Origin of the sequence: Colwellia sp. 75C3, assembly GCF_002836255.1 — a bacterium.
Lineage (GTDB): Bacteria > Pseudomonadota > Gammaproteobacteria > Enterobacterales > Alteromonadaceae > Colwellia.
In genome coordinates this window covers 1-56,723 of the sequence record NZ_PJAU01000061.1, presented here as the reverse complement: position 1 = coordinate 56,723, position 56,723 = coordinate 1, and the positions used below count along the sequence as shown (strand labels likewise).

Annotated in this window: 76 protein-coding genes and 1 pseudogene; 5 read left to right on the top strand and 72 right to left on the bottom strand. The window is 36.3% G+C overall.

Going from position 1 to position 56,723, the window contains the following annotated elements; genetic code table 11:
- Positions 1-255: 255 nt before the first annotated feature.
- The 7 genes from CXF85_RS21425 to CXF85_RS21395 all read right to left on the bottom strand — a co-directional run bounded on the left by CXF85_RS21425 (position 256) and on the right by CXF85_RS21395 (position 9,901).
- On the bottom strand, positions 256-804 hold the full coding sequence (locus CXF85_RS21425; protein WP_101230687.1) for a pilus assembly FimT family protein: 549 nt from the start codon (positions 802-804) through the stop codon (positions 256-258).
- 263 nt (positions 805-1,067) lie between these two features.
- The gene (locus CXF85_RS21420) at positions 1,068-3,938 is read right to left on the bottom strand and encodes a DUF349 domain-containing protein (RefSeq protein WP_198555731.1); all 2,871 of its coding nucleotides are present in this window, start codon (positions 3,936-3,938) and stop codon (positions 1,068-1,070) included.
- 53 nt (positions 3,939-3,991) lie between these two features.
- A complete protein-coding gene (locus CXF85_RS21415; protein ID WP_101230686.1) occupies positions 3,992-4,315 on the bottom strand; it encodes a YeaC family protein in 324 nt (107 codons plus the stop codon).
- A 72-nt stretch (positions 4,316-4,387) separates the two neighbouring features.
- On the bottom strand, positions 4,388-4,717 hold the full coding sequence (locus tag CXF85_RS21410) for a hypothetical protein (RefSeq protein ID WP_101230685.1): 330 nt from the start codon (positions 4,715-4,717) through the stop codon (positions 4,388-4,390).
- A 150-nt stretch (positions 4,718-4,867) separates the two neighbouring features.
- Positions 4,868-7,945, bottom strand: coding sequence for an efflux RND transporter permease subunit (locus tag CXF85_RS21405; RefSeq protein WP_101230684.1), 3,078 nt, complete (start codon positions 7,943-7,945; stop codon positions 4,868-4,870).
- Positions 7,946-7,962: 17 nt separating this feature from the next.
- The gene (locus tag CXF85_RS21400; protein ID WP_101230683.1) at positions 7,963-9,078 is read right to left on the bottom strand and encodes an efflux RND transporter periplasmic adaptor subunit; all 1,116 of its coding nucleotides are present in this window, start codon (positions 9,076-9,078) and stop codon (positions 7,963-7,965) included.
- Positions 9,079-9,178: 100 nt separating this feature from the next.
- On the bottom strand, positions 9,179-9,901 hold the full coding sequence (locus CXF85_RS21395; RefSeq protein WP_101230682.1) for a DUF3313 domain-containing protein: 723 nt from the start codon (positions 9,899-9,901) through the stop codon (positions 9,179-9,181).
- Between the two features lie 349 nt (positions 9,902-10,250).
- Between CXF85_RS21395 and CXF85_RS21390 the strand changes: the two genes are divergently transcribed.
- On the top strand, positions 10,251-11,270 hold the full coding sequence (locus CXF85_RS21390) for an AraC family transcriptional regulator (RefSeq protein WP_101230681.1): 1,020 nt from the start codon (positions 10,251-10,253) through the stop codon (positions 11,268-11,270).
- Between the two features lie 117 nt (positions 11,271-11,387).
- Here CXF85_RS21390 and CXF85_RS21385 read toward each other — a convergent pair whose 3' ends face one another.
- From CXF85_RS21385 to CXF85_RS21235, 30 genes are all read right to left on the bottom strand, one after another.
- The gene (locus CXF85_RS21385; protein ID WP_101230680.1) at positions 11,388-12,926 is read right to left on the bottom strand and encodes an alanine/glycine:cation symporter family protein; all 1,539 of its coding nucleotides are present in this window, start codon (positions 12,924-12,926) and stop codon (positions 11,388-11,390) included.
- Positions 12,927-13,153: 227 nt separating this feature from the next.
- Positions 13,154-14,299 carry a M14 family metallopeptidase gene (locus CXF85_RS21380; protein ID WP_101230679.1) on the bottom strand — a complete coding sequence of 382 codons (1,146 nt, stop codon included), beginning with the start codon at positions 14,297-14,299 and terminating at the stop codon, positions 13,154-13,156.
- A 118-nt stretch (positions 14,300-14,417) separates the two neighbouring features.
- Positions 14,418-14,927 (bottom strand): TlpA family protein disulfide reductase, encoded by a 510-nt coding sequence (locus CXF85_RS21375; RefSeq protein ID WP_101230678.1) that lies wholly within the window; start codon positions 14,925-14,927, stop codon positions 14,418-14,420.
- A 197-nt stretch (positions 14,928-15,124) separates the two neighbouring features.
- Positions 15,125-15,724 carry a glutathione S-transferase N-terminal domain-containing protein gene (locus CXF85_RS21370; RefSeq protein WP_101230677.1) on the bottom strand — a complete coding sequence of 200 codons (600 nt, stop codon included), beginning with the start codon at positions 15,722-15,724 and terminating at the stop codon, positions 15,125-15,127.
- Positions 15,725-15,772: 48 nt separating this feature from the next.
- On the bottom strand, positions 15,773-16,177 hold the full coding sequence (locus tag CXF85_RS21365) for a DUF1801 domain-containing protein (protein WP_101230676.1): 405 nt from the start codon (positions 16,175-16,177) through the stop codon (positions 15,773-15,775).
- Between the two features lie 305 nt (positions 16,178-16,482).
- On the bottom strand, positions 16,483-16,749 hold the full coding sequence (locus tag CXF85_RS21360; protein WP_101230675.1) for a hypothetical protein: 267 nt from the start codon (positions 16,747-16,749) through the stop codon (positions 16,483-16,485).
- 110 nt (positions 16,750-16,859) lie between these two features.
- A complete protein-coding gene (locus CXF85_RS21355; protein ID WP_442871886.1) occupies positions 16,860-17,246 on the bottom strand; it encodes a GNAT family N-acetyltransferase in 387 nt (128 codons plus the stop codon).
- A gap of 112 nt (positions 17,247-17,358) precedes the next feature.
- Positions 17,359-17,583, bottom strand: coding sequence for a hypothetical protein (locus CXF85_RS21350; protein WP_101230673.1), 225 nt, complete (start codon positions 17,581-17,583; stop codon positions 17,359-17,361).
- A gap of 274 nt (positions 17,584-17,857) precedes the next feature.
- Entirely contained in the window at positions 17,858-18,172 is a 315-nt protein-coding gene (locus CXF85_RS21340) for a hypothetical protein (protein ID WP_101230672.1), read from the bottom strand.
- Positions 18,173-18,285: 113 nt separating this feature from the next.
- The gene (locus tag CXF85_RS21335; RefSeq protein ID WP_101230671.1) at positions 18,286-19,056 is read right to left on the bottom strand and encodes a GNAT family N-acetyltransferase; all 771 of its coding nucleotides are present in this window, start codon (positions 19,054-19,056) and stop codon (positions 18,286-18,288) included.
- A 140-nt stretch (positions 19,057-19,196) separates the two neighbouring features.
- Entirely contained in the window at positions 19,197-20,606 is a 1,410-nt protein-coding gene (locus tag CXF85_RS21330) for a M28 family peptidase (protein ID WP_101230927.1), read from the bottom strand.
- A 57-nt stretch (positions 20,607-20,663) separates the two neighbouring features.
- Entirely contained in the window at positions 20,664-20,978 is a 315-nt protein-coding gene (locus CXF85_RS21325) for a hypothetical protein (RefSeq protein ID WP_101230670.1), read from the bottom strand.
- 213 nt (positions 20,979-21,191) lie between these two features.
- Entirely contained in the window at positions 21,192-21,482 is a 291-nt protein-coding gene (locus tag CXF85_RS21320; protein WP_101230669.1) for a YkgJ family cysteine cluster protein, read from the bottom strand.
- Between the two features lie 97 nt (positions 21,483-21,579).
- Complete coding sequence (locus CXF85_RS21315) at positions 21,580-21,912, bottom strand: hypothetical protein (protein WP_101230668.1); 333 nt, start codon at positions 21,910-21,912, stop codon at positions 21,580-21,582.
- Positions 21,913-21,920: 8 nt separating this feature from the next.
- Positions 21,921-22,379, bottom strand: coding sequence for an SMI1/KNR4 family protein (locus CXF85_RS21310; protein WP_101230667.1), 459 nt, complete (start codon positions 22,377-22,379; stop codon positions 21,921-21,923).
- Positions 22,380-22,490: 111 nt separating this feature from the next.
- A complete protein-coding gene (locus CXF85_RS21305; RefSeq protein WP_101230666.1) occupies positions 22,491-22,862 on the bottom strand; it encodes a hypothetical protein in 372 nt (123 codons plus the stop codon).
- Positions 22,863-22,955: 93 nt separating this feature from the next.
- Entirely contained in the window at positions 22,956-23,375 is a 420-nt protein-coding gene (locus CXF85_RS21300; RefSeq protein WP_101230665.1) for a GNAT family N-acetyltransferase, read from the bottom strand.
- Between the two features lie 191 nt (positions 23,376-23,566).
- Positions 23,567-23,980, bottom strand: coding sequence for a GNAT family N-acetyltransferase (locus CXF85_RS21295; RefSeq protein ID WP_101230664.1), 414 nt, complete (start codon positions 23,978-23,980; stop codon positions 23,567-23,569).
- Positions 23,981-24,082: 102 nt separating this feature from the next.
- Positions 24,083-24,319: a CDGSH iron-sulfur domain-containing protein gene (locus tag CXF85_RS21290; RefSeq protein WP_101230663.1), complete on the bottom strand. Its 237-nt coding sequence runs from the start codon at positions 24,317-24,319 to the stop codon at positions 24,083-24,085.
- 179 nt (positions 24,320-24,498) lie between these two features.
- Complete coding sequence (locus tag CXF85_RS21285; protein ID WP_101230662.1) at positions 24,499-24,936, bottom strand: hypothetical protein; 438 nt, start codon at positions 24,934-24,936, stop codon at positions 24,499-24,501.
- A gap of 85 nt (positions 24,937-25,021) precedes the next feature.
- Positions 25,022-25,408, bottom strand: a complete 387-nt coding sequence (locus CXF85_RS21280; protein ID WP_101230661.1) for a hypothetical protein — start codon at positions 25,406-25,408, stop codon at positions 25,022-25,024.
- 33 nt (positions 25,409-25,441) lie between these two features.
- Positions 25,442-25,984, bottom strand: a complete 543-nt coding sequence (locus CXF85_RS21275) for a DinB family protein (RefSeq protein ID WP_101230660.1) — start codon at positions 25,982-25,984, stop codon at positions 25,442-25,444.
- A gap of 40 nt (positions 25,985-26,024) precedes the next feature.
- A complete protein-coding gene (locus CXF85_RS21270) occupies positions 26,025-26,249 on the bottom strand; it encodes a hypothetical protein (protein WP_157829160.1) in 225 nt (74 codons plus the stop codon).
- A 393-nt stretch (positions 26,250-26,642) separates the two neighbouring features.
- Positions 26,643-26,828, bottom strand: a complete 186-nt coding sequence (locus CXF85_RS21260) for an AAA family ATPase (RefSeq protein WP_101230657.1) — start codon at positions 26,826-26,828, stop codon at positions 26,643-26,645.
- Positions 26,829-27,016: 188 nt separating this feature from the next.
- Positions 27,017-27,163 carry a hypothetical protein gene (locus tag CXF85_RS23010; RefSeq protein ID WP_198555730.1) on the bottom strand — a complete coding sequence of 49 codons (147 nt, stop codon included), beginning with the start codon at positions 27,161-27,163 and terminating at the stop codon, positions 27,017-27,019.
- A 319-nt stretch (positions 27,164-27,482) separates the two neighbouring features.
- Positions 27,483-28,313 carry a hypothetical protein gene (locus CXF85_RS21255; RefSeq protein WP_157829159.1) on the bottom strand — a complete coding sequence of 277 codons (831 nt, stop codon included), beginning with the start codon at positions 28,311-28,313 and terminating at the stop codon, positions 27,483-27,485.
- Between the two features lie 89 nt (positions 28,314-28,402).
- Positions 28,403-28,843 carry a glutaredoxin family protein gene (locus CXF85_RS21250; RefSeq protein ID WP_101230655.1) on the bottom strand — a complete coding sequence of 147 codons (441 nt, stop codon included), beginning with the start codon at positions 28,841-28,843 and terminating at the stop codon, positions 28,403-28,405.
- 5 nt (positions 28,844-28,848) lie between these two features.
- Entirely contained in the window at positions 28,849-29,259 is a 411-nt protein-coding gene (locus tag CXF85_RS21245; protein ID WP_101230654.1) for a GFA family protein, read from the bottom strand.
- 126 nt (positions 29,260-29,385) lie between these two features.
- Complete coding sequence (locus tag CXF85_RS21240) at positions 29,386-29,934, bottom strand: hypothetical protein (protein WP_101230653.1); 549 nt, start codon at positions 29,932-29,934, stop codon at positions 29,386-29,388.
- A gap of 121 nt (positions 29,935-30,055) precedes the next feature.
- Positions 30,056-30,514, bottom strand: coding sequence for a nuclear transport factor 2 family protein (locus CXF85_RS21235; protein ID WP_101230652.1), 459 nt, complete (start codon positions 30,512-30,514; stop codon positions 30,056-30,058).
- 262 nt (positions 30,515-30,776) lie between these two features.
- Between CXF85_RS21235 and CXF85_RS21230 the strand changes: the two genes are divergently transcribed.
- Positions 30,777-31,448 carry a tRNA (adenine(22)-N(1))-methyltransferase gene (locus CXF85_RS21230; protein ID WP_232771298.1) on the top strand — a complete coding sequence of 224 codons (672 nt, stop codon included), beginning with the start codon at positions 30,777-30,779 and terminating at the stop codon, positions 31,446-31,448.
- A 216-nt stretch (positions 31,449-31,664) separates the two neighbouring features.
- On the opposite strand, the gene CXF85_RS21225 is transcribed toward CXF85_RS21230, so the two are convergent.
- The 10 genes from CXF85_RS21225 to CXF85_RS21180 form a co-directional block, all read right to left on the bottom strand.
- Positions 31,665-32,126: a hypothetical protein gene (locus tag CXF85_RS21225; RefSeq protein ID WP_101230651.1), complete on the bottom strand. Its 462-nt coding sequence runs from the start codon at positions 32,124-32,126 to the stop codon at positions 31,665-31,667.
- A 38-nt stretch (positions 32,127-32,164) separates the two neighbouring features.
- The gene (locus CXF85_RS21220; RefSeq protein WP_101230650.1) at positions 32,165-32,410 is read right to left on the bottom strand and encodes a hypothetical protein; all 246 of its coding nucleotides are present in this window, start codon (positions 32,408-32,410) and stop codon (positions 32,165-32,167) included.
- A 117-nt stretch (positions 32,411-32,527) separates the two neighbouring features.
- The gene (locus tag CXF85_RS21215; RefSeq protein ID WP_101230649.1) at positions 32,528-32,719 is read right to left on the bottom strand and encodes a hypothetical protein; all 192 of its coding nucleotides are present in this window, start codon (positions 32,717-32,719) and stop codon (positions 32,528-32,530) included.
- A gap of 106 nt (positions 32,720-32,825) precedes the next feature.
- Entirely contained in the window at positions 32,826-33,191 is a 366-nt protein-coding gene (locus CXF85_RS21210) for an MmcQ/YjbR family DNA-binding protein (RefSeq protein ID WP_101230925.1), read from the bottom strand.
- A 505-nt stretch (positions 33,192-33,696) separates the two neighbouring features.
- Entirely contained in the window at positions 33,697-34,230 is a 534-nt protein-coding gene (locus CXF85_RS21205) for a DUF1569 domain-containing protein (protein ID WP_101230648.1), read from the bottom strand.
- A gap of 129 nt (positions 34,231-34,359) precedes the next feature.
- Complete coding sequence (locus CXF85_RS21200) at positions 34,360-35,553, bottom strand: lanthionine synthetase C family protein (protein WP_157829158.1); 1,194 nt, start codon at positions 35,551-35,553, stop codon at positions 34,360-34,362.
- Positions 35,554-35,712: 159 nt separating this feature from the next.
- Entirely contained in the window at positions 35,713-36,033 is a 321-nt protein-coding gene (locus CXF85_RS21195; RefSeq protein WP_101230646.1) for a hypothetical protein, read from the bottom strand.
- Positions 36,034-36,153: 120 nt separating this feature from the next.
- Complete coding sequence (locus CXF85_RS21190) at positions 36,154-36,558, bottom strand: hypothetical protein (RefSeq protein WP_198555729.1); 405 nt, start codon at positions 36,556-36,558, stop codon at positions 36,154-36,156.
- A gap of 118 nt (positions 36,559-36,676) precedes the next feature.
- A complete protein-coding gene (locus tag CXF85_RS21185; protein WP_101230645.1) occupies positions 36,677-36,892 on the bottom strand; it encodes a hypothetical protein in 216 nt (71 codons plus the stop codon).
- Between the two features lie 353 nt (positions 36,893-37,245).
- Positions 37,246-37,533 (bottom strand): YciI family protein, encoded by a 288-nt coding sequence (locus CXF85_RS21180; RefSeq protein WP_101230644.1) that lies wholly within the window; start codon positions 37,531-37,533, stop codon positions 37,246-37,248.
- A gap of 89 nt (positions 37,534-37,622) precedes the next feature.
- Here CXF85_RS21180 and CXF85_RS21175 point away from each other — a divergent pair, with 89 nt between their 5' ends.
- The 3 genes from CXF85_RS21175 to CXF85_RS21165 all read left to right on the top strand — a co-directional run bounded on the left by CXF85_RS21175 (position 37,623) and on the right by CXF85_RS21165 (position 39,042).
- Positions 37,623-37,952 (top strand): winged helix-turn-helix transcriptional regulator, encoded by a 330-nt coding sequence (locus CXF85_RS21175; protein WP_101230643.1) that lies wholly within the window; start codon positions 37,623-37,625, stop codon positions 37,950-37,952.
- 699 nt (positions 37,953-38,651) lie between these two features.
- Positions 38,652-38,840 (top strand): helix-turn-helix transcriptional regulator, encoded by a 189-nt coding sequence (locus CXF85_RS23440; RefSeq protein WP_101230642.1) that lies wholly within the window; start codon positions 38,652-38,654, stop codon positions 38,838-38,840.
- Between the two features lies 1 nt (position 38,841).
- Positions 38,842-39,042 (top strand): hypothetical protein, encoded by a 201-nt coding sequence (locus tag CXF85_RS21165; RefSeq protein ID WP_101230641.1) that lies wholly within the window; start codon positions 38,842-38,844, stop codon positions 39,040-39,042.
- 86 nt (positions 39,043-39,128) lie between these two features.
- On the opposite strand, the gene CXF85_RS21160 is transcribed toward CXF85_RS21165, so the two are convergent.
- The 25 genes and pseudogenes from CXF85_RS21160 to CXF85_RS21035 form a co-directional block, all read right to left on the bottom strand.
- Positions 39,129-39,836, bottom strand: a complete 708-nt coding sequence (locus CXF85_RS21160) for an alpha/beta hydrolase (protein ID WP_198555728.1) — start codon at positions 39,834-39,836, stop codon at positions 39,129-39,131.
- A 101-nt stretch (positions 39,837-39,937) separates the two neighbouring features.
- Positions 39,938-40,189 carry a hypothetical protein gene (locus CXF85_RS21155; RefSeq protein ID WP_101230639.1) on the bottom strand — a complete coding sequence of 84 codons (252 nt, stop codon included), beginning with the start codon at positions 40,187-40,189 and terminating at the stop codon, positions 39,938-39,940.
- 92 nt (positions 40,190-40,281) lie between these two features.
- Complete coding sequence (locus CXF85_RS21150) at positions 40,282-40,653, bottom strand: VOC family protein (RefSeq protein WP_101230638.1); 372 nt, start codon at positions 40,651-40,653, stop codon at positions 40,282-40,284.
- 116 nt (positions 40,654-40,769) lie between these two features.
- Complete coding sequence (locus tag CXF85_RS21145; protein ID WP_101230637.1) at positions 40,770-41,303, bottom strand: hypothetical protein; 534 nt, start codon at positions 41,301-41,303, stop codon at positions 40,770-40,772.
- 145 nt (positions 41,304-41,448) lie between these two features.
- A complete protein-coding gene (locus tag CXF85_RS21140) occupies positions 41,449-41,892 on the bottom strand; it encodes a hypothetical protein (protein WP_101230636.1) in 444 nt (147 codons plus the stop codon).
- Positions 41,893-42,009: 117 nt separating this feature from the next.
- Positions 42,010-43,557: an immunoglobulin-like domain-containing protein gene (locus CXF85_RS21135; RefSeq protein ID WP_101230635.1), complete on the bottom strand. Its 1,548-nt coding sequence runs from the start codon at positions 43,555-43,557 to the stop codon at positions 42,010-42,012.
- A 139-nt stretch (positions 43,558-43,696) separates the two neighbouring features.
- On the bottom strand, positions 43,697-43,960 hold the full coding sequence (locus CXF85_RS23435) for a helix-turn-helix domain-containing protein (protein ID WP_442871887.1): 264 nt from the start codon (positions 43,958-43,960) through the stop codon (positions 43,697-43,699).
- A 205-nt stretch (positions 43,961-44,165) separates the two neighbouring features.
- On the bottom strand, positions 44,166-44,462 hold the full coding sequence (locus tag CXF85_RS21125; protein WP_101230634.1) for a hypothetical protein: 297 nt from the start codon (positions 44,460-44,462) through the stop codon (positions 44,166-44,168).
- A gap of 142 nt (positions 44,463-44,604) precedes the next feature.
- Positions 44,605-45,776, bottom strand: a pseudogene (locus CXF85_RS21120) (IS3 family transposase).
- A gap of 13 nt (positions 45,777-45,789) precedes the next feature.
- Positions 45,790-46,374 carry a hypothetical protein gene (locus CXF85_RS21115; RefSeq protein WP_157829156.1) on the bottom strand — a complete coding sequence of 195 codons (585 nt, stop codon included), beginning with the start codon at positions 46,372-46,374 and terminating at the stop codon, positions 45,790-45,792.
- Positions 46,375-46,517: 143 nt separating this feature from the next.
- Entirely contained in the window at positions 46,518-47,069 is a 552-nt protein-coding gene (locus CXF85_RS21110) for an outer membrane beta-barrel protein (protein WP_101230632.1), read from the bottom strand.
- A gap of 157 nt (positions 47,070-47,226) precedes the next feature.
- Complete coding sequence (locus CXF85_RS21105; RefSeq protein WP_101230631.1) at positions 47,227-47,592, bottom strand: hypothetical protein; 366 nt, start codon at positions 47,590-47,592, stop codon at positions 47,227-47,229.
- 121 nt (positions 47,593-47,713) lie between these two features.
- On the bottom strand, positions 47,714-48,220 hold the full coding sequence (locus tag CXF85_RS21100) for a GNAT family N-acetyltransferase (protein ID WP_232771297.1): 507 nt from the start codon (positions 48,218-48,220) through the stop codon (positions 47,714-47,716).
- A 127-nt stretch (positions 48,221-48,347) separates the two neighbouring features.
- Positions 48,348-48,695, bottom strand: coding sequence for a hypothetical protein (locus tag CXF85_RS21095; RefSeq protein ID WP_101230629.1), 348 nt, complete (start codon positions 48,693-48,695; stop codon positions 48,348-48,350).
- A 129-nt stretch (positions 48,696-48,824) separates the two neighbouring features.
- Positions 48,825-49,853, bottom strand: coding sequence for an acyltransferase family protein (locus tag CXF85_RS21090; protein WP_101230628.1), 1,029 nt, complete (start codon positions 49,851-49,853; stop codon positions 48,825-48,827).
- Positions 49,854-49,977: 124 nt separating this feature from the next.
- Positions 49,978-50,430 carry a DUF2306 domain-containing protein gene (locus CXF85_RS21085; RefSeq protein WP_101230627.1) on the bottom strand — a complete coding sequence of 151 codons (453 nt, stop codon included), beginning with the start codon at positions 50,428-50,430 and terminating at the stop codon, positions 49,978-49,980.
- 544 nt (positions 50,431-50,974) lie between these two features.
- Positions 50,975-51,223 carry a DUF4282 domain-containing protein gene (locus tag CXF85_RS21080; protein WP_101230923.1) on the bottom strand — a complete coding sequence of 83 codons (249 nt, stop codon included), beginning with the start codon at positions 51,221-51,223 and terminating at the stop codon, positions 50,975-50,977.
- Between the two features lie 553 nt (positions 51,224-51,776).
- Positions 51,777-52,127 carry a hypothetical protein gene (locus CXF85_RS21075; protein WP_101230626.1) on the bottom strand — a complete coding sequence of 117 codons (351 nt, stop codon included), beginning with the start codon at positions 52,125-52,127 and terminating at the stop codon, positions 51,777-51,779.
- 109 nt (positions 52,128-52,236) lie between these two features.
- The gene (locus tag CXF85_RS21070) at positions 52,237-52,635 is read right to left on the bottom strand and encodes a hypothetical protein (protein ID WP_101230625.1); all 399 of its coding nucleotides are present in this window, start codon (positions 52,633-52,635) and stop codon (positions 52,237-52,239) included.
- Positions 52,636-52,745: 110 nt separating this feature from the next.
- Positions 52,746-53,282 (bottom strand): hypothetical protein, encoded by a 537-nt coding sequence (locus CXF85_RS21065; protein ID WP_101230624.1) that lies wholly within the window; start codon positions 53,280-53,282, stop codon positions 52,746-52,748.
- Positions 53,283-53,390: 108 nt separating this feature from the next.
- Positions 53,391-53,849 (bottom strand): energy transducer TonB, encoded by a 459-nt coding sequence (locus CXF85_RS21060; protein WP_101230623.1) that lies wholly within the window; start codon positions 53,847-53,849, stop codon positions 53,391-53,393.
- A gap of 446 nt (positions 53,850-54,295) precedes the next feature.
- On the bottom strand, positions 54,296-54,679 hold the full coding sequence (locus CXF85_RS21050; protein WP_101230621.1) for a hypothetical protein: 384 nt from the start codon (positions 54,677-54,679) through the stop codon (positions 54,296-54,298).
- Positions 54,680-54,893: 214 nt separating this feature from the next.
- Positions 54,894-55,094, bottom strand: coding sequence for a hypothetical protein (locus tag CXF85_RS21045; RefSeq protein ID WP_198555726.1), 201 nt, complete (start codon positions 55,092-55,094; stop codon positions 54,894-54,896).
- 108 nt (positions 55,095-55,202) lie between these two features.
- Positions 55,203-55,703: a GNAT family N-acetyltransferase gene (locus tag CXF85_RS21040; protein WP_101230921.1), complete on the bottom strand. Its 501-nt coding sequence runs from the start codon at positions 55,701-55,703 to the stop codon at positions 55,203-55,205.
- Between the two features lie 111 nt (positions 55,704-55,814).
- Positions 55,815-56,333 carry a GrpB family protein gene (locus tag CXF85_RS21035; RefSeq protein WP_101230620.1) on the bottom strand — a complete coding sequence of 173 codons (519 nt, stop codon included), beginning with the start codon at positions 56,331-56,333 and terminating at the stop codon, positions 55,815-55,817.
- Between the last annotated feature and the right edge of the window lie 390 nt (positions 56,334-56,723).

Sequence of the window (56,723 nt, the reverse complement as noted above, 5' to 3'; positions counted from 1 at the left end):
CAAGGGAGCTAACTTTCCCGATTTATTACACTTTTATCACCTACATTAGCTTTAATGGGTAAGTTAGTCGAATAAGGTGTTTAGTAAGTTGATATACGGATACATAGTTTTTTTTATGACTATTATTGTTTAGAAAAAAGTAATAGTCAGAATACGTGTTAGCAGCATAGAAGGAAAGGAAATATACGTGTTTTAACTAGGGGGAACACACTATTAGCTAAAGAGTATGCGTAACAGGCCATCACTTATTAAGAGTTAACAATCATCTGTTTCTATTGTGATTACTGGATTTTTCGGAGCACTTTCAGGTTTAACTAGCGGGTTTTCGTAGCGAATATGGCATTTAATCTTAGATTTTTGATCATAATCAGTGATAAAGAAAATATAGATGTAGTTATTGAATGAGGATTTATCGGTGAAAAATGGCGCTGCATCACGATTACGGAAAGCCGTATTACGATCAACGGCATCTATGTCTAACCATGCTTTTACTTGTGCATTTTGAACAGGAAAACTATCTCTACCACGCACAGAGGGATAGCCGTTATATAAAGGTATATCTACTCCGGCAATTTGAATTAAACCTTTACCTGTTTGCTCGTTATCGATAATTGCGCGGGAATGAATGAGTTGCAAACCACTAGCCATTGCCCCACCAATAGATTCCAGTGTCGAGGCTCTTGAATCATGAGCCAAACTTATAAACTTTGGTGCAGCCGTAACAGCCAAGATGCCTAAAATTACCATAACAACCACTAACTCAATTAACGTGAAGCCATTGTCTCTATAACTTAATTGTGTCATTTATTTTGCTTACCCTATTAAAAATAATATTACTTAGCGTGATTTATTATAATGGTTATGGATAAAAACAATGTAACTGGTTGTTAATGTGGATTAAAAATTGTTACCAATGGTAATAAGTAGCCTGTTTTTGATACGGGTAATTACAAAAAAAATCAGTTTGCTTCATATTAAGAAACAAACTGATTTTTAGTTTTGTGCTGGGTGTGGTGTTCGTTACGTTTAACTAGATTTATCTAACGTCTGTAACGTCAACAATGAGTCTACAAACAATAAATGCCTTTTAAACGCTCAATTAATGGTAAATCACTTTCAGCAAGTTGACCTAACATCAACCAATCAACAAGTAATTTACTTAAATCAATTTCAGTACCTGAAAGCATTTGTTCCTGCATTAGCTGTACTTGTACTTTCATACGCTGAGCAGCTAGATCTGCTGGCGAATCACTTTTACCCAGTATTTCAATTTCTAGGGTTTTATCAAAGCGAGAACTCGCTTGAACTTGTTTCGTTAACTTAACATGTTCTTGGAAACGTTTTTGCCAAAAACTGGTCATATTATTGAAAACAGCTGATGTTTGTAATTCTGCCAACTCTTGCTTGTTTTGAGCGTGTAAGGACAATAACTCAAACAAGTTTGACCAACTCTGAGATTCCTTGACCTGGCTATTACTTTTTATCACTTGCTCAATATTTTTAATTATCCTTTCTAGACGATTTGCTACAGGCTTAATAACAGGTCTATGAGCAATAACGTCGTTAAGTAACGTTTGTGCTTGCTGCTCAATTGATTGCAAAACTTGCTTGTCATCTTTATTTGCTAAGCTATTAAGAGACTCTTCAATGATAACTACTTGATCAACAAAAACTTGTTGCTGAGTTGATAACGCCGCTTGTTGATCAGACTTAAACTGTTGTCTTTTAGAGAATAACGCATCATTAACTTCACGGAATTTTTGCCACAACTGATTTTCTTGATGGTTACCGGCAAAACCGATTTCACGCCATGTTTGTTGTAACTGTTTCGCCGATTCAATAGCAGCTAAAACATCTTCACTGGCAAGTAACGCTTCTGCTTTAGTGATCAACGCTTGTTTTTCTGTGCTGTTACTTAAATGGAAAACGCTAATGGCATTTTTAATCGGGGTAATAGCATTTTTAAATTTAAGCTGTAATTTTTTATATTGGTTACGATCTACTTCACCCGCGTTATTCCACTGCTGTTGTAAATTATTGAGTTGACCGTCCAGTTTTTTGAAATCTACCGTCTGTGCTTCTTGCGACTCATTAAGATTGACAACAAACTGTTCTGCTTTTTCTAATAATTTTTGACGTTGCTCTAGATGCTGTAAACGTATTTTATCTTGCTCAGCGTAGAATAAACGACACGGGGCAAACGCTTGTTCACAAAGTTGATTAAACTGCTCATTTAACTGCTTATCAACATCCTCATCTGCGTGACCTAAAGAATTCCAAGTATTACGGTATTCTTTAACTTTGGTCGCTTGCTCATTCGGGTTATCAAGTGGTGTTTCAACCAATGTTTGCATCGCTAACAGTAACTCTTGTTTACGTGGTGTGGCGATGTAGTGTTCCCAATCGCTTAGCTCGACCATTTTTTCGCTAACTTGGTCAAAGTCACGTTGTAATTGCTGTTGTTGCTGAGCAGACAACTGGTGAATGCTTTCTTTTACACCTTTAAACAAACCAAAACAAACTTTGAATTTACCGTTACTAAGTAAGCGTTTTATGTCTACTAGTCTTTTCTTATGTTGAAAAAACAGTTCTTTTTGCTGACTTTGTAGTGACTTTAATCCGCCCTGCCAGTTACTTACGATTTCTTTTTGAGCTTTAACAATGGATTCGGGTAAAATACCTGCTGTTTTCCGTTCAATGACGCGCCACGCTTTTAGCCAATCATTGTAGGTTTCTTGACGATCGTTCAATTCATCTAATGATTTTGGTAAGGTTAATTGTGAGATTTTCGAAATCAAATTGGTCGCTTCACTAACCGATTCAGCAATTTCTGGTATTTCACCTAAACGTGTAGTTAATTTCGTTACTTGGGTAATAAAGCCGTCTTGTTCAGCTTTATTAAGTACCGATGCTTTTATATCGGTGGTTAACTGACGTAACAACTCTTTAAATTGTTCTTCATCAACGTTATCACTTGAAAATACCGCCGTGGTAATACCTTGGCTGATCTGATTAAGCTGTTGAGTGAACTCTTTTTTGTCTTGCTGTTTATCATGAGCTAACTTATCGCTTATTATTTGCTGCTGATAGTTTTCTGCTTTGGCAATGAATAACTTTTCCAGTTGAGTCACTATGCTTTGATATTTATCATTAAACACCACTAGTTCTTCGGCAGTAAAAACATCAAATTCAGCTTCTAGGGCCTGCCAATCACTTATTAATAGTGTTTTACGTTTTTTGTAAACACCATAATCAGCAACATCTTTTAACGCTTGCAGTTTTGATAAGGTCAGTTGAATTTGCTTGGTTAATTTTTGTGGTTTTTCAATCGCGGCCTGTATTGCTGCGATTTTATCTTCAATTTGTTGCGTTAATAAGTCATTACATGCTTTTTTACTTAGCTTTTCTAATACTTTACTGTCATCAACTTGATTAAGTAAATACGTCTGAAAATCAGGGTTTTGTTTTTGGCTAAAGCTATGTGTTAATAAGTGCATTGTCGTTTTACGTGCACTTATTTGCTGGTAAAGCGCTATCATAATAGCGCTGTCTTGTTCATGAGCTAACCATGCTTCTAATAAAGCAGTAGACAACACAGGTGTTGTTGCTTGTTGGGCTAATAGCGTTTGCTTTTGTTCAGTACTGATCACTACATTGTGATCAGTTGCTAAAATATCATGCACTTGTTTGGCCGCAAATTGTTTTACTTTTACTTGGTTATTATCTTTACTTGCTTCAAGGTAACAATCAAAAGTGCCTACTTTGATAAGTGCAGCACGGCGCACTAAATCACTAATATCATGTTTGATAAGATCATTTAATATGGCGAATTGCTCACTGTTATCAGCAGATAATTCATCATTAATCGCGGTAATACGTACAGTCGCGTCTTTATGTTGCCAGTTAACTTTTGTTTTAAAAAATTTGGAGAAGATCATAGTTAATTTAATTCTTTCAGTTAGAGAATAACGAGAGGGATTTAAGTACAGACTTAAAGCTCATTGTTGCTGAAATAAGCGATGTCCGCTTGTGTTGGTTTAGTACAGCTTTTAAGTGGCTCTTCCGGCTTGTTACCAGAAAACTCGGCTTTTAACTGTCGTTTATTCTTTTCAACCACGCGACCGTCTGGGCCTATGGTAAGCATCTCATCATTGTCTAAGTGCCTAGCTTGATATGCCATACTTAATTGTAACGCTGTAGCGCGTTGAGGTTTATCAACAACAGTACCTTCAGGCCATTTTCCTGTTTCTGCAGCACACTTTAAGCGTAAGTACATGTCTTTTGACATGGCGTCTATGGTTTTAATTACATCCATTAGAATTCCGAGGTATAAGTAGTATTAAGTGTTAGTTGCTTTTTTCGAGTGTAAATATTGTACCAGAAAAAGCTAACTCGCTTTACGCTTGGTCAAGAGCAGCATGGCACGGATGATTATATACATGAAAAAACCGATAAAGGTACTGGCCATGGCTAGGTTATGTTGCCATGTACCCGGTGCGATATTATCTCTAAACATAAATAAAAACCCACCACAGAAGAACAACATGGCGATAAAAGAGAAATTCATTAGACGTTGGGTTTTATTAATAACACTAACACGGTTAAGGTTGGCAAGTTGATCGGAGTCGAGCTCTGATAAATCAAGGTTACAGTGATTACAGCTTTTTGCTTTATCAGAAATCTTTTTCTTACAACCCGGACAATTAATAACGGCCATTTAGTTACTCATCTAGTGATATATAAACGTTGAGACAAGTCCCCTACCTTATCTTTAATAGATAAAAGTAAGAGTACTTGCTTTAATTGCGCTTAGTATACCTGACCTATTTTGCTATTTCACTAGTGATAGTCTGTGAAAATAGCTAACTTATACAGTCGTTTGTTTTGTTGGCGTTTTAACAGAAAACAATACCGCATAAACAACAGGGATAACACCTAAGGTAAATACGGTAGAAAATAATAACCCACCTATAATTGCAATAGCCATTGGCTCCCAAAATGCACCACCACCTAGGTATAACGGAATTAAGCCAAAAATGGTTGTTGCTGTCGTTAATACAATCGGTCTAAGACGTTGCTGAGCAGCATTAATAATCGCTTGGCAAGGATCATTGTGCAGTGCTTGTTCTTCAATTTTAATTCGCTCTAACAAGACAATCGCATTATTAATAACAATACCAGCCAAAGAAATTATGCCTAACATGGTCATAAAGCCGATAAAAGATTGCCCTACTAATAAGCCTACTGTTACGCCAATAATACCTAATGGAATAGTGAGTAATATAATGAATGCTTTTCTCACCGAATTAAACTGCGCAATAAGTAATAACAGTATTATAAAACCAGCAATAGGTAATTTATCTCCTATTGATTTATTTGCCTTACCTGATGTTTCATACTCGCCACCCAACTCATAGGTGTAGGTAATTGGCCATACTTTTTGTTGTTCTTCAAGCCAAGGTATTAACTGCTTAAACGCTTCATTAGCCGTGATGGTATTGTCAATTTGACCACCAATAGTAATCGTTTTTAAGCGATCTCGTCGCAGGATTTTAGCTGATTCCCAAACAACTTTAATATCAGCAACTTGTGTTAGTGGTACTGAACTACCGCTGGACTGAGAATATACTGCCAGTGCTTGTAATTTCCCAATGTCTTGGCGATCGCCCGCTTGAGTACGCATAGTTATTGGAATAACAATATCCCCTTCCCTATACTGACTTAATTCGACCCCAGAAAGACCTGTTTGCAATGACATGGCAATATCTTTACTCGATACACCAGCGCGACGGGCGCGGCTTTGGTTTATATTGACCTGTAGTTTTTTAATTGGCATTCCCCAATTATCACTTATAGCTTTTACACCCTGTATTTCGCTCATACGCTTTTTAACTTGATCAACAATATTGAATAATTGCTCTGCGTCAGTGCCGTTTATACGTACTTCTATTGGGTTTTCAATCGGTGCACCATTTTCAATTTTACGTAGTTTAACTAATAAGTCAGGAAAATTAGCCAAGCTATAGCGTTCAAGTTTATCCATAGTTTGATCAACCAGTGTTTGATCGGTCACATTGATAATCATTAATGCATAGTTGCTACTGGTTGGTTTAGGATTGTGAGTAAGCAAGAACCGTGGACCACCGTTACCTAGGTAAGTAACCCAGTTAGTTACACCGGTTTCGTTTTCTGATGTTGTTTTTAGCTCATCACTAATATATTTTTCAATATCCTGGGTAATACGCTCTGTTGCGGCTAACGTGGTACCAATAGGCATTTCTAATTCCATTTTGAAAAATGCACGATCTGAAGGTGGGAAAAATAATTTAGGAATAAATGACAGTCCCCAAACCGCGGTAATAAATAATACCAAGGTTATTGCTAATGTTAGCCAGCGAAAATGCAGTAAGTTAATAAGTAATGCGCGGTAGCCAACAAACAATGGACTATCAAATAACGCCGTTGTCTTTTTCACTTTCATAAAATTTACACAAAGCATAGGAATAACCGTCATAGACAGTACCCAAGAGCATAATAAAGTGATGGTAACCACTTTAAAAAGTGATGCCGTGTATTCACCCGTGGCTGATTCAGCTAAAAATATAGGGAGGAATGCCGCAGCGGTAGTAAGTGATGACGTTAATAGTGGTATTTTTAATTCATTTGCTGAGTCGACAGCAGCATCAATCGCCTTTTTACCTTTCTCCATCGACACCATGATGCTTTCAGACATGACAATGCCGTTATCAACTAACATGCCTAAGGCAATAATCAGTGCTGCTAAAGATATTTGGTCAATACCTATATTAAACAGCGACATGACAAGTATCGCAAAAATCATACTGGCAGGAATTAAAACAGCAACAATAAGTCCTGTTCTAAAACCTAAACTAAGTAACATCACTAAAGTAACAATAATAACGGCTTGAATTAAGTTACTTGAGAAATCATTTACTTTTTTCTCCACATCAAAGGGAAGAAAAGACACTGCTTCAAACTCAACTCCAATAGGATAACTTTGATTTAACGTCGCAATAAGGTCATTGACTTGTTGGCCAAGTAAAATATTGTTGCCGCCTTGTCGCATTGCAACCGCGATTGATAACCCCTGCTCACCTGATAGGCTTACTTTGCTTTGCACTGGATCTAGATAACTACGTTTAATGGTAACCAAGTCACTTAAATAAAGTAGACGTTCACTCCCGGGAATTTGAATAATCGTTCTTTTAATTTCCTCAATACTTTCAAAATTACCACTTGGCTCAAGGGTAATTTCTTCATCGGCTAAAATGATACTGCCACCAGAAATAACAATATTCTGATTGGATAACTGCTCACTTAATTGACTTGGTGAAATACCCAAGTTGGCTAAATGTGCATTGTCATATTCAAGAAAAATATGCTCTTGTTGCTCGCCGAAAACCTGTACTTTTGCTGCTTCAGTCAATCTCAGCATGGCATCTTTTGCCTGATCAGCGATTTCTTTCATTTCACGGTAATCATAACCTTCCGCAGTTAAACCAATGACAATACCAAAAACATCACCGAATTCATCATTAACCACTGAAGTATAACTTTCTGCGGGTAACTGCACTTGAGCAGCTTCAATCTTACGGCGTAAGTTATCCCAAATAGGACGTAAATTACGGTAACTCTCTTTAACATTGACACTAATAATTGAAATACCCGTTCGTGACTCACTTTTAACAAAGTCTAGTTCTGGCAACTCTTGTATAACGCGCTCTAATTTATCAGTAATAAGCATTTCTACACGCTCAGGGCTAGCGCCTGGGAACTGGGTAATAACTTGTGCAGTACGAATGATAAAGCCAGGATCATAATCCTTGGGCATATTTTTATAAGCATTAAGACCAAAGAAGATAATCACTACCAACAACATAATCGTTGTACGATTGTTGTTAATTGCCATACGGGTAATATTCATAGAGTGTGCCTTTCTTTTTATTGTTGACTGAGGTCGGCGACTGAATTACTCGCTTTGATAAATTTTACTAAGGTACCTGAATAAATTTTACTCATGCCCGCAGTTACCACATGGTCACCTGAGTTTAATCCAGTAAAGACTTCAATACCTTGTGCAGTTATATTGCCAATAACGATTGGTTTTCTTGAGATTTTACCAACATCGGCTTTATGTTTGTTAACAACAAAAACATAGTTCCCCTGACCATCTTTTAATACTGTATGACTGGGTAGATAAAAGCTTGGATGTACTTGGTTTTCATTATAAGGAAGTGCAACTTGCGCACTCACTGACGCAGTCATTCCGGGTAAAATCACATAACCTTTTAATGCTTCCATGGTAAAAATGACTTCGTAGGTTTTACTGTGCTCATCAGCAAGGGTACTAACCTCACTAAATTGTAGCGGGAAACTTTGATTCTTAATTGAACTAAACGTAGCGCTGACAACGCCAGGGGTAGCGTTCTTTTTCAGATGTATCATGATGCTTTCAGGAATATTAACACTAAGCTGGATTTGACTTAAATCGTGTAATCTAACGATAGGCTCTTTAGCATTGATTTCTTGATGATTTTTACTATAGACTTTAGCAATAATGCCATCAAAAGAAGCCCTTAACGTACTATAACTTAGGTTATTATTCGCACTTGCTAGTTGAGCTTTAGCGGATTGGGCACTTGTTCTTATTTGGTCAAATTCAGAAGCTGAAATATAATTTGTTTTCACTAAATTATTAGCACGTGATAAGTCAGCCATCGCTTTGTCAAAGTGAGCCTGTGCTTCTGCTACGTATATTTGTAAGTCTGTATCATCAAGTTTAGTGATGACATCACCTTTGTTAACTTTATCGCCTTGTTTAACGAAAAACTCAGTTAATTCACCGGATATCTTAAAGGCTAAGTCGGCTCTATTAACTGCATCAACGACGGCAGTAAATTCTAACGCTTGGCTAACATCAACGGTTTCAACCATTAAAGTTCTTACTGGTCGTAGCTCAGGAGTTACGGTGATCTGCGTTGGCTTTTCACAAGCAGATAGAAAACTCATCGCGACAACGGCAACGGATAAAGGTTTTATAAGACGGTTAAGATTCATGACGAATAAATTTCCTGCTTTTAAAATTATTGTTTTGGGTGATTTTTATTAGCTCACCGTTTTTGGATAGTGTGAATTATCATAAAAGTTAATAAATAACTTATTGAACTGGGGTTTCACCATGTTTTTCTGCGCGGATATCAACTAAACGGTCGATAAATTTCTCAGCCCACAGATCAAGTAGCTCTTTTACTACTGTCATATTATCTTCGCCTGAGTTGGCAATAGTGGTATCGACATATTTAGTACTAATGGCTGCCAGTATTCTTTCTCTGCGAATACCTTTTAAAAATTCAATTTCGACTGAAACCTTAGTTGTCACATCGCTTTTATCAGTTATTTGTAAATAAGCAAAATTTCCCGCGTTAAGTACCATACGAAAAGGGATAAAATCATTAGGCATCAACTCTGGGTCCTCAAACTTAACCCCAGAAAATGCGCCTCGTATAGTTATAGTTTGGGGGCCTATAAGCTTAACTATTTTATAGCTATTGGCAATTAACCTATCTCTCATCTGCTGATGAAAATATTGTGACAGCTCGGCCAACTCTTCAGGACTAAATTTTGCTTCAGGTCCTGGTGTAACCCACATCTCAAAAGGGACTAAATTAATACGCTGTATATCTGCAATCATGTCGATAGTGAAGTTTTTACTGCGATAAACTTTGGTATAGTCCGGGTCATAAACATCCTCAAAACCCTCATAGTTCTTTAAAAAACCAGACGTTTGTTGATCGGTAATATTCATACAACCACTGAGAAAAAAAGTAGCCAAAATAAGACTAGTCACTGCATAAAATTTCTTTTGTACTTTAAATAACATAACGGACCTAGATAAATGAATTATTTGTCGCGCTATAATGCTAGAATTCCCTTAAGAAAACTGAACATTTTGTGCCATTTAATGTGCAAAATAGGACAATCTACTTAACGTAATTATTTTTTTGAGTTGATTGAATCTTTATTTAATGTTTTCAAATATATATATCCTATATAACCCGGTTCATTAAATGTACGCCCTTGTTGTGCGAACAGAAAATAAATTAAGGTAAACGCTCGATTAAACAATAGCTCGCTATTTCAAATTGAGAGCAACCTGCCTTGAAGTATTTTAGCCAGCATAAATTGTCAATAATTTACTGAGACAGACATACTTAATCCATAGAGAATTTATGAGCCAAACAACCCTTGCCACTATTCCTCGACTCATCGCCCAAGTACTGTCTATTTATGATGTAGAAGCCGAGCCTGTATTCTCAGCAGTAGACATTGATCTTAGCGGTGATGCTCAAAACCGAATTCCTATGGAAAAAATGGCACTCTTATGGAAATTAGCGGTAGAAGAAACCCAAAATAACGAACTTGGTTTAGTTGCTGCCTCACTATTTCAACCCGCTTATTTGAAAAGTATTGGCTTGGCTTGGCTTGCTAGTGCCAATTTAGAAGAGGGTTTAAAACGTTTTATTGCCAGTAGTCAATTAATCAATACCGCTATGCAAATTGAATTAACAGAGCGCGATGGCGATAACGGTGAAGAGGTATTAATACAATACCAACGTAAATTAGCACCCGACGATAGAGTTAAAACTCACCATTGTGCTATTGAATTAGGTATCGGTTTTTTCTTGAAAATGTTTCGATTAGCGGCTGGAAAAAATATTCCAGCCACCGGGGTATATTTTAGCTTTGACATTGCAAACGATAACAAAGCTTACGAAGAATACTTTCAGTGCCCTGTTTATGGCAATCAGTCAGTAAATGGCATTTCATTCTCCAAGGCATTACTTACTGAAACCCTGCCAACACATGATGAAGAATTAGTTGAAATGAACGAAATGGTCATCAACAAACATTTAGCATCGATGGATAATGGCGAGACGAGTAGTAAGGTCATTAAAATTATTAATGAATTATTGCCTTTAGGTTGTCCTACAGAAGAAACCATCGCGTACAAACTACATATGAGTAAACGAACGTTACAACGTAAATTGAGCGTAGAAAAGCAATCTTTTTTAACCTTGCTAACATCAGTTCGTCTCATGTTAGCAAAACAAAAGTTAGCCATTAAAAACATTTCAATTACTGATATAACCTATCAACTTGGTTATAGCTCACCTAGTACATTTGCCCGCGCTTTTAAGAAGCATACCCAGTTATCTCCCTTAGAATATCGAAGCCAACTAGTGAGTTAATCTGTCGAAATAACAATAGATAAGCTAACCATAGTTTCAAGACCTTACATTTTACCCAATAAAAAAGCCGTTCATAATGAACGGCTTTTTAGTTTACGTTAAGGTAACCAAGGTTAATTAACCTTCTTTACCTTTATTCTCTTCACTATTTACTTCATTGTTCACTTCAGGGTTTTCTTTAGCATAACGCTCTTCCCAGAAATCAGCATTTTCTATACCTAAAGTTTTAGGATCGAAGGTGAATTTTTTCACACCTGCTTTCTGTTGCGCTTCATAATCTTTAAGCGCTTTAATAGCTGGTTTAGACATAAAGAAGATAATGATAATACCGATGATGTTAAGCCATGCCATCATACCAACGCCAATATCGCCCATACCCCATGCTAAATCAGCCGCTTTAACCGTACCGTAAAAAGTAGCACTGATTAACATTATTTTTAACGCTAAGTTTAACGCTGGGATTTTTAAAGTACGACGGATGTAATAGACATTGTTTTCAGCAATAAAGTAGTAAGCCAAAATGGTAGTAAAGGCAAAGAAGAATAAAGCAATCGCGACAAAAGGTTTACCTACGCCACTAAAGACACTTTCAACAGCAAGTTGTGTATAAGCTGGGCTATTAGCAGCAACATCAGCAGCAACGTTTTGAATCAAGAATACTTCGCCAGCGCCATGCACGTTATATGCACCGGTAATTAAAATCATAAACGCGGTAGCAGAACAAACAAATAATGTATCTATGTACACTGAGAATGCTTGTACTAAACCTTGTTGCGCCGGATGTTCAACTTCTGCAGCAGCGGCAGCGTGTGGACCTGTACCTTGACCCGCTTCGTTTGAGTAAACACCACGTTTAACACCCCAACCAATAGCAGCACCAACACCTGCCATAGGGCTAAAGGCATCGTTGATAATCATCATAAATACTTCAGGTAATCTATCGATACTTAAACCAATAATAACCAATGAGACTAAAATGTAAGCAAGCGCCATAAAAGGAACAACGACTTGAGTAAAGTTTGCAATACGTTTAACACCACCAAAGATGATGAAACCTAACAACAATACAATACCGGTGGCGGTATACACTTTAACCATACTTAATGTACCAAGCGCAGTTTCAATAGTATCACCCTGGCCAAAGACCATAGTAATCGCTTCACCAATACCATTAGATTGCACCATAGGCAGCATTAAACCACAGGCTATAATCGTTGCGATGGCAAATATCCATGCATACCATTTTTGTCCCATGGCTTTTTCTATGTAATAAGCTGGACCACCACGGTAGAAACCATCGTCTTCTTCTTTATAAATTTGCGCGTTAGTTGATTCAATGTAAGCCGTAGCTGCACCAAAGAAGGCAACAACCCACATCCAAAATACTGCACCTGGACCACCAAAACCGATAGCCGTTGCAACACCCGCGATATTACCTGTACCGACACGACCAGATAATGAAACAGAAAGAGATTGGAATGATGATAAACCTTTCTCTGAACTTTTACCTGACAGTAGTAAACGCCACATTTCAGTAAAATGACGTACTTGCACACCACGTGTTAAGACAGTGAAAAATAAACCTGCGCCTAAACACAAATAAATAAGCGCTGGGCTCCAAATGATACCGTTGATCGTATTGACTAAATCTTGCACGGTTAACTCCTCTGATTGTTATTATTTTATTGAATAATGTTATTCATTATTTTTTATTCGATCTATTCTTATCTTTTACTGACTAAATATAATGGCTAGACTCCCAAGCCATTATATTTGCCTTAATAGCAAACGGATTAATGAATCACTTTATTAATTCGTTTGGTATTAGATAAAGAAAAGGCGAATTTCTCAGAAATTCGCCTATTACTTTAATCGTTTGTCACTTATTTACGTAAGTCATCTACCATATGGTAAACACCCGTTAAAAAGTCACGGCCTAGTAAGCTACTTCGCTCATCAGACCAACCTACACTGTAATCAGGTAGTAAGTCATTATCTTTAAATGGCATTTCAATAGTATAAGCTAAACACTTAAATTGATTACCAACCCAGTTAGTACCAACCGTAGGGTTAGCCTTACCTGGTTCATCTTTATCGTAGCCGCGTTCATCTTGGAACTCAGGCGTGATAGCGATCATGATTTCTTTAAACTTGTCTTCTAATGCTTTATGTTTAGCATCGTAATTAACAACACCTTCACAACCGGCAACAAAGTTCACGGGTAATGCTTCATCGCCGTGAACGTCAAGAAACATATCAACGCCAATAGCTAACATTTGTTCACGAACAAGGAAAACTTCCGGGCTACGTTCCATGGTTGGCTCTAACCATTCACGGTTTAAGTTAGCACCGCAAGCATTGGTACGTAGATGACCACGAACACTGCCATCAGGGTTCATATTAGGCACAACATAAAAAACCGTTTTGTTTAATAAAGCACGGGCAACGCCGTCATCTTCATCAAGTAAACGATCTAACATACCTTCGACAAACCATTCAGCCATCGATTCACCTGGATGTTGACGAGCAGTGATCCAAACTTTACGCTTGCCCTCACCCTCTTCACCAATTTTTAATAAGGTCATATCACGACCGTCAAGTGTTTGGCCTAAAACCTGAACCTGACAATCAAGGTGCATTTGTGCGTTATGAACTAAGTCTTGATGACGCTCATAGCTGTATGGTGCAAAGTAAGCAAAATAAACTGAATCGTATTCTGGCGTTAACGTGATAGTCAGTTTTTCACCATCATATTGTGTAGGAACACGGAACCAATGTTCACGATCATAAGAAGCAACCGCTTGGTAATCTTCCCAGCCTTCAAGGTAGGCAGCTTTACCTGCATTGTTTAAATGCATAACGTGCTCTTGACGCTCGCCATTGGCGTTTAAGTCAGTTTGCAGTTTAAAGTGAAACCATTGGTAAAAATCAGATTCGTTATCTTTCTTTATTTCTAGTTGAATATTGCTTGCATCAGTTGCATCAATAACGCGGATGTTACCGCTGTCAAAATTGTCAGTAATTTGCATAATAATTATTTCTTTGCTTGTTTGGCCTATCTACTTAGCATAGTGCCAATGAATAATTGAAGAATACAGTGTACACAAACAACTGGCAGATCACTATACAGATCGAACTAAAAGTTTTTTATAATGACCGTAAATAAAGGCCTAACTCTGAAGAATATCCCATAGATTTACCAATAATCACATTTTCTTCATTTAAAACGTAATAACTGGGATATCCGCTGATTTCAAAAGTTTGTTTAATCGCCTCATTACCTAAAGCAATAGGAAAGGTTAGCTGATGTTGGCTAGTAAATCTCATCACCTCTTCGCTGCTGGTAAAGTCCATGGCAACGGCAATAACATCAAGCTGTTCATTTTTTTGAAACAGCGCTTGTAAATTACCTATACTGGCATGACAGACCTGACACCAAGGCGCAAAGAAATACAAAATGGTTGTTTTACCTTGAGCATTTAATGAAATGGTTTCTCCCATTAAAGTAGGTACTTCATCGATAACAACAGCTTGCGTTGCTTTGGCTATCTCAGTCAACGGAGTATTAGTCGATAACATACTCGTCTCTCGTAAAAAAGAAAGCAGTTGAAACGCGACAAGAAATATAATGGCCTGAATAGAAAAGCTGCGTAGCAAGGGAAATTCCTAGAGTAAATAATAGTGTCTAACTAAGTAGACCCGACAAGGCTTGATTATATTTTGTAAAACTTCGCAATAAAAATATCACCGTATGTTACCCAGCCCTTATTGACACGTACCGTTAACAAAAGCGTTGAATCCTTTCCAGAATTCATCTAAGACTGGGTTTATCAATGCTACTCTACATCGGCTTATTATTTATTTCTCCATGACATTGCTTGTATGATGGCATTTTCTAGAATATCCCAGCTTAGTAAGCTTTCTTGGTAACGCCCTGCACTGCCTTCAAACTTAATGCCATAAGTATTAAGACGAAAAGCGAGTACGGCATAAAATGTATCTACGACACCGGCCGAATCATACATAAAGGGCAACTTAGCTTGGGAGAAAATAGCCTCCACTCTGCTAATCTCTAACATTATTTTTTCATCACTATTTAACGGTGTTGTTACTTTGTCCAAAGTAAAAGGACAATTATTACGTAGTTGAAAAAAGCCTGTATGTAGCTCTGCACATAAACTTCTTGCGACAGCTCTTTGCTCAGTATCTACTGGGTAAAGTTGTCCTTTTGAAATTTCATTAACGTATTCTGCAATAGCCAACGAGTCATGAATAACGCATGAATCGTTAATTAAGGCCGGTACCAAACCAGTAGGCGAGTATTTTAAAAGTTCAGTTTTATACCCTTCTTCTATTAAATCAATCACTTTTACGTTTATATCTATGCCCGTAATTTGAAAACACATCCAAGCTCTTAAAGACCATGTCGAATCCGTACCAACAACTAATTTCATGAATTTATTCCTTAATTTTGTCTGATGACACTGCCAGCAATGCGTATGTTATGCACCAAGTAAGTCAAGATGCTTAATCTTTTTGTAGCGTAGCGCCATAGAAAGACAATGTGAAAGTTCTTTTGTGGGTAACTTTTGATCAATGTCTAGGATAATAGCGCGATTACCGGAATAGTTGAAAGTGTCTCGATAAACTTCTTTAAAGGTTTCGATTAATGTCGTTTTACAATTAAAATAAAGCCAAACTTGCCCTGGATTTTTTACTTTGTAATCAAAGCGAATGGTACTGCCCATCGTAGCAATATAACTTGGCTCACCCCATTTTAACGTTTCTTCTAACTCATCAATGCCTTCTTGTTTTGCGACACTTAAAATTAAATCACGTATTTGATGTAATACCGTCGCTATGTCGGCTGGGTAGCTAGAAAATTTTTCTTTAACATCCGCATTCACGTTGATTACCTCTTTAATAGTCCATTTGAACGCCGAGTAATACCAATTCCGATAAGTTTCTGATCTTGTTGTACGAAGTAAAAATATTTCAGGGCAAGGCGCTTGATTGACCAATAGCTGGCTATTGGGATTGAAAGCAACGCCGTCATGGAGAATTTTAGCCAGTACAAGTGGTCAATAATTTAACGGAATTGGTATATTAATAGAGAGAATGACATAACTTCCAAGTAACTCTCAGAGAAAACTATCTAGCGGCTTTACTATGTGGAATAAACTGCACAGACTTTTAACCGATGTAAAAGTCGTTATCTTTTAATGTTAAACAATTTTCTAATAATGGTTGAAACGGTAAAAGAAACGCCGAAACCTACAACAAAGTAGAGAACTATCGCCATGCTAGCTAGGCTAGAATCATGAACCTGACCATTTTCAAGTAAACACTTTGCCGTAGCATAATCAAAAGAGCCTCCCTGATCTAAGCAATCATCAACGATTAAAAAGGTATGCAGAGACCAAATGGCAAATAAACTGGAAAAAACACCGATGAGTGTTGGAAATAACGTGCGCTTCATATACTTTTAAGACCTAATCTAGCAATGTAAAAGGCGGTAGAATAACAGATAAAACGCTGTGGTACCGCACAAGTGTGACAAGTTTCGCCTTTAAGGGGACTTAAGTACTTTTACAGATATACATCCGGTTGATGTAATTCCATAAAAGAAGCCGGAGAGCCTAAAACCTTAAAACCGAACTGCTGATAAAGTCCATGAGCATCACTAGTCGCTAGTGCCATACGTCGAATCCCTTGTAATTGAGGATGAGCTAGGATCTCTTGCATTAGCCACTTACTGATCCCTTTCCCCCTGTGCTCTTCCAGGACAAAAACGTCAGACAGATAGGCAAAAGTCGCCGAATCGGTGATCATACGTGCAAAAGCGATTTGATTGCCTGAATTGGTAAATACACCAAAGCATAACGAATGATTAATCGCTATTTCCATGGTCTTCAGTGGTATGTTCTTAGCCCAATAAGATTGAGATAAATAACCATGGATTGTGGACAAATCCATGTCTTCAATGTCTGAACTAATTTTATAACCTAAAATCAATGAAAACTCCTAGTCTAGTGATACCCTGCATTGAACTACAGAAACTCAACTTCATTGTTTACTCTTAAATGCCTTATTTACTTTCAAGACGAGTGACTCCCCAATACGCATTGCTTTTGCAGGTTAATACCCAGCCTTGGTCAATTAATGACTTTCTAATATATCTATTCATATAACCATGACCAAATAGGACTAGTTGTTCTTGCTTTTCTGCTATTTCAATCAACTTAACAGCCGCTAACTCTGCTCGATGCTTAGCTTGTTTAAACGTTTCAAATGAACCTTTATAGCCAAGCATCCACAAAATTCTTGATACAAAAACCCAATGCCAGGTTTTTAATTGCCATGGAAACTTATATTAATACCCGCTCCACTTGAAGATGCTAGTTTCAGGAAAGCTGAGCGAATCATAATCAAGGCACATTTTTTTGTTAAGGGTTGTTCCCTTAAAAACAAATGTAACGACGAGTATGGTTTGCTCAGTTTTCCCCGAAGGGCTGGTTTATAAACGCTTTATGCTATGTTATCGATCTCGACAAGGGAAAAACCATTCTCTTTAATCAATGCCTTGCCTAAAGGCGTTTATAATTCCAGCTGAATCCTACATGTTCAAGTGGAACGGGTATCTGTATTTCCATTTCTCGATAAAGTTTATCGACTTCTTCAGGATGCTTTCCTGAGTAGATATTAGCTGAGTGTATCGCCCTATTTAAATCACTTGATAGCGAATAAAAAGATTTATAGTGATCGTTTATAACCTTAGGACGACTATCAATTGAAACATTCGATGCATTGTATCGTCTGATCCATTTGGCATATTGTGCAGCACCAACCTTTGGGTTATTTGCTGATGCTGGCTTTCCATGTCTAATTAATATAATTTCCATTTAATACCTACGGCCACAGTAACGGCCTTGTTATTGTGTGTCACGTTGAAATCCTAAAACATGACAGTATTGTTGTAAGAGAGTTTGTTAATGATTATCCGCTAAGCGGGTACTTATATCCTATTGACTCTGTAAGCTTGATGTTTTTCAATGAAATCATAACCTAACTGAGTTGCTAAATTAAGTGATATTTCATTGGCCGCATCCCAATGTGGTACTTTTTTTAGCCTTAAGATTTCATTTACCAAATTGGCAGCGAGTAATTTTCCTAAGGAGTAACCTCGATATTTTGGTAAAATCATAATATTAATCTCAAAACCTCTATCGCAAACTAAAGCGGAAGAAGCGACAGCAATTATTTGCTCTTCTGCCATTACCGCATAACCTACCCCACGGTTTAAGAAGTCTGAATCAGAGGTGAAATTTTGAAAATGGTATTTGAAATTTGAATCGAGGTAAATTTTATTTGCTAAGTTTACATCGATCTTTTGTATCTTATGGATGCCAGCATTAGACCTTATTATTTCGTTAAGGTGTGCTGTAGAAATATTCTTATGATCTAACGAATATCTACTGTATTTTTCTAAGCTAAGCGCTAAATGCTCTTCTACCAGGCTAATCCACTTTATAGGGGTAGAAATAATGCTTGAACCACAAGTAATAGATGCAACAATTTTAGCTGCATTGGGATGTTGAGGATCTCCACCGAGAATATGAAAAGGTCCATTTTTAATTAAAAACACTGCCGGTGAATCGAGACAATCAGTGATGACATGACACATAGTACCTTCTAGTACACAATCAATAGTTAAGTCCCGCTTATCATGTAAATAAAATGCTTTCTTTAACGTTTCTCGATACTCAATTAAATTAAGACAATGCACTACGACTCCTCAAACGAAAAACCTTATGCATTTGATTCTATACTTTTTTTCAGTACCAACAAACAAAAAAAAACACTGAGTAATTACCCAGTGCTTTTTTGATCTTTCAACTCAAAAAGAGTTATCTATAGGAAGATAATCTATTTACCAAGTATACGTGTGTTAGCGTTAGCTGCCATGAAAGCAAATACCGCATAGGCTGCAACATTTTGTCGTAATTTAGCAGGGTCTATTTTATCTAACGTATCATCGGCTGTGTGATGGTAATCAAAATAGTCTGTACCATCTTGCGATAAAGCAAACGCTGGAATGTTAAACGGACGAAAGGGAATAAGATCAGGACCACTACGTGCTGCGTTTTTCTCAAGGTACTTAACATTCAATGATTCCATCATCGCTGAAATTTCAGCTACCAAAGGTAATGAACTGGCATGAACATTAGAGTCAAAGGCCCAAATTTTATCAGCACCAAAGTCAGACTCTGCTGCGGCAACAATATTTGATAAGCTATTTTCGTTTGCTTTAACATAAGCTTTAGCACCCCATAAACCAAACTCTTCTGCAGCGAATAATACTACGCGAATACTACGTTTTGGTTTACCGTAAGCGGTAGCTATTTTAGCCGCAGCCATTGTAAGAGCAACACCTGCGCCATCATCTAATGCACCCGTACCTAAATCCCATGAATCTAAATGTCCACCAATAAGTACGTGTTGCTCAGGAAATTCACTACCCGTAAATTCAGCAATTACATTGTAAGACGTGCCCTCACCCATTGATTTTGCTTGCACGTTAATATTAATAGTTACTGGTTTTCCTAAAGCAACTAAACGATGCAATTGATCTGCATCTGCATTGGAAATAGCCGTCGAAACTATCTTAGTGACACCTTCTTTATAGTGACTGCCACCGGTATGTGCAAAACGATGATAAGCAGTACTTACTGAGCGCATCACATAACCGACCGCACCTTTTTGTGCAGCAACAACAGCGCCACGGCTACGCGCCTGAACAGCGGGTCCGTAACCATTACCATCGCGATGTCGGTCCATACGATAGTTTATAAAAACTATTTTTCCTTTCGCTGAATTTTCAGGAGAGCTTTCTAATTCGGCTAAGTCATTAAACTCAATGATTTGTGCTTGTATACCTTCTTTAGGCGTACTTATACTATTTCCCAACGCTGTTATATGCATAGCTTGTGGTGCTGGGCTAATAATAGCGGCAGATTCAGAATAACGAATCCATTTTGGAAAAGTAGCAGGCTCGGTCCAAACTTTATCAAAACCCATGGCTTCGAATTGAGCTACGGCCCATGAAACTGCGGCTTTGTCTCCTGGAGTACCAGGCATTCTAGGCCCAACTTCCGTTGTTAATGATTCAACCAAATCCCAAGCTAAGTCGCTTTCGAGTGCCTGCTGTTTTATGCTTGCTACTTGTGTTAATTGTTTCGCTGAAAAGTTATCTGATTTCGCCTGTGCTTGTGATACATTTACGCTTAATACAGTAAAAAGCAGTATTGAAATCACGGAAGTAAAACGTTTATTCATAGAGCTAAGCCTACCTAAATTTGAGTTAATAGTTTTCATCTGGTTTCTATTTTAGATTTAACGTTTTTTCTTTTTCATGCTGACAACATCACGTGCTATAGCGAGTAACTCTGGAGATATATCTTCAGCACCACTTTTGATTAACTTGCTCACATCGCCTGATGAAAATAGTGAACCACGTTCCGATTTTACGCCTAATGATCTAACGTAATCCTTTGTTTTACCTGTACTAGCGGTATCTATATATTTAAAGATTATCTGTTCATTAAACCCCTGAGGCTCTTGCTTTAACGTATGAATTGTCTCGTTAAGTGTTTTGATTTCTGCTTCTAGTGTGGCAATTAAATCGGCAATATCTGTATATGGATTCATAAGGTTACTTGGCTCTTATAGGATTAGCTGACGATGCAAAAATGCATCCGGATTAAAGACTATTGTACAGTGAAATATACTGAGTAAATAGAATAGCATTACTCAGTTTGGCATTTATTCATATCGAAAATGTTGTGGATCAGGAAAGCAATGTGGACAGTACCGAATTTGATAATGAAATTCACCCAATGCAGACGATCATAGGAGAAGACATTACATCTTCTCTATTCGTTCTTCTATGCATTCATTAGAGCCCATCTCAAAGATTCGACAAACCCAAGGTCTATTATCATAAATAGAACACATTAGGGTATCTCGGTCTAATGCTGAGCACCAACCGTCGTCAAAGCGCAACATAGTTTCTTTACCATGTTGATCAACATAAACATGCCTATCAGGGACGCCGGTATCAGTCAGAAGCATCACTTCTAAACTACAACAACAGGCTTCACAGTTTGAACAGGTAATTTCGTTAACAGGTAAGTTTTTTACTTTAATAGACATAAATAACAACAAAAAATTTAATGGCCGCTAGCATACTCTATATAGCCAAATTTCACGAGGTCATCTAGCACTATTGCCGTATTAAATCGTTAAGTATTTATATTACCGTATAAGAAAAGGTTAACTTACAGTCAATATATTTGAGCATACGATTAACTATGGCAGGAACAGCGATGCTGCAAGTAGTTGCTTCAGTGTTGACTGAAACAAATATATCACATGCTTCAACCTCAACCCTTTGGCGCACGTAGTAATCATTGATGTCTTCAAGGTTTTGTTTTGTTAAGGGAACAGAAGCAATATAGCGATTACTTTCTGCCTCTTCTTTATGGGTAGCGCCTAAAATTTCTCGCACTAACGAATAGGCCTGAAACTTATCTAAGCTAAGGAATCGGAAGCTTATTTCAGCTTCAATAGTTGAATTGCTCAAGCTAGCCCCTATTCTTCTTCAAGTTCATTGAACTGCTCTAGCCAGTCGCTAAAAGAGTCGGAAACTTTATTAACCGTGCATAGACCATGATTATAAAACCATACGGGTGCATCTACTTGCTTATTTTCACAATCAGAAAGTTTGAAACAGAACATGTTGCCCTTACAATCAGAGGCAAATAATACGTGCCCTTTTGGCATACCACTCATTTCATATAACTTTGATAGTGAAAATACATCGTCTAAGCTTAAAAAATCTTGTACCTCAGAAATCCCGACATTTAAATCACAGATTTTGGTTAAAACGTTTGGGGTATGAACCAAGCCATAGGTAGAGATTAAATATTTATAGGAGTCTGGTAAAAAAGCATTGAATTTTTTTTCAAGTTCGACAATATCGTCGATATCTATCGGGGCCATGGCATCTTTAGTTCCCCAGTTCTTTACAAATAGATCAATACTCTTCACTTAAAAATACTCCAAAAAAGATAAGGCCCTTGGTTAAGGGCAAGATAATTTTTACTAAAATTGATGATGGAAAAAGTACAGTCACAGTACCTTATCCGTTTGAATGTTTTACTAACCGTATATTACGCCAAAAAAGCTTGTGCTAGCAATACCGAAAAAGAATAACCATGACAAATGCTTGCCACGCGAAAACAGCAATGAAACTACGCCGCTTATTGCAAAAACTACGGTAATAGTCAGCAAAATATCTGCACGAATATTCTCATTAGGCTGCGATAAAAAATATAATATTGCCGCAAAGCCCCACCAAGCTATAGTGGTTAGATGCCAAGCGAACCTAAGCACTCGCTTTGTAAACCAATCACTGCCGAGTAACTTAGGTAAATTATCACGCTTAAATAGACGTATCAGAATGTACTTTTCACCCAGATATGAATGAACAAAGCCAATAAAAAGTAATAAAAAAGCACCGATGAGTAACATGTTGATCTCCATTGTTTTTTCGAGGATATATACTCGTTACAATGCAAAGTGCGTGATTGCAGTGGGAATTAAAATCACTCTACAACCTGCATATTAAATAGTAACGGGTATAAGACTAACATCCATTTTAAAATATGAAACCTCTGATTTTATAAATTCAGTACCCTGACTTTCCATACCAAACTGTTTATAAAAACCAACAGCTGTTGCTCGTGCATCACACCAAAAAGATTCGGCACCGTTGTTCACCAGTTCATTCAAAATGTGGGTAATTAATTTTGACCCGATTCCACGTCCTTGAAACACCACTACTGTGGCAAATTTTCTTAGTCTAGCAACACGACCGTCCATATAAATAGAGGCAACACTGACTAATTCATCATTCAAATAAGCACCATAATGTTTTGCGGTTTCATCACCATCAACCTTACAAAACTGTAATGGCTTATTTGGCCACAATACCTCATGTCTTATGGGTAGCGCTTCATCCGAACTTATGCTTCTAATTTCCATCTCTTTCCCATTACGCATAACGTTCACTTGAGTAGGAATTGTTTGAAAAATACCTTACCCCTTATTTCCTCATATTCTTTTGCACTAAAATTACTTTTAAAAAGTAAATGCATTCGGTTAACGCTTGAAGTTTAACGAAGTGTTTGAGGTGAAATTGTGGCTGTTTATCTATATTAAATAATGCTTTTATATCAAAGTTCTTTGAGCATAAAGTACTTACAACCTGTCTTAGGATAATTTTCTTGAATCCATTGGGTTTTATAACCATGTTTTTCATAGAAAGGCATGGCTTGAAAATTAAGTGTATCTAAAAGGCACTTTGAACAACCTCTTTGTTTTGCAGCAAACTCAATTTCTTTTAAAATTTTACTACCAATATTTTGACCGCGGAGTTCGTCACTAACCCACAAGGTATTTATTAATAACCAGTCACCAAAAGTACGACCTGCTGCTCCTGCAACAACTTCCCCTTGTTCATTTTTAATTTGAACGGCCAAAGGTGTACGTTCACTGACTTCCCAATTGGCCCAGTTAAAGTCAGCTATTTTTTTATCTAGATAGTCGGTTAGTTCTTGATCTGGATTTTGTAAAACCTCAATATTCATTAATACTCCCATTATTTGTTGTTGCTACGTCTCATGACCTGTGTAAAAAAGTGATTGGCTAGCCGTTAAGCAACGAAACAAGCCAACTACTTTTGATAGACTTTACTTGTTATGACTACCATCGCAAATTGGCTGCTTTGACGATTGCTTGCAACCACAAAAGAAGACTTTTTTAGACTCTGTTGCTTTGTATATTAGCGGGGTAAAATCAGTTCCACTATGAGAACCATCACAAAGCGGTTGTTTTTTACTTTTACCGCAAGCGCACCAAAAGTAATTCTTTCCTGCTACTACATCCATAATATAGGGTGTATCTGACGCTCTTATCGCTTTATTCATAATACGCATCCTTACTTTGATAAAAATACAACGCCCTGTTCAGGGCAACAGTGTTAACTAAAATATATACCCTTTCGCCAAAAGTGACGAAAAACTTTTGTTTTAGTTTTAATGTTCATGTGAATATAACGTGTATTTAAGGGATAGATGATTTTTTGCTACTCCAATTAAAGCTTTGGCTAACTAGCGCTTTTCATCAAACCTTGGTTTATTTTATATTGCATATAGATGACATGAAAAATTGAGGTAATAAATGGGTTCAACCAAAGCTTGTCACCTTTACTAGAGCCTGCAATGATATTAATACGATTCCGAACCTTAATTATCCACGTTATATCGAAGGCAGAAGAGATAATATGAATGCCGATTAAATAATTTAAAATAACAGGATCATGCGGGTTAACTAAAGCATAAAGCAAGCTGGCTAATGAAATACTAAATAAGATAATAGTGGTCATCATGAAAAGTGTAGATATTTTTAAATTTGTATTTTTGTTTATTTGAGTTGATAAACGGTAAAGTTTATATATTAAATATGAACCTATCGTAAGTATACAAAGTGCTAAAGCCTTTACTACTGAATCAACCTCAAAGATTCCCACAAACTTATTTTTCATTTACGCTCCGAAAGTAAAAATTCTCTGACCCATTCATAGTTAATACCCGTCAAGGGTTACAAGATTAAAGTGCATGTAGTCAATGCTAAGTACCAAGGTTTATTTTCTTGCTGTATTTTTTATGCCACACCATACATATCAATAAGGCAATCAGGCCACTCAGGTAAGTTGCGAACAAAGGTATTAAAGTCGGTTGATATGCCTGTGTATAATCTTCTGGGTAGTATGAATTACCGGCTAAAATCCAAGCAGCAATAGCGCCTACAACTAACCAAGTGATTGAGGCTATTTGTTTATGGCTTGGTGCCGTTGCATATCCAGTGAGCACTACGAAAAAGGCAGCACTTGAACCAATAAATGGTTTTTTCCAAACACCCGCTAAATCAGCGAGTATTCCCGCCGTTATGGCAGAAACTAAAAAAGCAATAATGACTATTACAATCGAAACAGTAAATCCTCTAACTTCATTCATGTTCATTCCTATTGAAAACACTCTGTTACTTGATTATTTCCGACTACCTTCTGCAACAATCACAGGTAAATCCATACAACCATAATCTACACCGAACTGACTCAATACACAGGTTAATTGTCCTCGGTGATGAGCTTGATGATTGAATATATGCTGTGTTACATCAGCTACAACCCTAGTTATCGAAGTACCTTCGGTTGTTGTATAAGTAATAAATTTATCACAATCTGCATCGGTTAAATTGGCACAATATTGTATTATTAACTTATCAAGCTGTGCTCTTATCACTGCTATATCTAACAAGGTACTGAAGTAACTGTCTTGAGGTGACTGTGGTGTGGGGAATGCTGATAAATCATGTGGGGAAAGACTAGCTATTTCATTTAACGCTAATCGTCCGACTAAAATTAAATCGCCAAAAAGTAAGTGGTTCCAATAACTAATGATATTAGGAAAAAATGAATGTGTTTCTTTCTCAAGTATATTATTTGGAAGTTTTAGACAACTTTCCATTAATTGCACATTCATCCGTTGATTATACAGAGACATCATTCTGAAATTGTTAACCAAACTCAATCTATTCTCCTCAAGCCATATTGCTCGTTAGCCGTTAAGGTTATTGGTTAATAACCTCTTCTCTTTCTTTTTTGTATTCTTCATATGATTTTGTTTCATGCTTTATGCATTCGTCATATTCATGAGCGGGTAGTTTCCTACACTCATTATCATTATGTTTCGGCTGAATAGATTCATATAACTCTTTATTGCTACAACCAGAGAAGGAGATTAGCACTAAGGTAAATAATGCTACTTTTATAAAAACTATTAATTGAGAATTCATGTGTTTAGGTAAGTCCCTTTTTATGTTTTTTTTTAACCAGCTATTAATTATATTACTTGTCATTTTTATTGAAGTCACTTGTTTAATGTTTAATGTTTAAATCACAGTTATTCCTAACTTGATTTGCTGTAGATATATAAATTTCTCTAAAGTGATCATCGTATTTATCCAAGTAACTAGAAATAGAATCTAGTGGATCTGAATCTGGGTGATCAATGTGCCTTGTTATAATACGACTTAAACATAATTCCAACGGTTGGTCTAACAAAATAACGTAATCTATTTAAGGTAGACATAACATCGCGTTCTTTACCAAACGGCTCTTCAATAAAAATATAACTGCTGCTATTTTTTGAGAGTAATTGCTTCAATGAATTAACAAATTTCGGCGTTTTAAATAAGAGAAACATTTGCCCCACTTTTAAGCCAAGCTTTCATGTTCTCAGGATAGGTTTCTTTATCTGTATGATCATCAAAAAGTAAAAAGGGACAATTAAATTCTTTGGCTAATTGTTTCACTATAGTGGTTTTACCTGCACCAGATACGCCACTAATGGCGACTACTTTGGTGCTATTCATAAAATCCTAAGCTCAAAATTTAAGTTCATAAATACTCCTAAATATTATGCATTCTGATGATATGTTGGTTAGCAGCTAACGACTTGCTATGGGGAGGTTTGAGTTGACTAAATTTGTTGAGGAAGCAAATGCAGTCAACTGTTGTTTTGTCCTTACTGATTAACGTATTTTCTCTCGCCGATTGTTACTTATTCAGCTTCCGTTTCAGCTATAGGGTCAACGTCCTGCGACGGATTTTCCTCTACAGCTGATTTTTTCAAACGTTTCTCTTCCTTCTTTTTCTTTTTTGCTATTTCTTTCTGACGCTTTTCGAAACTGTAATTTTGCTTAGCCACTTGTACTCTCCTCTAGATAACTTCAAGATTGAAGCCTTTATAATACGGTATTTTACCATGGATTGCGCTCTTCATGACATCAACGGTACACATCTTGACGTAAGCACACCGATCAATACGTTATCGACCCCCTATTCAAACACATAAAGCCATATTAACCGGCTAAATATCGCGAGTTATACTGTTGAACAGAGGGTAACAGCCAACAGAATTTTATATTGGATAATTTTATGAGTAGTTAATCTCTTTGTTTCACAAGCTACTTTCATTACAAATCATTTTTAGAAGCTGTTATAGCCACATTAACCGAAGAAGCTGGTTAGACCGTTTTTTTAGTAACAGGCTTATACGCGCCATTTTCATGCCAAACAGAGATTCGTGCAAGATGAATGACCAGACACTGTGAACCAATATATAATGACCAATTTACATATTTTGCAGTGGGATAGAACCCTTCTCCGTTGTTCCCGTAGATCCAAAATTGGCCAATAACACCATCAGCTACGGCAGCTAAAACAAGGCCACCTGCGACAAACCACACATAAAACCTTAGGTAAGATTTACGCAGCGACACAAATAAAATAATGCCACTCATACCTACAAGTGTGATGAGAACGGCATAGATACCGGTCACAATGGTAACGTGCGCGCCTGTGCCTGTTAGGTGCATAGAAAAAAATGAAACAAGACCAACTAAGGCGGCTATTGCTAGCGAAGTAATGAGTGTTTTCGGTTTAAGTCCATTGGCCAGTGCAATTGAGCAAGCAACCACCAAAAATAAAGTATAACCGGGAGCAAAAAACAGTACTGAGTCAGCAAGGTAATCATGCTTTACAATACCGCCATATCGGTAGTACGTAAGCGGTAAATTAAAATTAACAACGTCACCACAGAGACACAAAGCCAAGGCAATAAGGGTTATCCAGGCTAATAATCGGTGTGATGATTCTGCAGAATGACGATAAACCCAGTTTTTTATGGCATAACAATTTACCATAAGCGCAATGAGAACTATCGATTCAATCAACAAAATAACTGAATGTTCTTCTCCTGTAATAGACCAAAAACCGTATAGACCACCAATAGATTCCATTGTGGCAACAAACCAAATGATCAGTGAAGTAACGAGGTATCTGTCTTTGAGCATCATATAAATAAACCGGTTGAAAGAATAAAATAATGACCTACAATCACACAAATAAAAGCACAAGCCAATGACTTAACACACTCGTTTTTTGATTAGTTTGTCCTGCTATAAAAACGCTCAAAACCCGCTTCGCTAAAACCACTCATTCTTTTATCACCGAGTAATATAACAGGTACCCCCTTCCCCCCTAACTTGTCATATTGCAGTTTAGCTGTTTTACTTTTTTCTATATTCATTTCAGTATAACGAATAGCGTTTTCTTTGAAGTATTGTTTCGCCTTTTTACAGTATCCGCACCAATTAGTTGTATATATGATGACTTGTCTACCAATATTAATGTTGGAACTTTCGTACGAAACACGCTTAATCGAATTTATTACATTGATATCAATTGCTTCGACGTCGAGGGCTTCAGGTTTTTTATCACCAAAGTGTACTTTCCCATTTTCATCTACCCACTTATATATTTCTTTCGCTTGAGTAAGCGGGATCAGGGTGAAAATTATTATTAATAATAGGGTTACATGTTTCATATGACTTATTCAGGATAGCTTTTAAAAGTATCTGCAGATTTACCTTCATCAAACCAGCAAGGTCGTTCATCCCAGAAAATATTGGCCGATGGTCTAATATCGGGATCACCTGAAATATAGCCAGCAGGAACAATCAAAAAGGCTCCGTCTCCACTAATATAGGGAACTTGCGAGCCACAATCAGTACAAAAGGCATTACTAAATCGGATGGCTTCAGGTAAATCAAATCGCTTAATTAAGTCTTTGCCAGAGTGCCACTCAATTTTATCTGGTGTAGTAAACATGAGAGAAGCAAAAGCAGAGCCTGTTTTCTTCTGACATCGGTCACAATAACATTGATAAAATTTCTTAAAGGGACCTTCGACAGTGCTAGATACCTTGCCACATAAACAACTTCCGCTAATTTTCTTATTCATAATTTACTTAATACTCCTGTATTTGAGCAATTCACTCACATGTATAATAAACGCTTAAGCAAGGTTGAACATATAACCAATCATTATTTAACCTCTTGTTATTAAAAGCTAACAAATAACAACAGATCAGACTAACGTTGACTGCAATAAATCAACAGAATCCTTATACCCAACACGATCAAAATTAGTAGAGTGAAAATTCATAAAACCGTGCAAATAATCAACCTGTGTTATTTTAACATTTGGCTTGTTTTTAAGCTTTTCCATCAACTCAACAACATCGAAGTGAGCCTCACTTTTAGGGAATACTAACTTGATATTAAAACATGGCGCTATTTGGGTGAAATTTCTAATTTGTGAGCCATAAAAACAAACAGCATCTTTAATCATATTTTTTTCATTGCTTTCAGAGGCCTTCCAAATAGCAGAAGCGCCAACACTAAAACCAATGAGCGTTGTTTGACAGTCAATACCGGTTAAAACTTTTAATACTTCTGCAACGTAACTATCTAACCCTACCGAGGTAACAAAATAAGAATACGCCTCAGCTTCATTAGTAAAACCCATGTTTTTCCCTTGGTATGGGTCAATAACAATAGTGGCTCCCAGTTCATGCTTTAGTGTTAATAATGCTGGCGTAATACCAAAAACATCAGAAACGATAATTATGCTCATAACGTTATTTGCTCACTATGCCCAATTTAATGGGCTGTTATCATTTAGCCAAAAGCTGGGCTAGATAGCACAGTCAGTTTTATTTACCCCGCCGACCATTGTTATTAATAGAGTTAAGCTATTATTTTTTCTGTGCAATAAACGTTTTATTGACAATACGCCATTCATTTTCACGCTTATACATTACTAGGTAGTCAATGTAATGGGTTTTGGGTGTTTCAAAATTAAGTTTCACCATAGCCATTTTATCATCAACTATATCAACAGACAGAACCTTCGCTTCCCATATATCATTCGTTGCTTTTTTGAAGTATCCCGCAAACTCTTTTAGTGGCACAGTTCTAATGGTCTCTTTTCCAGTGTCTTTGTTAACAGTGATCATTTTTACATCACCAAACTCAAAATCAAAGGCTTTTGAAATAAGCTTTTGGTCTGCGTTTGCAACACCATTAAAATAATTGTAAGCCGTTTCAACTACTGCTTGGTATTCTTTACCTGTTACAGATTCTGCATGACTAACCGTTGAAAGGAAAAAGGAAAAGATCGCAACAGTTATAGAAAGTAGTTTTATTTTATTCATTTTTATCTCTCGAATATGTTTGAGTTTAATTGATAGGTAACCATGATATGGAAACACTATTTGATACACAAACAGTAAACTATTAAAGTTGTTACAATTTATGAGCGGTTAAGTATAAGACCCGTTTGTCGTACAGAAAAACATATAAAGTTTTAACAAGTAAACTAACACCTTATTTATTAAGTTATTGGCTGACAACTTCGCAAAAAGAAAAAAAAGCATTACAATGCTGTGATTTTAAATCGTAAGATAGGCTATTTCATTGAAACTCAGTAAAAGATTACAGCATATTGAGCAAATGGTAACATCAGATTATACCCACATATGGGACTGTTGCTGCGATCACGGTTTTCTGGGATCAAGCTTACTGTCTAAACAAGCAGCTCAAAATATACATTTTGTTGATATCGTACCTGATCTCATGTCACAGGTAGAAAGTAAATTACAGCGATTTTATCCAAATTCAGTATCAGCGTGGAAAACACACTGTATTGATGTCTCGACATTACCATTGCAACATTATGAGGGATCGCACCTAGTTATCATTGCTGGGGTTGGTGGGGATTTGATGAGGCAATTTATCAATGATATTCATCAGAGCCACCCTAACGTAAACATAGATTTTTTACTGTGCCCCGTAAACAACCAATTTGAATTACGCCAACAACTCATAACATTAGATTTTAGTTTACAGAAAGAAGTTTTAGTTGAGGATAATCGACGTTTCTATGAAATCATTTTGGTTTCATCGATAAGTAATAAAAATAGCCCCATCAGCGCTGTTGGTGATGACATTTGGCAATCAATTACAGCTAAACAAGCAAACGTAGTTAAACAATATTTAGAAAGAACACTCAATCACTATAACCGAGTTCAACAAGGCAGTGCTGCCAGTGTTGAGTATATAATTAATGCTTACCGCGATAAAGAATAACATATCGTTGAGTTTGGCTTAGAACACCTCATCTTTAGTTAGATTTTGGTGTCCGTTCAGTGGTGTAAAAGCATTTGTTCTTATTTAGCCGTTTATTAGAGACCTTGGTCGCCTAGAGCTAATTGTGCTGTGTGTCTTAATAAACTTATATCACCAATTTGCCCACGCCTAGGTACAACTTTTGCGTCTCAATTTTATTGATTAGTAAGCAATTTTTTAATCGGATGAATACGTTTTTATATGTTTCATGTTGCGTATTGAATCATTAAACTCCTCAAGTGATGAGTCAATTTTATAAACAGCAAGTGTTTTAAGGTTATATCCAGCTTCAAATGTTTTAGGGCTAGGAAACGAAAATTCCATTGTAAAAGCACCTTCTTTTTCTGAAATGTAAAAGTAGTTTAAATCATCAAAAGCGTAATTGGCATTATCAATAGTTAAACTGTTTGAAGTTAAATCAAATACAAATAAATTGGGATGTTTAATTACCTTATAAATACGATCAGCTAGCCAAATCAATAGAAACGGTATACCTGCTATAAGAAAAAATGCTTTCCCCCAGAGATGGTCAGGAATACTGTCTTTAAAAATCCAAAATGGAATACATAAGAAAAGACATAATAGAGGTTCACTTAATCCACGAATATAATAATGTTTTTTAAATTGATAACTACTCAACTATACCTTCTCCAATATTAATAATGCCTTTATCAATATTATGCTCCGCAGTCTACAATCTTGTTTGTTTCAATTTTGTTACCATTACTATCAATTTCTACTGCTTTAATTGTGTAGTTAGTAACGGTAATTTGCTTACCCGATTCATTTTCGTCATTAAATTTTGAACAAAAATCTGACGTTTCATTATCAAGCTGAGCAAATTTAGGCGTTTTTTCAGGAGAACACCCACTTAAAGTGAATGATAAAGCAATACTTAACGTACAGATTAATTCTAATTTCATTACATCCCTTTGTACTGCTAACGCTTTACTAAGCCTTTAAAATAGCTGGTTCTATCAGCGATATACCGAGCACAGCCAGCTGTTTATGTCCATTTAAGTAACTTAATAGTCGTATCGTTATGTGCTTGAGTTTGAGTTTGAGTTTGAGTTTGAATCATCTCCAGAAAAAAGACCAAACCAAAATGCAATTTCAAAAACGCCACCAATAATAATAAAACTCCAAAGACCCGTTGAATTACTATAAACATAACAAGTAATCGCGGCTGATATTAGAAAAAATAGTATTATTCCACGTATTGTATCATTCATAAAATTATATCCTTATATGATTAAAAAATTATCACTAAAACTACTAACTGCCAAACATCGTGGGAATTTGTCATGCGTTAACTTCTTGTTATATCACTTTTATCAGTTAACGCTGATTTAACCCAAGTTCTTTTTGTTTTACTTTAGTCAAACCAAGTGAAACTATACGATAAGATTCTGTAAGATAATATATTAAATCATCATCCTTCCCTTTTACACTATCAAATAACTGTATCCACTTCATACCCCGATTAGCAAAATATGGCGCTGGCTTGTACCCTTGAGATTCTTTTAAAAAACCATAATTTACATCTGATGTTTTAAAAACAAAAGCGGGTTTCTTATTTTCGCTCCAACCACCAACAGCAAAAACTTTTCCGCCAATTTTCCAAACGTGTGAATTACCCCATTGAACGATATATGTTGTTGCAGCCAATGAACCGCAAAACTTATTAAATTGATCGTAATCCATACCGCTTCCATGTGCCATATAAGGTTCTCTTTAATGCAACAACATATTGATTAAAGTCTTGATGAACAAAAACAGGCAGCCGTATTTTGTTCTGAATAAAGAGGATGTTATCTATTCTTTAGTTATTCGAAGTATCTCGTTTATTTTTTTACATCACTGCTTTCAAATATAGTGATAGTCTATGTGTTAATTAAAACAAGTCTGACACCCATGGCCAACGTTTATTTGTCTTGTTGAATGGTTCGTTATGTTTTAATTTCAAGAAGTCGCCATCCATTATTAATAGTTGCACGCCCTCATTGGTAATTTAACGATGAGAACTCAAGTCATCTGAGACAATATATGACATGCCTTCGCTCAGAATTAATTGAGTACCATCTTTGAGTTCATTTATAACCTCACCTTTAAGGCAATAAACAAATTAATAACATATAACGCCCAATAACGGGTATAAAATGCTTAGCCTAATTATGAAGCAAGCTATTACTTGTCCGTGAATGCCTTGTTAGCTCTTTATTTCTTGCAGGTGATTATATAAATGCATCAAATGTGCTTTTTCATATTCATTTTTAGTTAGTTCACCATAGGCAAAGTGTGGGGCTAGAGTTCCTTGATAATTATCAAATTCAATCAATGATTTTATCAAGCGATTTAGTGCTATTATTGAATCTAAACTTTTCGTAAGCGTTGGTGCGCTTGGAATTGGATCATGTAAACCATGAGTCATACTACCTTTAGATGAAAAAATTGAGAATGCTAATTTTCCAACTGTGCTTTTAAAAAAACTCGATTTATGTTCCGGAAATTGAGACATTGAAAACTCTATACTTTGTGCACAATGTGTAAATATTTGATGGGGATTCCATTCTCCCAAATTTTGAATGCTTTCATTAGATAGCGCATTCAGTTTATTTAACGCAAATTCGATCGTCAGGCTATCTTTGCTGCCCTCCTCAATGAACTGAAATGTTCCAACACCTATTCCTATAAAAGCAGCCCCACTCGCCAATGAAGCTTTAATAAACTGCCTACGTTTCATATTATTCCTTAAAGAGCTAACGCCACAATAAGTGGCTAAAGTGTGTTTCCACCAAAGTGGTACAAGATCAAAGCGGAACCAGTCAACTGAACTTTATCCTACTTTAACGGCTTGTTAAGCACGACAGACTTAAAATAAATCCAAGCCCGGTATAGCCGCTTTTTCAGGATACATGCAATGATACAAATATATTGCAAGCCCTGCGTCTCCTGTCCATAAGGTAAATCGACCTTGCCCATAATGCAAGCGCGCTTTCTGACATTGTTCAATAGAATGCATTGCGAATTTTTTTGCTCGCTCAAGCCATAATGACTCGCCCGTTTTTCGATATAAATACAAAAAGGCGTAACCGTTACCAGATGTCCCATGACAGATATTCGAACCTTTTACGAGAGGACCTGCTTGCCAAACCAGCTCCGCAGTTTTGTCTAACAACTCATCAAGCAGTTTAGATTCAGGTGAATCAATCGCCGGTGTTCTTGACATTGCGGTAACAATACCGGCTGCTCCATGACACCATTGAACAAGCAATTTATCAATGTCTGGTTTAGTACAGAGCGTCCAATTCGCTAAGTTGTCTTTTTGTTTTGCTGAAATATTTAACGTGGCAACCGTACGCTTAATTATTATTTCGGTGTAACTTTCGGGTAATAAATCAGCGCCTTGTAAAAGAATATTGGCATTGCCAGTTACACCATGACAAGCACCATAATAATGACGTTTAGGGCCAAATACTTGGCTTTGCCAAAGCCATTCGCCCGTATCGGTATCTTGTGTCCAGTTATCCATTAATGACGTTGCGCCTTTAACAAACAAGTCTTTCCAATGACTTTTTCCCGACTTGCGATAAAGGGCTAAGGCAGCATGCATCATTCCACTTTGCCCAGAAGTTATTTCATACAGAGGAAGATCGATAGTATCTTCCATACATCGCAGAACTAGCTTTGATAGCTTTTCATCATCAGGCTGCGCTAAAATTGCGGGCATGAGTATGCCTAGTTCACCTATTTGTAAGCCAGGCTCTACTGATACATCAGGTGTTTTCAAAAAAGACTGGTAAATATTTTCAATTAATCCTGACAAGTCATTTACTTTATATCCATATCCACTAAGTATTTGTAAAGCGTGAATTGTGCCTGCAGCTCCAGCGTATGCAGACCATTTAGGTCCAACTTTAGGGTAGCTTTCTGCATCAAGTGGATGCGTTGGCCAACAAGAATCAGGTAATAGTGAACGTTGAATATCATCGATAATTGTCGATATTTCTATTTGAACAACACTTTCATTCCATGAGGTTTTGGTTAGAGGTTCGTGACGATCCATATTAAATAACATTATGTATAAAACTTTTAATCCGATTGTGATTAACCATGCCTTAGTGGTAACGCCACGTTAAGCTGAAAATAATAGCTGGCAAAATGGGTCGCGTAGCAAACCGAGCTAACGGTTATTTGTCATGATTAATTAAAATATTATGTGCACTTACTCACTAGTGGAAGTAAATTTATGTTCACAAGAAACAACTGCCGCACAAAGGCCACTGAAAGCAAGTAAACCTATTGAAGAAATAACTCCCCAGAATAAAAATAGAATTGCTGGGCCTGTTGTACCTGGCGCAGATAGTGTTGCCTTTAGTCCGCTGCTCAACTCACCTGTTTTGGGTACATCATTTACAACACCAAGAATACCTATAAATAATGCTGCAAAGAATAATAAATAGCTAAAGAAGCCTAATACTCTCGCTGAAATTAATAGTGCTTTAAGATTTTTAGATTCAATTATCGAATATGGATAGAATTTCATTTTGTTCCCTCTTGTTTAATTTAACACCCAATCCTAGGTGCACATAACGCTTAATTAAGGGGCTAAAAATAGTTGGTTTAAAATAAAAACAACTGGTATTTTGCCCTTTAAAATAACTTGTTATATTTCATTACTTGAATAGATGCTTAGTATTGGAAATTTGTGTACTCCGAATGATACCGTAATAGACTGAGTTTCTTGCCCCTTAAAGTTTAATTTATACTGTAGTGGGCTTATACGACTGCCGTCCGCAAATAAAGCGATTAAGTGATCATGAGAAAATTCTCGATTGCCTGATGATAAATTAGTAAGCGTTACAACACTCCAGCGTTCACCAATTTCATTACTCATAAGTACATAGTTAATTATTTCGAAGTCACCTTTTTTAGGTTTAATATTAATATCGTTTGGAAAAGAAAGTTGAATACTCTTTGATATTGATCGGTCAACCGTCAAAACTTCAATGGCTTCTGCTTGAGTCAACCAAGGTATCAATATTAAAACTGGAAATAGATATTTAAACATGCAGATTACTCCTGAAATATAACGCCACGTTAAGCGGAAAATTATTGTTGGTTATACTATGAAAGGCACGAGCGCTGGCCAACTGTAATTGTTCTTTTGAACAGCTTGTTACATGCAATTAGTTATTACAAGCACAAGCTAGTTTTCCATTACTTTGATACCACTCTTGATAATTACCGCTAGAACAATTACGCCTAACATCAGGACAACTTGCGCCAACATAGCTAATTTCGGTATCAGTAGCTTTTTCAAACGCTGTTTCTGCAATGGCTCCTACGAGAGAAGAACAACCTGAAAGTAGGACAAGTATAAATGTAACGGCTAGATATTTCATGCGATTTCCTTTTGCATATAACGCCTCATTCAGAGGAAAATAATTGTTGGCTAAAATGTGGAGCTAAGCGAAACGCCACCAACTGTTGCGTGTTCCTTTGATTGCCTTGTTAGTTACGTTGACTTAAAAGAACAACAGAAGCAATAAGTTACCATGTTTATGTGATAAACGAAAGATTCACAAAGCATCTCCTAAATACATACTGAAATTGAGGTAAGAATAAAAGAACTGAATATTTGATGGCATTGCCAAATCAAAGATTAAATCTAATACAAAGGGTTAAGATACACACTGAACTAGCAAATAAATTTAGTAAATTCAGTGCGAACAACTAACGACCTGTTAGCAACTTATTAGGCTATGACATCCTCATAAGCTTTAGAAGCCATTACAGGAATAAATTCAGTGATTGAATAACATACAGCTCCACTTTTAACGAATGGGTCTGAGTTTAAAACTTGTTTAAGCTCTCGCTCACTTGCATGCTGTGAGATAAGTATCCCCCCAGTTCTAGGTACTTTTCTTCCACCAAACATCAGCTTGTTTGATTTATATTCTTGTTCAAGATAACTCTTATGCTTATCAGTTAGTTCTGGTGTAATTTTTGCCATGTCAGTAAAACTCATATCTACTAAATACATATAATTCTCGCTTTTTAAATAGATTAATATAATATCGCTACTTATTTCGTAGCGGACTATGCCGCTACTCTTTTAGTAGCGCAATACTTATGACAACACCATTACCGAAAAAATTAGTAAGAGGATCCAGTTCGGGTGTAGCAATCATGGCTGTATTCGATTTGTTAGGCCGAAAGTGGAACATGAGAATCATGTGGGAACTTAACTCAGACCCTCTAAGTTTTAGAGGGTTACAAGAACGATGTGACGGTATGTCTCCTTCTGTTTTAAACACTAGAATTAAGCAACTGACTGAAGCTGAATTAGTTTTTACAACATCAGAAGGCTATAAACTAACAACATTAGGATTGTCCTTAATGAACACACTTAACCCTTTGAGAGATTGGGCTGCAGATTGGGAAGAGAAAATTTCAAAATAGCCTACGCCTTGCTAAGCGGACAAATACAGCTAGGCTAAACTGCGCGAACCGTGAGCCAACTGTATTTACTCCGACTTATTTTTTAATATAACGCTTTATATAAACGCACGTTTTTTGACTTCATTTAGCGATATTTGTTAAACATGAAAACTTGCTCAACAACATTTGGACACAAAGGTTGAATACATGCTTTGTTTAAGGCTGTAAAAGCGCCTCATCATCACTACACTTTCACATTTAGGACAATTAATACGTTTGTCTGCATCTAAAATATGAGCTTCAAATCGTAATAAATGCTCAACTAGAACTTCTCCCCCGTATTTCATACTTTTCATCAAGCTTATCTAATTCAAGCTTATCAAAAAAGCACCTACACATTCTTCAGAAACGTCTACAGAAATTTTTCCAACCTTAACAGTTTTAGGTAAAATTCCTGTTATTGGGCACTTCATTAATTTTAAACTCCAAACAGATGATTATGTATTACGCCCTGTTAACAGGCAATAATATAGTTGGTTAGAATAAACGACGAATTAGCAAAAGCTAACTATATTTTGTCTTTGTTTAACAGCTTGTTATCTTTTTATCCTTATATAATGTCTAAGAATTCACTACAAAAACAGTGTTGACACTTTGTGAATATGGTGACATATTACGTCATATTGAAGCGTTTTGTGATTGGTGAATGATTTGAATTTAATGTCCATTGAAGATTTAGCGTTGTACTTGGGTGACTCCAAAAGAACCATATACAAATACATAGCAAGTGGGGATTGTCCGCCTTACATAAAGCTAAACTCAAAAAATATTAAATTCGACCGCGCTGATGTAGATCAGTGGTTAGAATCAAAAAAAGTTAACCCTAAACAACATAACAAGGAAGAATAAAATGACTACATTTGCAATTTGGGCATTAGTATTAGTGCTGATAAATATTGGTTTTTGGTTGGCACGTTTTCTAGCGCCTGTAAAAAAAATGGTCACCTTAAATGAAACTATTTTACAAGAACATCAAAGGTGCAAGTTGGAATTAGCAAAGGCAGCTGAAGAAATCAGCCTTATTAGAAAACACCTAGAAAATAGCGTTTAATCACAAAAACATAACGCCTCAATAAGAGGCTAAAATAGCGAGGCACGAGTAACAGTCAGCTTTTTTAATCCGATTTAATTGCCTTATTAGGGAGAAAATTTACTATGCTGAAACTTCCCTGTTTTTAGGAACCTTTTAACTTGCCTAATCACTTCGTCATTTCGCATAAGAAATGGGTGAGAAACTGGTAGAATTATGTGATCAGCCATCCCCTCTACCTTTGTGTTCTCGACTGACACTTTACCGTCATCAGGGTTTGGAAGCATTTGAGAAAGTATTGGATTAATAGTTGAACTGCCTGCGATTATTCCTACTGGATAGGTGACTGGCCCAAGCAAGTTTGGAATACTTGTTTTATCAGTTCCTAATTCCAAACCCGCGGGGCCATTAATAAATTCAAATCCTGGAACATTTTTAAGTTTATCAACAACCTCACTTCCTTTATTCGGAGGACCTAGCATTACCACTCTGCCTAAGAGTTCTAGTTTGTTATCGCTTAAATATTTACGTAACACAATTCCACCAAGAGAATGAGTCACAAAATTTATGATTACGTTAGGTTTACATTGCGCGACTGCATTAGGAAGGTAATCTTTGGCAATACTCTCAATATTAAACCGAGTTGATGGGTAGTCAAAATTCACGACGGTATACCCCGCTTCTTTAAGCTTTGTCTCCATTTTATTCATAGAGCTATCGGAACGAGCCATCCCATGAAGTAATACAACACACTCTTCAGACATAGAAAAAGTACTCCATAAGCACAAAGTAAAAATGAATAATCTTATTTTCATACGACATTCTCGATATTACGTCATAACGCCCAAATAATAGGCTAAGTAATAGTTGGCTAAAGTTGTTACCCAACTGTTACGTGTCCTTGTTAATTTTGTTGTTAGATTAACAATTGCATTCCCAAGCCAATAGAGCTAATTACAATACCACTTAATGCTAAATATTGCTGCGTTTCAACTTTGACTAGAATTGGTGATTGAATGTCTTTGAGTGCAGATTTTAAAGGCATAGAAAATATTTTAGGAATTAATCCAGTACTAAATAAAGTTATTGCTACGCCTGTTGAAATAGCTAAATTACTCAAGCCACTTTGAGAATTGAAAAAGTCATAACAGCCAGCGCCAAGAAACAAAATGCCACCACTAACTTTTCTTTAAACAGTAAATTATTCATCTAACTATCCTTGTTAACCTATCGCCGCAATAAACGTAAAATTAGTATTGTTTACACATGTTGATCAATTAGAATCGAGTTACCATCTGGATCTTTAATAGAAAAACTCGAAGGGCCTCTTTCACTATTGATAGATTGTTGAACTATATGAACACCTTGAGACTCAAACTCTTTTAATAGCTCTCTAATGTCAGTGAATGATTCTAGTGTTTTACGGTTTTGATCCCAGCCTGGATTGAAAGTCATTATATTCCCTTCAAACATTTCCTGAAATAACCCTACTTTATGATCACCGTTTTTTAGTACTAACCAATTTTGAGATTGATCTCCACCAACTATCTCGAAACCCAATTTTTGATAAAAGACTTTCGACTCTTCGATGTTACTAACCGATAAACTTACTGAAAATGCACCTAATTCCATTTTACACTCCATAGTTTGTTTACAACACTAACGCTTTCTAAGCGGCTAAAAATGGCTGACTATAATAGCGAGGAACGAGCACAATCAGCTGTTTTTTTGTCCGTTTAAGCAACTTGTTAGACAATTTTACCAAGGCGTTTGTTCTTAGAATAGTACCCGTACCAAACATACCAACCAAATAAAGTAAGTACAAATAAATGAGCGAGAGCTATAGCTAAACCTAAACTTAAATGAAATAAGGTTTGAAATATGAATGGAGAAGGTTTTTCGTTTGAATATTGAAATACCTTCCTAAGCATTAATACAAAATACTCAATGTTCGCTGGAAACCAACCAAATGCGGTAGAGGCATTTTGAAATCTGTAATCATGTACTGCCGCAGGCTTCATAAACCAACCACTGCTCTCACATATACCAACCAGTAACATCACTACGACCACGAGACTATCAACCCATGAAGGAGTAGAAAATGGAAGTTCATTTGAAAACAACAACCAAAGAGTTGCCAAAAACAGAATAGGAACTTTTGGCACGGAAGAACCATCAACTGTTAAGCCAATAGGCAATGTTACACCAAAAAATTCAAAATTCTCAGTTAAGGTATATTTTCGATTACCTAAGCCAAACTGTCTACTTGTTTCAAATTTCATACGCAATCCTTTGGTTGTGGCATTTCGCCTAATGTCCATATTAACGGGCTAAGTAATGGTTGGCTAAAATGTGAGGCGGAGCGGAACCAGCCAACAATAAATTTGTCCCGCTTGAACAACTTGTTATAAATGCCGAATTCATATACTAACTTCTTAACTGAGACGTAATAGAGTCTTTAACTGATTTTTCATAGTTACCAACTAAATCGAGACAAATATCTTTTGTACAATAGGAAACAAATTTAAATCTTTCTCCGTCCTTACTTTCAATAAATAATTCATAAAGTGTATATGATTTAAACTTAGTTTTATTCACATCAACTTTAGCTGAACCATCATCAAAATCGGCGACTATATCCATATCATTTAGACGAAAATCCATATAGTAACTACCATTTGTCGCATTCTTGCAAGAATAGCCAACCGAGAATTTTTCTGGTTCTGTTTTTAATCGTTGTAGTTTGACTTGAGCTTCACAGTCAATTGACAAAGTTAATTTATCTGGGAGTATATTAACAACAACGCCCTTTTCAGCCATTGCAGTGGATTGAAAAGTAATAAATAGTAATATTATGCTGAGAGTTTTCATCGAACCATCCTTGTATTTATAACGCCGCAATAAGCGGCAAATTGCAATTGGCTAAAATGTTTGAGGAACGAACAAAAAGCCAATTGTAAATTTTTATCTACCCCGAATACAACAACCCTAATTGTTTGGTAAACGTTGTGACATTAACCATGTATATATATTTTCATCAAAAGGATCGCTTAATTCCGAAAATCCGAACATACCCGTTAACTCTAATACTCTTTGATGGCTTGCATGGCCTCCATCATCAAACAAGGTTAATTTAGCATGCTGTTTAGGATCACATTTATTAAAAGATTTTATTGATTTTTTCGCATCATCAGCATCTACTGTTGTATCATCCGCACCATGAAAAGCCCAAACAGCAACTTCCTTAGCATTGCATATATTTGCTAGTGATTCAGGAAAAACAGTGCCCGCAAGGGGTAAAATGGCAGCGATTTTTGTAGGGTATTTAATTGCATACTCCCACGAAATATAACCTCCCGCACTAAAGCCGCCCATATAAATACGAGTAGGATCTACTTGATAGTTTTTAATGGCATAATCTACAAATGCATCAATGCTAGCGATATCAGATTTAAAAAATGAACGTTGAGGAGACAACACAATAAGAGGCGAGTTAGTATTCCAATGCCCTCTCATTGCTATTCTAGCAGGACCACCGCCCCACCAATTGGCAAGTTGAAAGAGAGACGTTTGTCTAGACAAATCCATTGAAGCAGCTTCGCCGCCTGCACCATGATGGTAAATAAATAGAGGATATTTTTTTGTTAAATCTTTACCGTACTGAGCAGGGATTTGCTCAATATAGCCTAAATGTGAACTTGTGCTTCCTACAGGGCGTAGCGAATATTTAATAGGTTTCTTACCCGTAATTCTAAGCATTCTGCTTATAGGCTCGGCTTGTCTACCTTGACTATCCTTGACTTCATATGTGATAAGGTAATCGCCGAGGTTATTCGTTTCAGGTAAACCTTTTATTTCCAGCTTATCTGACAGAGCTTTACCGTTATGATCAATGGCCGTAGCACCTTCTTCTGAATATTCATTAAATGAAGACACAACATTAATTTTATTACCATTTAAACGTATTCTTGGTTTAAGCGGCTCACTTTTGTAATTAGGTATTTCTGTTTCCCAATAACCTGAATCTGTATTACCTATTTCTTCGGATTTATCGTTCCAGTTCCTAATGACTAATTTTACAAATAATGGTTTATTTCTTACGGTAAGCACTCTATTTCCAATACGGCGACCCCGTTCATCTACTTCCCCAAAATCCCAAGAACCACGAGTAACTTTAAACTGTAAAACACTGCCGGCATCCTCTTCGACTGTTAATTGATATTTATTATCTTCGATTTTATTAAATTTATATTTATTACTGTTACCACCTGACCAATCGTCAAATGTTCCTGATAAATAAATACTCGAATTTACAGGTGTATTAAGTGGTGTTTCAAGTAAAAAAGTTACTTGGGTGCGACCATCATATTCTTTTCCATCATTAGATAAAGAACTTGGCTGTAGGGGTGGAAGATTGGATATTGGAGTACTTCTTGATGTATTACTTAGAGTAATAGAGTTATTACAAGCACCTAAACTAACAATAATTAATACGACAAAAATTAATGTTGATAAAAAAGAGATTCTTCCTGACATTTATAATTCATCCATGTGTGAAATCTACACCTAAATTGCCCAGGCATATAACGCCTAAATAACAGGCTAAGTAATGGTTAGTTAAAATACGCGACGCAGGAGCAAAATCAACAGTTTTTTGTCCTTTTTTAACAACTTGTTAGCCACCCAATACACCTAATATCCAAACATGGTAATTTGACAGCCTAACTTGATAAGCAGTAGTACCATACAAACCACCTTTAAAAGTAGATATATCGCCATACCCTAATTGCCAACTTGATAAACCGACAAGAAAAGCGACACCTGTGTTTTCAATACGTTGAATTGTCCTTAAACTTAGTCCTGATACATCCCCTAGCTGAGTTTGGCTCCAAGCTCTATTATTTCTTTGGGTTTTAATCACATTTATATTTATTTGCATTTCCATTGTTAAATTCCTCCTAATTAAAGTTGCCAATAATATGGAGAGAATTTACCTTTTTGTATACGTTAAGAGTGTGACATTCATATGCCAAGCCTATGACATGTCGGCATAACGCCGGAATAAGCGGCAAATTGCAGTAGGCTAAAATGGTTGAGGAACGAACAAAAAGCCAATTGTAATTTATCCGACTTGAAAACCCTTGTTATGTGTTTGACTCAGTATCTTCTGTACTAATTAAAACTAACCTAAACTCTCCGAAATTTTTGCCTAAAACCATTTTAAGAGGAATAACCGATATACCTAAACCAATTAAGAAGCCTATTGGTTGGACTATCATTTTAATTGTTTCAGTCGGAACGCCAATAATACCTAAAATTAAGCCAAGTATAAATCCAACAATTGCCCCTATAACTATTGCACCCAAAATTGCTAAAAGGTTACGCCAAAGAAATGACCACCAAATTCGTACAACTCTATCCCAAGTGATTTCCAATTCCATTTTTGTACTCCATACTTCGATTAATGATGAACACATAACGCCCTGTTAAGAGGCAAAATTTAGTTGGCTAAAATGTCGAGCGGAGCGAAAACAGCCAACTGTAAATTTTGATCTACCCCCGATAAAACGGACACATTTTATTTTACGCTGCCAGGGCTTCATATTCTATTGGAGAACAATAGTTTACCTGAATGCATCCTCGAAACATTGTAGTAATTGTTAATGTAACTTCCAAGTGTTCCACGCAGTTCTTTATCACTTTTAAACACATTACCTCGAATCACTTCTACCTTCATTGAATGGAAAAATGACTCCATATGCGCATTATCAGTACATTTACCCGCTCTGCTTAAGCTATGTGTAATACCGCTTCGTTTTAAAACCGCTTGATAAACATGGCCTCGATACTCAACACCTCTGTCGGTATGCAGCATTAAACCATCTTGGGGTTTTCGTTTCTTAACCGCATTTTTTAACGTTCACTTTGTGACTTCCATCGTCCTATTTTTATCTAAAATCCAACTAATAATACGCCGTGAATATAAATCCATTATGACCGACAAATAACGCCATTCACTTTCAAATACGTGACATCTGCCACCCACACTTTATCTTTAGCCAATGGCACTTCACCATCAGGCCTTAAGTTCGTACCTGTAGTAAGAAAGCGTTTATAAAATGCAGAGCGTGTAGTCACGCGCATCACTCTAGCAACCAGTCCAAGCGCTCGATACAACCGTTCTACACGCTTTTTTCCGATGTTGTATCCTTGCTTTTGTAAGGCCTTAAATATTCGTGGACTGCCATATCGTCCTTTATTTTCGGTGAATATTTGCTGAATTTTCTGTTTAAGTTCAACATCCTCTATCGTACGGGCACTGGGTTGTCGCTCACGCCAATCGTAATAGCCACTTTTAGATACATCAAAAAACTCCAGTAACCTAACAACTTTTATGTCGGGTCTTAGTTTTTTGATGAATCGATATCGGCTTGATGTTCCTCGGCAAGAAACCGTTGCCACTTTTTTAGGATATACAGCTCCTCCTTGAGTTGTTTATTTTCACGTTCAAGTTGTTGCTCTTTAGTGAGTACTTTTTTGGCTTTCGATTGCCCAGCTACTTTTTTACGTTTATCAGCCACAATTATTCCTTCGCGATATTCTTTTCGCCATCGTGACAGCATAAACGGGTGTATGTCGAGTTTTTCAGAGACAGTTTTGATTGTAACGCCGACAACAAAACTCAGTTGAACACCATTAACTTTGAACTCATTTGAATATTTCCAAGTTCGTCTTGGATTATTGTATTTGGGCATAGACACCTCATCTTTAGTTAGATTTTGGTGTCCGTTTTATCGGGGGAAGATGATTGTCCTGCTTTAACGACTTGATATATACCTGTTGATTGAATCTTTCTTTGATTTCTTCTTTTGTAAAAACTTTATCGAAATCAATTTCAACAAATAAATTTGGCATACCCTTATTGATATAAGAATATTCATTTTTGCCAAATAATACTCCTTTAATTTTATGGTCTACTATGACTTTAGATATAAGAGTGCCTTTTGACTTTTCTGAATCATATTCCATTGAGTTTGAGTGAATTTTTAATGATGCAATGAATGAATCATTGTTAACTTCGAGTATATTTAGAGAACTACGATATTTATTCATTTTTGAAGGATCTATATGAAGTCCATTATTCGTAACAACTGTAAATTGCCCGCTTGTTCTTCTGAAGTAACTAATGATTTTTTGATTAGTACTAGTTTCGAAATCAGTGTAAGAGGAAAAGCCACTACCACTTGGTTCTTTCAGGGTAAGTTGAACACGACCTTTATAATTTTTATCTTCAGCGAATGCTATATTGCTGATGCCCAAGGTTAAAATCATAATCAAAAATTTATTGTTCATCTGAACCCCTTTGGGCATATAACGCCCTGTTAAGGGGCAAAATTCAGTTGGCTAAAATAGGTGAACGGAGTGAACAAAAAGCCAACTGTATTTTGTCCTTCTTGAAATTCTTGTTATGTTTTTTAACCACTGATTAGTAGTATTTAGAACATATAACTGAAATTAAAAGAAACGCCTGTTGAAGTGATAACGGCCATATCCTGTAATGAAAGCTCAATGCCTAAACCGAAGCCATTATATGCTCTAAAATCAAAACCTGTAGCTATCAATGGCCCGATACCGTTATCAGTTACGTTAGCTTGATTAGCTCCGGAAAGCTCTAAATCATAATAATTTACGCCCAACTTCCCAAACACTGACCAACGATTATTTAGAGGGTGTGAACCTTTGATATTTAAAATGTAACTGGTGTAACTTAAAGTACGTAGTTCCGGACAGGTCACAATACACAACTCCGTTCCGTTACCAAATATTAACCCCGTATTTATCGACCAAGTTGAGTTATATTGATAACCATAGGTAAGCCTAACAATGGACTCAGTATCCAGTTCTTCCTCAAAGTTTTCTGGGTCAATTGAACCTAGGCCTAAATCAATTCCAAAGATATGATTCTTTCCGTTACTGCTAATATATTCTACAGCGAAACATGGACTGGTACTAATAAGTAATACTAGTGTGATAAATATTATTTTCATGTATCTTCCTTGATTGAAATTATTCTTCGTGTATTTCAAGTGACACAAACAAGAGGCCAATTTAAAAACATAACGCCTAATTAACAGGTAAAAAATTATTAGCTAAAATAAGTGAACGTAGTGAACAAAAAGCCAACTGTTTTTTGTCCTTGTTTAATTACTTATATGTAATTAGATAAGCCATACCATTACAGTCAATCTTGGTATGACAACTGGCAGTAGTTCTGTTAACCAAACAAGAATCAAAAACTAAAGCATTACCGCCTAACTTCTGAGTTTTTACTTTTAAGTCAGCAATTAAAGCTTCTTTACTAGGTTTATAGTCCCGTATATCTTTTTGGCAAAACCTTGCTTCTACATGACCCACTTGTGAAGCACCTAACTTCCATACTTCAGAGTTGGTATATCTTTTTACGACACTTTCTCTAATTTTATTTTCAGCATAAATGCCAGCATTAGAATTAAATGTAGCTGTTGAGCAGCCATTCAAAAGAAAACATATGATTAACACCAAAAATTTCATGCAAACTCCATTTACATATAACGCCTCATTAAGAGGAAATTTATAGTTGGCTAAAATGTTGAACGCAGTGAAAACAGCCAACTGTAAATTTTCCTGCTTTAATGCCTTGTTATATCTCGTTTTATAGAGCCACTTGATAGATGTCGACTTTAAAACCACGAAATACAGAAGATTTAATGAATTGAAAGCCTGTTCTGTTTACGACTTTAACAGAGCTAACATTATCCGATTCTATTAGCGCGTGTACCGATTTAAGCTTTAAGGAATTTTTAGCAAAATGTAATACACCAAATGCAGACTCAACAGCATAACCTTTACCTTGTTGGTCAGTGGCAAGACGATAATTGATATGTATAACATCATCAGTGTCCACTTTATGCTTATTAAGACCACACACACCAACAAACTCACTAGTTATAGAGTTATAAATTGCCCAATGCCCATAACCATTTAAGTCATATTGATTTTTGCAATTAGCTATATAATCATAAATCTGTTCTTCTGTATGAACACCTACTGTCGAATATTCCATTACTATAGGATCAGCTAACACTTTTGATAGGTTTATAGCATCCTCATTCGTAATTTGACGAATACTTAACCTCTCAGTTTCAACAATAGTCAACACAAACTCCTAGAGATATAACGCCGTTTTAAGCGGCAAATTGCAGTTGGCTAAAATAAGTGAGGCACGAACAAAAAGCCAACTGTAATTTGTCCGACTTGAAAACCCTTGTTAGGTTTTATCCCGCACTTTAATGAACTGCCGACTGAATAACGTACCAGTTTCCATTTTTTTTATATACGTCAAACTCGATCACAGCATCCCGCTTTTCATAAATACCTTTCCAAACGAGCCTGAAAATATCTAAACCATCGAAACTAAAATTTCTTAACGTACATAGAAACTCGTAGCCCGTATTCATGCCGTTCCTTTCATGCATACCCTTGATGTCATCTGAAAACCTCTCTCTCGAAAAGTTAACAAGGTACTTTTCTTCGTATCGCTTCGTATACAAGTCGAAGTTTTCCGTGTCATCTGCTTCCAGCATTTCTTTCAGATATTTTTCGGCGATTACCAGAACTTCAGAAGAATCCGTCATATTTCCATCCTTGTATTTAATTTCTTTTTTGCTTCGCCTACCACCACACTTTTTTAAAACCTAACGCCCATTTAAGGGGCTGATAATTGTTTGCTTAAATTGTGTAGCGAAGCGAAACCGAGCAAACTGTTAGCAGTCCCGCTTGAAATTCTTGTTAGATGCTATGTTACGTATGAAGCTAGCAACAGGCTTTTCAAAATATTTAAATGATACAAATGCTATTGAAACAGTTAAACCAAAAGATAATATTAATTTCAATTCAACGCTTAAATTGAGCTTGTTTACAAAAATAATAATTGGCATGTGTAGCAAATATAATGAATAAGATATTTTTCCTAAGAAGTCACCGAACCTATTAGCTAATAGTACATTGTTATCAGGAACCAAGAACACAATGCAAAAGAATACGGAACTCATTACAAGTAATACTTCATAGCTTAACCACATTCTATGCTTAGCGTCAGACGTAATAGACGTAAGCTCTGGATACATTGCAGGAATTAAAAGTAATACTAGAATAAACCAGTGCTTTCTAAGGTAGCTTGGTATCTTTATGGACTTAAAATGCATCCCAAAAATAACCCCAATAAAAAAGTAAGGTAGGCTTCGTAGTGTATTAAATAAGTTATATGGAATTCCGCTTAAGTCACCATTTATTCGGGGGAAGTTCATAAAAAACAGTAAGATCATTACAGCTATGATTGAAAAATAAATATAACCAGGCCTGCTCTTTGAGAAAGACCAAAATATAATAAATACGAAGTAAAACTGTATTTCTGGTGGAATTGACCAAAGTACACTTTCACCATATAAAAATAATAGATGACCTATTAGTGTATTGACATCAGGAATGCTGTAGAGAGTGTCATTGCCAGCTAAAGATAATATGTATGAGCTGAGTACAACAACGAAGAACAATGGAGCTACTCTTGCAGCTCTCGCTAGTAGGTAACGTTTGACATTAATTTTATTGAATTCTTGAGATAGATAAAGGTAAGACATTAAAAAGCCGCTTAATAAGAAGAACAGCATTACACCGTATGCTCCAGAGCCTCCACCTAACATACCATCAAGCCAATTTGTTATATCGCTAAAATGTGTAATAAAAACAATAAATGCTGCTAGTCCACGTAAGGCGTTTAATTTTCTAACTTCCAACAGAAACTCCAAACTTGAACATCGTATGCATCTAACGCCCTGTTAACAGGCAATAAAATAGTTGGTTAAAATAAGCGACGAAGGAGCAAAAACCAACTGTTTTTTGTCCTTGTTTAACAGCTTGTTATATACCGATCACTCTCAACTTTTTACCTTGCTTTTCTATTAAATAAGTTGAAATACCAAAAACAACAGCAATGGAAATGAATGCTGCTTCATTTGGTAGAAAGCCAAAGCTTAATGGAATTCTGGCAAGTGCCGCAGCAAGTACACCAACATAAGCGTACGACATGAAATAGTAATGATTAATTAGCCAATTTTTGTTTGGTTTTTTGGTTGCATAATAATAGCCCAAAAGCACCCAAACTAAATTCCATAATGCTAAAGGTTGAAAAAATGTAAATCCATATTTAGGCCATAGAGCAAATGCAGTAATATTTACTAACACCATACACGCAATAAATAATTTTCCTAACCTAGTGTGAAGCACGTCACCTTTCCTGCGGGCTAAAACTATAGCTCCACTTAGAGTGGCAGTGACAGCAAGAGTAACGTGAGTTATTGAGATGAAATCCATATCCTATCCTTAGGTATATAACGCCCCAATAAGAGGCTAAAAATGGTTGGCTAAAATAGTGAGGCACGAACGGCAGCCAACTTTTTTTAGTCCTGCTTGATTGGCTTGTTAGATTTTGACCTACATGGCAAACACTAAACGAAACCAAACATACAAACGGTTACGGGATGGAATGAGTAGGATTAAAAAATATCCCCACGACACGCCAAACCTTGAATTTTGAGCCACTCGCCAAACTAAATGTAGCGAATGCTTTGAAACTTATTATTACCGCTAAACTTTACTGAGCGATAACTAAAAAAATTCGTTGGCGAAAACTGATTAACCAAAAGCTGAAACAGAATTTACGCCGAATAACTTACCACAACAACGAACCGAAACAAGCGCCTTACCCATTTAATAAATACAAACGGTAATAAATATACGCGTTTGAATTCGTGGGGAAATATAACGCCCAAATAACAGGCTTAAAATTGTTTGTTAAAATTTTGAGGGACGAAAAACAACAAACTGTTTTAAGTCCTAGTTGATTTGCTTGTTAGGCTTATTCAGATTTATTAGCAATTTTTTGTAAATTCTCATTAATTTTAAATAAAACAATTAGTAACTCACACCAAATTCTTGAACCAATGGCCCCAAAAACAATAATTGCACAACCAGTTAGATTCCCATCTTCACCTTGTGTGTACCTTACGGCCAAAGCTGAAAATAAAGCTCCCAGAAGCATTAGCCAATACACGAATGTGATAATTTTAGGGGTTAGCATTGAATCGAAAAAAAACACTTCTTTCACAGGTAAATCCACTTATAAGTAACTCCAATATTGATATACGCGAGGCTAACGGAGTTTTAGGAAGCCTAACGCCCCAATAAGGGGCTAAGTAATAGTTGGCTAAAATGTGTAGCGAAGCGAAACGTAGCCAACTGTTGCGTGTCCCGCTTGATTGCCTTGTTAGTTGCTGCTTGTTAAAAGCACTAACTTTACAATAAGTTACCATGTTTACGGGATAGACGGAAGATACAAAAAACACATCCCCGCACTACACACCTAAACTTGATTTTGAGCCTTAAAAACTAAAGCTTCTTGATCTTAAAACATTGTGAGGCGAAAACTGGGTTGGGCAAAGAAGAAGTGAGTATTTGAAGGCACTTCCATTGCCAAACCAAAGATTGAACCAGACACGAAACTACGTGTTAAACACTAAACTAGCAAATTAATAATACTGATTTAGTGCGTGCAACTAACGCCTAATTAACAGGCAAAAAGTAGTTGGCTAAAATAGGTGAACGGAGTGAACAAAAAGCCAACTGTTTTTTGTCCTTGTTTAATTTCTTGTTAGGTGTATTTACCACCTAGAAACGTCCAAATCACTTGTAACCTGAATACCCAAACGCTCTAAATTGGCGACGACGCTTGAATACACTTGCTTAGATACACTCACTTGAAACTTGCCAAATAAATTTAAACCTGCGAGCTCGTATAATATATCTATCGCCTTGTACTCAAGACTCTTTTCGTCTTCATCTTCGCTAATCGACGAGCGATAATCAGCTTCCCATAAAGCTAAGTCATTTTTAGCTAAATATTTCGGCATATCTACCATAACTTTCAGCATTGACTGTTGGCTACTAGTACAGCCATCAAGCTGTGTTTCTAATTCTGTAGCTAGCTTTGAAACAACCAAACAGAGTGACATCCGTATACACCTAACGCCTTACTAAGCGGCGCGAAATTGTTGGCTAAAATGTGCGAGGAACGAGCGCTAGCCAACTGTTTAGCGTCCGTTTGAGTAACTTGTTATGTGTTTATACCACTTTGTTTTTATTGAAAAAGCTACTGAATAAATAAACTATACCATACCAAGAAATACAACCAACAACATATACAACTATTTCTCGAAAACTGTAAGAAGGGATAGCTCCGCTCCTTAAATCATCTATTGCGCCAATAAATAAACCAACTGAAATTAATGAACCGATGGCTAAACTTATGGAAGTATTGAGGAGCTTAGAAGATAAGGATGTAAAGCATGCTGAAAAGAAACCTAAATAAATGATTATATGAAGCTCAATATAGCGAATGAGTTCAAGTTCATGCTTTTCACCTGCAAAAGGATAAAGTGGTTGTGGCGGTGCTAGAAAATAACCTAATAGCGCACCTAGTAAAGTAGCTACGGGGATTAATAAAACTTTAAATTTACTCATAATTTGAAAAACACATAACGCCACGTTAAGCGGCAAAAAATTGTTGGCTAAAATTGTGAACGGAGTGAAACAGCCAACTGTTTTTTGTCCGTTTGAACGCCTTGTTAGAGTTACGATGCCACCATCGTTTCTTGACCACTTTCTGGATCAATACTCCACTCAAACTTTGTTACCTCATTGCTACCTACTTCTTGAAATATGCTGATAATTTCTTGTGAGGTTAGCCAATAAAGTTTTTTAGTTTTATCTGTGTCAGAAGTAAATAAAACACCATCAAAAATACCCATATCGTTTATAGATATTTGAAAAATATAACTATGAATAAGGCGACTAGCGATAAACCATAAATCTCGTTGTTCAGAATTTAAGACACTGAAATCATATTTTTCATCTAGTTTATGGTTATTAAGCAATGTAACGTATTTATCTTTGTTTGGATGTGACTTTAATACTATCTTCTTATTCTTTAGTTTATCTGTAATTTTTGATGCGTCGAGTAATTTTCTAATTGTATAGAAGCCTAAAAAAATATCCTGTTCTATTTGAACAAAGTGGCGTTCTGATAATTCACAAAGCTCTTCTAATTCTTCAAATTTTTTAGCACTCTCAATAAGTGGTAATTTCCAATATGAGCTTTCGACGATCACGATAATTCCCTAGTAACTCTAACGCTTTGCTAAGCGGAAAATAATGGTTGGCTATAATCGCGAAGCGATGGCCAACTGTTATTTTTCCGTTTAAGCAACTTGTTAGAGCTATAAATTGTGGGACAACCCACACTGACTTTCAGCTTCTTTTTTATTTTTAGACCCACTGACCATGAAGTCTAATTGTATGGTTGTTAAAACAGGTTTTCTATCAACGTTTTTATCCGTTGCTTCCCATTTCCAATTATTTAATGCAGCCGCTGCATATTTATCAAATACACCTTCAGGGTATGACTTTTTGACTTTATACCCACCAGACTTTCCATTAGTCTTAATACCTACAATTAGATCTACACAACCCGATAAACCTTTTCTAGCTGCGCTAATTGGGTATTTAGGCTCTTGTCTTTTTTCTACTACCCAATACTCCTTAATCAAGTCCTTCTTATCATCTAAGGTCAAATCTATATATTGTATTGGTTCTTCAACTGCCATTTCGGCTGTGTCATTCGAAACACATGCCACCAAAAAAACGCTAAAAATTGATAATGTAACTACTTTCCTCATTGCTAACTCCTTATAGCTCTAACGCCTCATTAAGAGGAAATTTATAGTTGGCTAAACTGTTGAACGCAGTGAAAAAAGCCAACTGTAAATTTTCCTGCTTTAATGCCTTGTTAGGTTTAATTACTCATTTGATTCATTATATTTGCGTTTTAAATACTTAATACTTGCATTTAACTCCTTAATTTCGGATTGAGAGGACTCAATAACATTGAGCATTTGTTTTACTCGTTTTGAAATTAAGAAGATGAAAACTGGAACCATGATCCATAGAATCACCAGTATGAAATAAAATAAAACACCGAATATACCAAAACTATTTAAAGCAACATCCATTTGTTAATTCTCCATTTAAACCTAACGCCTAAATAACAGGCAAAAAATTGTTGGCTAAAATTAGCGACGAAGGAGCAAAAGCCAACTGTTTTTTGTCCTTGTTGATTTTCTTGTTAGCTTTTACATACGCTATAGTCAAAACCTTCCATTTTTTTAGGCATTTCATCTACTTGAAAGTAGCCCCAGATAGAAAATAGTATAAGAAATACAGGAACAAATATATGGATGAATGATTTAATATTCGCTCGCCACCCTACAATGATTTTAGTAGGCTGAAGTACCTTTATGCCTTTAGGCGGAAATTGTCCATGCATAAAGCCCTTTATACCAAGTGGCAATGTGAACATACCGATAGAAATAGCACCAAATAAAGGTAAACATACAAGCATAGAGTTCCAGAGTACAGATATTCCAGAATAACCAAAAGGAGTATGACAATGAACAGTATCTACATACCATTCTAAAAATGGGAAAAACCATTTTATACCTACAATCACAACTAAAGCACTAGCTAAAATTAGTAATGCTTTTATTCTAATCTTTTCAGGCTTTGAATATTCTTCAGCGTATTTGATAGACTCTCTCCTTGAGTAAAAGCTAACGCCGTTTTAAGCGGCAAATTGCAGTTGGCTAAAATAAGTGAGGCACGAACAAAAAGCCAACTGTAATTTGTCCGACTTGAAAACCCTTGTTATATGCAATATCAGATACTTACACAAGTTGTAATTGGCTTGGTTCAAAAGTGCCTAGCCATTTATTTGTAGCATCTGGCAATACACATTCAACTTCGTATGCCCTATTATTCTCATGTTCCAAAAGCATAAGGATTGTACCTGTATCTCCTATTTCTGCTTCAGGAACATTTGGATTTAAAGCTATTACCTTTACAACATCGTATTCAGAATATGCCACTTGATTCTCTTTGCATATAACGCCCTCGTTAATGGGCAAAATATTGTTGGCTAAAATGTTGAGGTACGAAACACAGCCAACTGTATTTTGTCCTGATTAAACAGCTTGTTATGCGTATTTAACACTCAAGTCTGTGCAACTTAATTTATTACCATTTAAAGTTATAAAGTTTGTTATTGTGCCAGTTGCCTGGAAGCCAAACTTTTTTAATATATGCATTGATGCAGGATTATTTTCCAGAACCCTAGCTTTCAGCATGGTAATATTAAGTTTACTTTGTGCAATACTCACCAGTTGCGACAAACAATAACTTGCAGCACCCTTTGACGTAAAGTCTTCAGCTACTCTATAGCCGACAAATGCTTCATTTTTTGAAATATCTTTAAGGTTTGCTCGGGCAACTATAGTGTTATTTTGTACTAATACGCCGCTATACCCAGCACCGTTCTCCATTTGTTTAATTAAAGAGTCAATATGATCAGTTATACCTTGTTGTGAGTAGAACGATTTGTCTCTTGGTTCAATTAGTGAATCAAACCACTGCTTGTTTTTTAGTTCAAAATCTAAAAGCAGGTTAGCATGATACCGAGACAGTTTTACAAACTCCATATGAACCTTTTGATACGCATAACGCCCCATTAAGAGGCTTTTAATTGTTGGCTAAAATGTGAAGCGAAGCGGGACCTAGCCAACTGTTAAAAGTCCTGCTTGAATGGCTTGTTAGTTGCCAAACCACTCGATAGCTAGTATTTCATGTTTTTGAATAAAGTTATTTTTTAGTGCCATATAAAAATTAATATCATTACCGCTTTTGGAAACAGCCTCTTTTTTAATAAAGCTATACTCTGACGCAATAATTGGATGTGCAATTAGGTACTCTTTAAATGCTCTATGCCGAAGTAAGTGTAAATCACTGGTTTGAAAAGCATGAACATGATGACTACGTTGATTACCACCTTTTTGAAAGTAGCGTCTACCTGAAATGCCATTTTCACCTTTAACAATGTAACCAAGACCTACAATGTTTTTATTTGCTGAATCCAGTTCTGTAAGGCTTGTAACCTCAATTAAAATATCAATAACAGGTTTTGCCGATAAACCAACAACAGATGTACTACCAATATGTTCGATTTTTACAGCATTGCTTCCAATAGCTTTGGTTAGCATTACTTTTTCAGTTTCAAAAGTTTTACTCCAATTTGGATCGTAGTCAACAACCTCAATAATTCTATTGCTCAAATTGATCTCCATTGGCAACTAACGCCCCATTAAGAGGCTAAAAATGGTTGGCTAAAATAGTGAGGCACGAACGGCAGCCAACTTTTTTTAGTCCTTTTGAATGCCTTGTTATATGCCACGGTGGTTAAACCAACCGTTACATACTTTTATTGCGCCTGTTATAAATACGCCAAGCAGTGAATTTTTGCTACACACAACTGGCTGAACAACATTAATAGTTTTTCCACCTTTGAAAAAGGTAACAAGGGAAAAGCTTATTAGTGTTAAAAACAAACCTACTTTAGCGAAAAAATCTAATTATTTAACGTTCTTAAAGCTAAGTTTTAAAAAGCATATAACGCCCAAATAACAGGCTAAGTAATGGTTGGCTAAAATTGTGTAGCGAAGCGG

Coding starts and splice junctions, on each gene's coding strand:
- CXF85_RS21425 (WP_101230687.1), bottom strand. CDS start 804: ATGACACAATTAAGTTATAGAGACAATGGCTTCACGTTAATTGAGTTA.
- CXF85_RS21420 (WP_198555731.1), bottom strand. CDS start 3,938: ATGATCTTCTCCAAATTTTTTAAAACAAAAGTTAACTGGCAACATAAA.
- CXF85_RS21415 (WP_101230686.1), bottom strand. CDS start 4,315: ATGGATGTAATTAAAACCATAGACGCCATGTCAAAAGACATGTACTTA.
- CXF85_RS21410 (WP_101230685.1), bottom strand. CDS start 4,717: ATGGCCGTTATTAATTGTCCGGGTTGTAAGAAAAAGATTTCTGATAAA.
- CXF85_RS21405 (WP_101230684.1), bottom strand. CDS start 7,945: ATGAATATTACCCGTATGGCAATTAACAACAATCGTACAACGATTATG.
- CXF85_RS21400 (WP_101230683.1), bottom strand. CDS start 9,078: ATGAATCTTAACCGTCTTATAAAACCTTTATCCGTTGCCGTTGTCGCG.
- CXF85_RS21395 (WP_101230682.1), bottom strand. CDS start 9,901: ATGTTATTTAAAGTACAAAAGAAATTTTATGCAGTGACTAGTCTTATT.
- CXF85_RS21390 (WP_101230681.1), top strand. CDS start 10,251: ATGAGCCAAACAACCCTTGCCACTATTCCTCGACTCATCGCCCAAGTA.
- CXF85_RS21380 (WP_101230679.1), bottom strand. CDS start 14,299: ATGCAAATTACTGACAATTTTGACAGCGGTAACATCCGCGTTATTGAT.
- CXF85_RS21370 (WP_101230677.1), bottom strand. CDS start 15,724: ATGAAATTAGTTGTTGGTACGGATTCGACATGGTCTTTAAGAGCTTGG.
- CXF85_RS21360 (WP_101230675.1), bottom strand. CDS start 16,749: ATGAAGCGCACGTTATTTCCAACACTCATCGGTGTTTTTTCCAGTTTA.
- CXF85_RS21355 (WP_442871886.1), bottom strand. CDS start 17,246: ATGGATTTGTCCACAATCCATGGTTATTTATCTCAATCTTATTGGGCT.
- CXF85_RS21350 (WP_101230673.1), bottom strand. CDS start 17,583: ATGCTTGGCTATAAAGGTTCATTTGAAACGTTTAAACAAGCTAAGCAT.
- CXF85_RS21340 (WP_101230672.1), bottom strand. CDS start 18,172: ATGGAAATTATATTAATTAGACATGGAAAGCCAGCATCAGCAAATAAC.
- CXF85_RS21330 (WP_101230927.1), bottom strand. CDS start 20,606: ATGAATAAACGTTTTACTTCCGTGATTTCAATACTGCTTTTTACTGTA.
- CXF85_RS21325 (WP_101230670.1), bottom strand. CDS start 20,978: ATGAATCCATATACAGATATTGCCGATTTAATTGCCACACTAGAAGCA.
- CXF85_RS21320 (WP_101230669.1), bottom strand. CDS start 21,482: ATGTCTATTAAAGTAAAAAACTTACCTGTTAACGAAATTACCTGTTCA.
- CXF85_RS21305 (WP_101230666.1), bottom strand. CDS start 22,862: ATGTTACTCATCGGTGCTTTTTTATTACTTTTTATTGGCTTTGTTCAT.
- CXF85_RS21300 (WP_101230665.1), bottom strand. CDS start 23,375: ATGGAAATTAGAAGCATAAGTTCGGATGAAGCGCTACCCATAAGACAT.
- CXF85_RS21295 (WP_101230664.1), bottom strand. CDS start 23,980: ATGAATATTGAGGTTTTACAAAATCCAGATCAAGAACTAACCGACTAT.
- CXF85_RS21290 (WP_101230663.1), bottom strand. CDS start 24,319: ATGAATAAAGCGATAAGAGCGTCAGATACACCCTATATTATGGATGTA.
- CXF85_RS21285 (WP_101230662.1), bottom strand. CDS start 24,936: ATGAAAAATAAGTTTGTGGGAATCTTTGAGGTTGATTCAGTAGTAAAG.
- CXF85_RS21280 (WP_101230661.1), bottom strand. CDS start 25,408: ATGAATGAAGTTAGAGGATTTACTGTTTCGATTGTAATAGTCATTATT.
- CXF85_RS21270 (WP_157829160.1), bottom strand. CDS start 26,249: ATGAATTCTCAATTAATAGTTTTTATAAAAGTAGCATTATTTACCTTA.
- CXF85_RS21260 (WP_101230657.1), bottom strand. CDS start 26,828: ATGAATAGCACCAAAGTAGTCGCCATTAGTGGCGTATCTGGTGCAGGT.
- CXF85_RS21255 (WP_157829159.1), bottom strand. CDS start 28,313: ATGATGCTCAAAGACAGATACCTCGTTACTTCACTGATCATTTGGTTT.
- CXF85_RS21250 (WP_101230655.1), bottom strand. CDS start 28,843: ATGAAACATGTAACCCTATTATTAATAATAATTTTCACCCTGATCCCG.
- CXF85_RS21245 (WP_101230654.1), bottom strand. CDS start 29,259: ATGAATAAGAAAATTAGCGGAAGTTGTTTATGTGGCAAGGTATCTAGC.
- CXF85_RS21240 (WP_101230653.1), bottom strand. CDS start 29,934: ATGAGCATAATTATCGTTTCTGATGTTTTTGGTATTACGCCAGCATTA.
- CXF85_RS21235 (WP_101230652.1), bottom strand. CDS start 30,514: ATGAATAAAATAAAACTACTTTCTATAACTGTTGCGATCTTTTCCTTT.
- CXF85_RS21220 (WP_101230650.1), bottom strand. CDS start 32,410: ATGAAATTAGAATTAATCTGTACGTTAAGTATTGCTTTATCATTCACT.
- CXF85_RS21215 (WP_101230649.1), bottom strand. CDS start 32,719: ATGAATGATACAATACGTGGAATAATACTATTTTTTCTAATATCAGCC.
- CXF85_RS21210 (WP_101230925.1), bottom strand. CDS start 33,191: ATGGATTACGATCAATTTAATAAGTTTTGCGGTTCATTGGCTGCAACA.
- CXF85_RS21205 (WP_101230648.1), bottom strand. CDS start 34,230: ATGAAACGTAGGCAGTTTATTAAAGCTTCATTGGCGAGTGGGGCTGCT.
- CXF85_RS21200 (WP_157829158.1), bottom strand. CDS start 35,553: ATGGATCGTCACGAACCTCTAACCAAAACCTCATGGAATGAAAGTGTT.
- CXF85_RS21195 (WP_101230646.1), bottom strand. CDS start 36,033: ATGAAATTCTATCCATATTCGATAATTGAATCTAAAAATCTTAAAGCA.
- CXF85_RS21190 (WP_198555729.1), bottom strand. CDS start 36,558: ATGTTTAAATATCTATTTCCAGTTTTAATATTGATACCTTGGTTGACT.
- CXF85_RS21185 (WP_101230645.1), bottom strand. CDS start 36,892: ATGAAATATCTAGCCGTTACATTTATACTTGTCCTACTTTCAGGTTGT.
- CXF85_RS21180 (WP_101230644.1), bottom strand. CDS start 37,533: ATGTATTTAGTAGATATGAGTTTTACTGACATGGCAAAAATTACACCA.
- CXF85_RS21175 (WP_101230643.1), top strand. CDS start 37,623: ATGACAACACCATTACCGAAAAAATTAGTAAGAGGATCCAGTTCGGGT.
- CXF85_RS23440 (WP_101230642.1), top strand. CDS start 38,652: ATGTCCATTGAAGATTTAGCGTTGTACTTGGGTGACTCCAAAAGAACC.
- CXF85_RS21165 (WP_101230641.1), top strand. CDS start 38,842: ATGACTACATTTGCAATTTGGGCATTAGTATTAGTGCTGATAAATATT.
- CXF85_RS21160 (WP_198555728.1), bottom strand. CDS start 39,836: ATGAAAATAAGATTATTCATTTTTACTTTGTGCTTATGGAGTACTTTT.
- CXF85_RS21150 (WP_101230638.1), bottom strand. CDS start 40,653: ATGGAATTAGGTGCATTTTCAGTAAGTTTATCGGTTAGTAACATCGAA.
- CXF85_RS21145 (WP_101230637.1), bottom strand. CDS start 41,303: ATGAAATTTGAAACAAGTAGACAGTTTGGCTTAGGTAATCGAAAATAT.
- CXF85_RS21140 (WP_101230636.1), bottom strand. CDS start 41,892: ATGAAAACTCTCAGCATAATATTACTATTTATTACTTTTCAATCCACT.
- CXF85_RS21135 (WP_101230635.1), bottom strand. CDS start 43,557: ATGTCAGGAAGAATCTCTTTTTTATCAACATTAATTTTTGTCGTATTA.
- CXF85_RS23435 (WP_442871887.1), bottom strand. CDS start 43,960: ATGCAAATAAATATAAATGTGATTAAAACCCAAAGAAATAATAGAGCT.
- CXF85_RS21125 (WP_101230634.1), bottom strand. CDS start 44,462: ATGGAATTGGAAATCACTTGGGATAGAGTTGTACGAATTTGGTGGTCA.
- CXF85_RS21115 (WP_157829156.1), bottom strand. CDS start 46,374: ATGAACAATAAATTTTTGATTATGATTTTAACCTTGGGCATCAGCAAT.
- CXF85_RS21110 (WP_101230632.1), bottom strand. CDS start 47,069: ATGAAAATAATATTTATCACACTAGTATTACTTATTAGTACCAGTCCA.
- CXF85_RS21105 (WP_101230631.1), bottom strand. CDS start 47,592: ATGAAATTTTTGGTGTTAATCATATGTTTTCTTTTGAATGGCTGCTCA.
- CXF85_RS21095 (WP_101230629.1), bottom strand. CDS start 48,695: ATGACGGATTCTTCTGAAGTTCTGGTAATCGCCGAAAAATATCTGAAA.
- CXF85_RS21085 (WP_101230627.1), bottom strand. CDS start 50,430: ATGGATTTCATCTCAATAACTCACGTTACTCTTGCTGTCACTGCCACT.
- CXF85_RS21075 (WP_101230626.1), bottom strand. CDS start 52,127: ATGTCACTCTGTTTGGTTGTTTCAAAGCTAGCTACAGAATTAGAAACA.
- CXF85_RS21070 (WP_101230625.1), bottom strand. CDS start 52,635: ATGAGTAAATTTAAAGTTTTATTAATCCCCGTAGCTACTTTACTAGGT.
- CXF85_RS21060 (WP_101230623.1), bottom strand. CDS start 53,849: ATGAGGAAAGTAGTTACATTATCAATTTTTAGCGTTTTTTTGGTGGCA.
- CXF85_RS21040 (WP_101230921.1), bottom strand. CDS start 55,703: ATGGAGTTTGTAAAACTGTCTCGGTATCATGCTAACCTGCTTTTAGAT.